The 48242-nt window shown below is 69.6% G+C and carries 42 protein-coding genes and 2 tRNA genes; 18 read left to right on the forward strand and 26 right to left on the reverse strand.

Annotated elements, in window-relative coordinates; translation table 11 throughout:
- The 6 genes from F0Q34_RS18335 to F0Q34_RS18360 all read right to left on the reverse strand — a co-directional run.
- Positions 1-1142 (reverse strand): hypothetical protein (locus F0Q34_RS18335; protein ID WP_206668087.1); only part of this gene is annotated, 1142 nt, incomplete at its 3' end.
- 825 nt (positions 1143-1967) lie between these two features.
- Positions 1968-2861, reverse strand: coding sequence for an HpcH/HpaI aldolase/citrate lyase family protein (locus tag F0Q34_RS18340; RefSeq protein ID WP_149813710.1), 894 nt, complete (start codon positions 2859-2861; stop codon positions 1968-1970).
- Positions 2858-4120, reverse strand: a complete 1263-nt coding sequence (locus F0Q34_RS18345; RefSeq protein WP_241665576.1) for a CaiB/BaiF CoA transferase family protein — start codon at positions 4118-4120, stop codon at positions 2858-2860. Before F0Q34_RS18345 ends, F0Q34_RS18340 begins: the two co-directional genes overlap by 4 nt.
- Positions 4107-5201: an ABC transporter ATP-binding protein gene (locus tag F0Q34_RS18350; RefSeq protein ID WP_149813711.1), complete on the reverse strand. Its 1095-nt coding sequence runs from the start codon at positions 5199-5201 to the stop codon at positions 4107-4109. The genes F0Q34_RS18345 and F0Q34_RS18350 overlap by 14 nt, the downstream gene beginning before the upstream one ends.
- On the reverse strand, positions 5194-6921 hold the full coding sequence (locus F0Q34_RS18355; protein ID WP_149813712.1) for an ABC transporter permease: 1728 nt from the start codon (positions 6919-6921) through the stop codon (positions 5194-5196). The genes F0Q34_RS18350 and F0Q34_RS18355 overlap by 8 nt, the downstream gene beginning before the upstream one ends.
- 4 nt (positions 6922-6925) lie before the next feature.
- A complete protein-coding gene (locus F0Q34_RS18360) occupies positions 6926-8056 on the reverse strand; it encodes an ABC transporter substrate-binding protein (protein WP_149813713.1) in 1131 nt (376 codons plus the stop codon).
- 141 nt (positions 8057-8197) lie between these two features.
- Between F0Q34_RS18360 and F0Q34_RS18365 the strand changes: the two genes are divergently transcribed.
- A complete protein-coding gene (locus tag F0Q34_RS18365; protein ID WP_161600940.1) occupies positions 8198-8854 on the forward strand; it encodes a GntR family transcriptional regulator in 657 nt (218 codons plus the stop codon).
- 27 nt (positions 8855-8881) lie between these two features.
- Here the strand turns inward: F0Q34_RS18365 and F0Q34_RS18370 are convergent, their stop codons facing one another.
- Entirely contained in the window at positions 8882-9262 is a 381-nt protein-coding gene (locus tag F0Q34_RS18370; RefSeq protein WP_149813715.1) for a rhodanese-like domain-containing protein, read from the reverse strand.
- A gap of 459 nt (positions 9263-9721) precedes the next feature.
- On the opposite strand from F0Q34_RS18370, the gene F0Q34_RS18375 reads away from it, so the two are divergent.
- The 3 genes from F0Q34_RS18375 (at position 9722) to F0Q34_RS18385 (ending at position 13816) form a co-directional block, all read left to right on the forward strand.
- Entirely contained in the window at positions 9722-11224 is a 1503-nt protein-coding gene (locus F0Q34_RS18375; protein ID WP_149813716.1) for an ATPase domain-containing protein, read from the forward strand.
- Positions 11224-13305, forward strand: coding sequence for a hybrid sensor histidine kinase/response regulator (locus F0Q34_RS18380; protein WP_149813717.1), 2082 nt, complete (start codon positions 11224-11226; stop codon positions 13303-13305). The genes F0Q34_RS18375 and F0Q34_RS18380 overlap by 1 nt, the downstream gene beginning before the upstream one ends.
- 184 nt (positions 13306-13489) lie before the next feature.
- On the forward strand, positions 13490-13816 hold the full coding sequence (locus F0Q34_RS18385; protein ID WP_149813718.1) for an NIPSNAP family protein: 327 nt from the start codon (positions 13490-13492) through the stop codon (positions 13814-13816).
- 259 nt (positions 13817-14075) lie between these two features.
- On the opposite strand, the gene F0Q34_RS18390 is transcribed toward F0Q34_RS18385, so the two are convergent.
- From F0Q34_RS18390 to F0Q34_RS18445, 13 genes are all read right to left on the reverse strand, one after another.
- A tRNA-Phe gene (locus F0Q34_RS18390) sits at positions 14076-14151 on the reverse strand.
- A gap of 123 nt (positions 14152-14274) precedes the next feature.
- On the reverse strand, positions 14275-14454 hold the full coding sequence (gene yacG, locus F0Q34_RS18395) for a DNA gyrase inhibitor YacG (RefSeq protein WP_149813719.1): 180 nt from the start codon (positions 14452-14454) through the stop codon (positions 14275-14277).
- Positions 14438-15553, reverse strand: a complete 1116-nt coding sequence (locus F0Q34_RS18400; protein WP_149813720.1) for a ribonuclease E/G — start codon at positions 15551-15553, stop codon at positions 14438-14440. The genes yacG and F0Q34_RS18400 overlap by 17 nt, the downstream gene beginning before the upstream one ends.
- The gene (locus F0Q34_RS18405; protein WP_206668088.1) at positions 15538-16164 is read right to left on the reverse strand and encodes a Maf family protein; all 627 of its coding nucleotides are present in this window, start codon (positions 16162-16164) and stop codon (positions 15538-15540) included. The genes F0Q34_RS18400 and F0Q34_RS18405 overlap by 16 nt, the downstream gene beginning before the upstream one ends.
- 17 nt (positions 16165-16181) lie before the next feature.
- Complete coding sequence (infA, locus tag F0Q34_RS18410; RefSeq protein ID WP_007003972.1) at positions 16182-16400, reverse strand: translation initiation factor IF-1; 219 nt, start codon at positions 16398-16400, stop codon at positions 16182-16184.
- 158 nt (positions 16401-16558) lie between these two features.
- On the reverse strand, positions 16559-17860 hold the full coding sequence (gene hisD, locus F0Q34_RS18415; protein ID WP_149813722.1) for a histidinol dehydrogenase: 1302 nt from the start codon (positions 17858-17860) through the stop codon (positions 16559-16561).
- A gap of 34 nt (positions 17861-17894) precedes the next feature.
- Entirely contained in the window at positions 17895-18593 is a 699-nt protein-coding gene (gene hisG / locus F0Q34_RS18420; protein ID WP_149813723.1) for an ATP phosphoribosyltransferase, read from the reverse strand.
- A gap of 37 nt (positions 18594-18630) precedes the next feature.
- Positions 18631-19896, reverse strand: coding sequence for a UDP-N-acetylglucosamine 1-carboxyvinyltransferase (gene murA, locus F0Q34_RS18425; RefSeq protein ID WP_149813724.1), 1266 nt, complete (start codon positions 19894-19896; stop codon positions 18631-18633).
- 15 nt (positions 19897-19911) lie between these two features.
- Positions 19912-20466, reverse strand: coding sequence for a dCTP deaminase (dcd, locus tag F0Q34_RS18430; protein ID WP_149813725.1), 555 nt, complete (start codon positions 20464-20466; stop codon positions 19912-19914).
- Positions 20467-20576: 110 nt separating this feature from the next.
- On the reverse strand, positions 20577-20705 hold the full coding sequence (locus F0Q34_RS22535) for a hypothetical protein (protein WP_277755304.1): 129 nt from the start codon (positions 20703-20705) through the stop codon (positions 20577-20579).
- Positions 20706-20765: 60 nt separating this feature from the next.
- Positions 20766-20840, reverse strand: a tRNA-Thr gene (locus F0Q34_RS18435).
- Between the two features lie 197 nt (positions 20841-21037).
- Entirely contained in the window at positions 21038-21898 is an 861-nt protein-coding gene (locus F0Q34_RS18440; RefSeq protein WP_149813726.1) for an alpha/beta fold hydrolase, read from the reverse strand.
- A gap of 11 nt (positions 21899-21909) precedes the next feature.
- Positions 21910-23547, reverse strand: coding sequence for an acetolactate synthase large subunit (locus F0Q34_RS18445; RefSeq protein ID WP_149813727.1), 1638 nt, complete (start codon positions 23545-23547; stop codon positions 21910-21912).
- A 149-nt stretch (positions 23548-23696) separates the two neighbouring features.
- On the opposite strand from F0Q34_RS18445, the gene ligD reads away from it, so the two are divergent.
- Positions 23697-26285 (forward strand): DNA ligase D, encoded by a 2589-nt coding sequence (gene ligD, locus F0Q34_RS18450; protein WP_149813728.1) that lies wholly within the window; start codon positions 23697-23699, stop codon positions 26283-26285.
- Positions 26282-27232 carry a non-homologous end joining protein Ku gene (gene ku / locus F0Q34_RS18455; protein ID WP_149813729.1) on the forward strand — a complete coding sequence of 317 codons (951 nt, stop codon included), beginning with the start codon at positions 26282-26284 and terminating at the stop codon, positions 27230-27232. The genes ligD and ku overlap by 4 nt, the downstream gene beginning before the upstream one ends.
- 30 nt (positions 27233-27262) lie before the next feature.
- Here ku and pobA read toward each other — a convergent pair whose 3' ends face one another.
- The gene (pobA, locus tag F0Q34_RS18460) at positions 27263-28450 is read right to left on the reverse strand and encodes a 4-hydroxybenzoate 3-monooxygenase (protein ID WP_149813730.1); all 1188 of its coding nucleotides are present in this window, start codon (positions 28448-28450) and stop codon (positions 27263-27265) included.
- A 114-nt stretch (positions 28451-28564) separates the two neighbouring features.
- Between pobA and F0Q34_RS18465 the strand changes: the two genes are divergently transcribed.
- Positions 28565-29467 carry a helix-turn-helix domain-containing protein gene (locus F0Q34_RS18465; RefSeq protein WP_149813731.1) on the forward strand — a complete coding sequence of 301 codons (903 nt, stop codon included), beginning with the start codon at positions 28565-28567 and terminating at the stop codon, positions 29465-29467.
- Positions 29468-29567: 100 nt separating this feature from the next.
- Here F0Q34_RS18465 and F0Q34_RS18470 read toward each other — a convergent pair whose 3' ends face one another.
- The gene (locus F0Q34_RS18470) at positions 29568-30668 is read right to left on the reverse strand and encodes a glycosyltransferase (RefSeq protein WP_149813732.1); all 1101 of its coding nucleotides are present in this window, start codon (positions 30666-30668) and stop codon (positions 29568-29570) included.
- Positions 30669-30818: 150 nt separating this feature from the next.
- On the opposite strand from F0Q34_RS18470, the gene F0Q34_RS18475 reads away from it, so the two are divergent.
- Both F0Q34_RS18475 and F0Q34_RS18480 read left to right on the forward strand, forming a co-directional pair.
- A complete protein-coding gene (locus tag F0Q34_RS18475) occupies positions 30819-31286 on the forward strand; it encodes a DUF4126 domain-containing protein (RefSeq protein ID WP_149813733.1) in 468 nt (155 codons plus the stop codon).
- Between the two features lie 93 nt (positions 31287-31379).
- On the forward strand, positions 31380-32975 hold the full coding sequence (locus F0Q34_RS18480) for an ABC transporter substrate-binding protein (protein ID WP_370751247.1): 1596 nt from the start codon (positions 31380-31382) through the stop codon (positions 32973-32975).
- Between the two features lie 72 nt (positions 32976-33047).
- On the opposite strand, the gene F0Q34_RS18485 is transcribed toward F0Q34_RS18480, so the two are convergent.
- Positions 33048-34328, reverse strand: coding sequence for an SH3 domain-containing protein (locus F0Q34_RS18485; RefSeq protein WP_149813734.1), 1281 nt, complete (start codon positions 34326-34328; stop codon positions 33048-33050).
- 980 nt (positions 34329-35308) lie between these two features.
- Between F0Q34_RS18485 and F0Q34_RS18490 the strand changes: the two genes are divergently transcribed.
- The 4 genes from F0Q34_RS18490 to F0Q34_RS18505 all read left to right on the forward strand — a co-directional run bounded on the left by F0Q34_RS18490 (position 35309) and on the right by F0Q34_RS18505 (position 39538).
- Positions 35309-35491, forward strand: a complete 183-nt coding sequence (locus tag F0Q34_RS18490; RefSeq protein WP_149813735.1) for a hypothetical protein — start codon at positions 35309-35311, stop codon at positions 35489-35491.
- A 117-nt stretch (positions 35492-35608) separates the two neighbouring features.
- Positions 35609-37762 (forward strand): HWE histidine kinase domain-containing protein, encoded by a 2154-nt coding sequence (locus F0Q34_RS18495; protein ID WP_149813736.1) that lies wholly within the window; start codon positions 35609-35611, stop codon positions 37760-37762.
- 87 nt (positions 37763-37849) lie between these two features.
- Complete coding sequence (locus tag F0Q34_RS18500) at positions 37850-39247, forward strand: MFS transporter (protein ID WP_149813737.1); 1398 nt, start codon at positions 37850-37852, stop codon at positions 39245-39247.
- A 60-nt stretch (positions 39248-39307) separates the two neighbouring features.
- Positions 39308-39538, forward strand: coding sequence for a DUF3072 domain-containing protein (locus F0Q34_RS18505; protein WP_241665577.1), 231 nt, complete (start codon positions 39308-39310; stop codon positions 39536-39538).
- Between the two features lie 20 nt (positions 39539-39558).
- On the opposite strand, the gene F0Q34_RS18510 is transcribed toward F0Q34_RS18505, so the two are convergent.
- The 3 genes from F0Q34_RS18510 to rpsU all read right to left on the reverse strand — a co-directional run bounded on the left by F0Q34_RS18510 (position 39559) and on the right by rpsU (position 44207).
- On the reverse strand, positions 39559-42642 hold the full coding sequence (locus F0Q34_RS18510; protein WP_149813739.1) for an efflux RND transporter permease subunit: 3084 nt from the start codon (positions 42640-42642) through the stop codon (positions 39559-39561).
- Positions 42643-42656: 14 nt separating this feature from the next.
- Positions 42657-43823 carry an efflux RND transporter periplasmic adaptor subunit gene (locus F0Q34_RS18515; RefSeq protein ID WP_149813740.1) on the reverse strand — a complete coding sequence of 389 codons (1167 nt, stop codon included), beginning with the start codon at positions 43821-43823 and terminating at the stop codon, positions 42657-42659.
- A 180-nt stretch (positions 43824-44003) separates the two neighbouring features.
- On the reverse strand, positions 44004-44207 hold the full coding sequence (gene rpsU, locus F0Q34_RS18520) for a 30S ribosomal protein S21 (RefSeq protein WP_007006360.1): 204 nt from the start codon (positions 44205-44207) through the stop codon (positions 44004-44006).
- Positions 44208-44421: 214 nt separating this feature from the next.
- Here rpsU and def point away from each other — a divergent pair, with 214 nt between their 5' ends.
- The 5 genes from def to F0Q34_RS18545 all read left to right on the forward strand — a co-directional run.
- The gene (gene def, locus F0Q34_RS18525; protein ID WP_149813741.1) at positions 44422-44988 is read left to right on the forward strand and encodes a peptide deformylase; all 567 of its coding nucleotides are present in this window, start codon (positions 44422-44424) and stop codon (positions 44986-44988) included.
- Complete coding sequence (locus F0Q34_RS18530; RefSeq protein ID WP_241665578.1) at positions 44985-45572, forward strand: COQ9 family protein; 588 nt, start codon at positions 44985-44987, stop codon at positions 45570-45572. The genes def and F0Q34_RS18530 overlap by 4 nt, the downstream gene beginning before the upstream one ends.
- 134 nt (positions 45573-45706) lie before the next feature.
- Positions 45707-46162, forward strand: coding sequence for a 5-(carboxyamino)imidazole ribonucleotide mutase (purE, locus tag F0Q34_RS18535; protein WP_149813747.1), 456 nt, complete (start codon positions 45707-45709; stop codon positions 46160-46162).
- Entirely contained in the window at positions 46159-47280 is a 1122-nt protein-coding gene (locus tag F0Q34_RS18540; protein ID WP_149813742.1) for a 5-(carboxyamino)imidazole ribonucleotide synthase, read from the forward strand. Before purE ends, F0Q34_RS18540 begins: the two co-directional genes overlap by 4 nt.
- 174 nt (positions 47281-47454) lie before the next feature.
- Positions 47455-48242: outer membrane protein (locus tag F0Q34_RS18545; protein ID WP_149813743.1), on the forward strand; the 788-nt coding region annotated here is incomplete at its 3' end.

The following is a 48242-nucleotide window of genomic DNA, read 5'->3' on the forward strand; positions in this document are numbered from 1 at the left end:
ATGGCGACCGGGGCCGAGGAGGGTGCCGCCGGGAAAGGCGTTTCCTCCGCCACGATGACCGGAGCGGCGGCTTCCGAGTCACCCGGCGGCGCAGGCACCGGCTCGGTGGGCAGCGTCGCGGCGTCCAGCGTGGCATCCGGCATGTCGGCCCGCTCGGCGGAGGGTGGCGTGGCGGCAACGGCCTCGGCGGCTTCCCCCGTATCAGCCGGTGCGGGGGGCATCACCTCGGCGCTGTTCTGCGGCGGGGGTGGCTGCGCCGGCATGGTGGCCTGATCAGGTGGAACAACGGGGCTCTCGATGTCCGGCGCGGCAGCGATGTCTTCGGGTCTTTCGGCGGGCGGGGATGATGCGGCCACGGCTTCGGGGGCGGCGGGAACATCGGCCGGCAGCGCCGTTTCCGCCGGGTCGGCGGCCGCCGCATCGGGCGGCGTCAGGGCTTGCTGGTCAGGCTGGGGTGCGTCAAGGGGCGCCGGGCTGGCTGCCTGGATTTCGGCCGCTGGCGGCCCGGGCTGGCCAATCGGCAGATCAAAGGCCACGTCTTGCGCCACAGGCAGGGCAGCGGCGGCCACCAGCATCCCCTGCACCGGGGGAGCGTCAATGGGCGGCAGGGCCTCCATGCTGTCGGGCGGGGAGGCGGGCGCCGCCGCGAAGGCATCGGGGGAAATCAGCGCAAGGGGCTCGGCGGCGATCTCCCGGGGGCGAAGCGGCTCCAGAGCCGCGGCATCGGCGAGGGAGATTGGCTGCGGAGGGTCATCCGATGCAAGCACCGGCACAAGCGGAAGGCGGAGCGCATCCATCAGGCTGGCCGCGGCGGCGTTCCCGTGCTCCGCCAGGGGATCGTCCGTGACCATGGCCGCGCTGCCCGCGATCCCTCCGGCTGCCGCCCCGGATGGCTCCTCGGCCGGGGCGAAGGCGTCCGGCAAGCCCGCGAGCTGACCATGCTGCGGCGGCAGCTCCGTGCCGGTTCCGCTTTCTTCCGGGAGGGCGATATGCGCTTCCAGCACCGCCAGCTCCAGGTCAAGCTGGTCGGCGGCGGCGAGCAGCCGGGCGATCTCGGCTTGCAGGGCGGTGATTTCCTGCCCTTCCGTCGGCGTGGGCTGTTCCTGCGCGAACAGCGGGGTGGCCGGCATCGCCACGGGCAACAGCGGAGCCGCGGGATGCGGGGCCGGCCTTGGAACGGCGGGCGGCGGAAAAGCCGCCCTGTCCTGGATGCCGGAAGCCGGGTGGAGCAGAAGCGCGAGATAGACCGCCCCCGCGCTTCCCAGGCCGATCAGGGCCCCTGACCCAAGAAGCAGAAACAGCCATCGGGGGGGACGCCGCTCATCGGAGGCCGATTGTGCTTCGCTGCCATACCCGGCCGCGTCAGCCATGCCGGGTCGGGGATGTTGCGGCATGTGGGAAAAGGAGGCCATGTCAGCCATCGTCCGTTTTGTCTGATGCCGGCGTCACTCAGGGGCCTGAAGGCTGCGCCGTCGGGCGTTCTTCCCTGTGCCTGGCATGCGGAATGGAAAGCCTTGGCTGAAACAGGCGCGACCCGCAGCGATGCTGCCCGCGCTTTTCATGGGCATGGGCAGGAAGCCGCCGGCAGAGGGAAGTGATGGCGGCATGTCGGCTCTCCTTTCTGCCTGGGTGAGACCCGAAAACACCCAGTGGAACAGAACAGCGAAGTCTGGTCCGAGTTCAGCTGCGATCTTCCCTGCTACAATGAAGGCCGGAATTACTTGGACAATGACGATGTTTTTTGTGCGAAAACCAATCAGAAGTATCACGCTATGGCGCGGCCCTAGAATCCACAACCTTTTTCGATCTGAAAACGATCGGCTGGGCATCACGGATTTTGGAGCGGTCCGGCCGTGCCGCGGGACGGCGGAGCGCCCCCGGAGGCCGTCATGTCCTTGCGCCGGCGACCCGGCGGAACAGGCACGCCGGGTCGCCGGTGCGGATCGGCGGGCGCTGTTCCGCGCCCGTCAGCCCTGCCGCGCCGCGATGGCGCGTGCCCGCGCCAGCAGCGCCTCGGCGCGGCGAACGATCGGGATGTCGATCATCTTGCCGTCCAGCGCGAAGGAGCCGCGCCCCTGCGCCGCGGCCTCGCGGTCCATGGCGACAATGCGCTCGGCCTTGGCCACGGCTTCCGGGGAAGGGCTGAAGCCGGCATTCAGGGCCGGCACCTGGGAAGGATGGATGGCGGAGGCGCCGACAAAGCCGAAGCTCGCGGAGCGGCGCACCACCTCCGTGTAGGCGGCGATGTCGGAATAATCGGCCACCGTGCTGATGGTCCCGAGCGGCATCAGCCCGGCGGCGGTCGCCGCCTGGAGGATCTGCTGCTTGGGCATCAGCAACACGTCCGGCGTCGGCTCGCCGCCGATCGCGGTGGCGTAATCCTCGGCGCCGAGGGAAAGCCCCACCAGGCGCGGCGTTGCGCGGGCGATGGCGTGCGCCTGCGCCAGGGGGCCGGGGGCCTCGATCAGCGCCACGAAGCGGATGCCGCCCTCGGGCAGGCCGCGCTTCTGTTCCAGCCGCGACACCAGCTCATCCAGCAGGCGGAGGTGATCCGGCCCTTCCGCCTTGGTCACCATGATGGCGGCGACGCCGGGCAGCACCGAGGCCTCCAGGTCGCGCACCGCATCCTCCAGCGGCTGGTTGATGCGCACCAGGATGTCGGAGCGCGCCTCGCGCCGCAGTCGCTCGACCGCGGCCTCGACCTTGCGCCGCGCATCGGCCTTGTCGCCCGGCGCGATGCTGTCCTCCAGGTCGAGCTGGATGGCGTCGGCGCCGCGCTCGCCGGCCTTGGCCAGGAAGCGCTCGACATTGACCGGCACAAAGAGGCCGGATCGCCAGACCGGGTGCGGGGCAGGGCTCATGGAGTGGCCTCCTGGGGCATGGAAACAAGGCCGGAATCCAGGGCGGCCTCGATCTCGGTGGTGGAGAAGCCGTGTTCGGCGAGGATGTCCCGGCTGTGCTGGCCGAGGCGCGGCGCCGGGCTGCGGATGGCGCCGGGGGTGCCGGAAAAGCGGGAGGAAACGGCATGCATGGGGAACTGGCCCATGTCCTCGTCCGGGTATTCGGCCAGCAGCGCGCGGGCCCGCACATGCGGGTCGGCCATGAAGCGGACGATGTCGTAGACAGGGCCGATGGTGACCTCGGCCGCCTCGAAGAAGGCGACGTTCTCCTCCAGGCTCCGCTCGGCGATGAAGGCGCCGATGATGGCGTCCAGCTCCTCCCCATGCGCCACGCGCTGCTCGTTGGTGCGGAAGCGCGGGTCATCGACAAGGTCGCCCCGGCCGATGGAGCGCAGCACCCGCTCCGCCATGCGCTGGGTGGAGGCGGACAGGCAGACCCAGCCGCCATCGCTGGTGCGGTACACGTTGCGGGGCGCGGAACCGGTGGAGCGGCTGCCGGTGCGCGGCTTGGTGCGGCCGGTGAGGCGATAATTCGCCGCCTGCGGACCGAGCGCGGTGAACAGCGGGTCCAGCAGCGGCAGGTCGATCACCTGGCCCTTGCCGCCATTGATCTCGACCTCCCGCAGGGCGGCCATGGCGGCGAAGGCGCCGGTCAGGCCGGCAATGGTGTCGGCCAGGTACATCGGCGGCAGCACCGGCTCGCGGTCGGCGAAGCCGTTCATCTCGGCGAAGCCGGCGAAGCCCTCGACCAGCGTGCCGAAGCCGGGGCGGCGGCTATAGGGGCCATCCTGCCCCCAGCCGGAAATGCGCACGATGATGAGGCGCGGCTCGATGCGCAGCAATTCCTCGGGCCCTAGGCCCATCGCCTCCAGCGTGCCGGGGCGGAAGCTTTCCACCAGCATCGCGGCGCCCGGCACGAGGCGGCGGATCAGCGGGATCGCATCCTTGTGCCGGAAATCGAGGGACAGGCTGCGCTTGCCGCGGCCATGCACCTTCCAGGCAGTTTCCACGCCCTTCACGCGCCAGCCGCGCAGGGTGTCGCCGTCACGCGGCTCCACCTTGTCCACCGTGGCGCCGAAATCCGCGAGGTGCTGGGTCAGGGTGTTGCCGGCGACCAGCCGCGAAAGGTCGAGCACGCGGAGGCCATCGAGAGGGCCACGCATGCCGGGGGTGTAGCCGGCGCGGGGCAGGCCGTTATCGGGGGAATCAAGCGGCGACATCGGCGCCTCCTCGGAACAGGATGCCGCCCGCCTCGGGCAGCCAGAGATGAAGCTCCTCGCCCCCGGGGGGCTGGCGCGTTTCCAGGCGCAGCGGCGCGCCGGCGAGATCGAGCCCCACCTGCCAGAGGCCGCCGACATAGGCGCGGCTGGTGATCCGCGTCTTCAGCACGGCGCCGCCATCGGTGGCGCCATCGGCGATGCGCATCTGCTCCGGCCGGTAGGCCAGGGTGACGCGGCTGCCGGCGGTGGCGGCGCGGTCGGCCTGGACTTCCATCCGCTGGCCATCGGCCAGTTCCAGCAGGGCGCGGCCCCCTTCGGGAGCGCTGGTGACGACGCGGGCGGGCAGGAAGTTGGTGGTGCCGATGAAGTCGGCGACGAAAGGGTCCGCCGGCCGCTCATAGATGTCCTGCGGCGCGCCGATCTGCGCGATGCGGCCGCCATTCATCACCACGATGCGGTCGGACAGCGCGAGCGCCTCGATCTGGTCATGCGTCACATAGATGGTGGTGAGGCGGAGCCGCGTGCGCAATTCGCCAAGCCAGGCGCGGGCCCGGTCGCGCAGCTTGGCGTCGAGGTTGGACAGCGGCTCGTCGAGCAGAAGGATGGCGGGCTGGTACACCAGCGTGCGGGCCAGCGCCACGCGCTGCTGCTGCCCGCCGGACAGCTCGTGCGGGTAGCGGCCCGCATAGCGTTCCATCTCCACCAGGGCCAGCACCTCCTCGATGCGGCGGCGGCGCTCGGCGGCGGGCACCTTGCGGAGCGAAAGCGGGAAGGCGACGTTGTCGGCGACCGTCATGTGCGGCCAGAGCGCGTAGCTCTGGAACACCAGCCCGCAGCTGCGCGCTTCGGGCGGGCGGTAGATGCCGCGGGCGGCATCGAAATACACCGTGCCGCCCACCTGGATGCGCCCGCCATCGGCGCGGTCCAGCCCGGCGACGGCGGCGAGGGTGGTGGATTTCCCGCAGCCGGATGGGCCGAGCAGCGTGACGAACTCGCCATCCGCGACATGGAGGTTGACGTCCTCGACGGCGGTGACGCCACCGAAGCGCTTGGTCAGGCCCTCGATCACCAGGTCAGCCATGCAGTTTCACCCCGAAGAGGCCGCGCACCGCGGCGACGCAGACGGCGATGACCGCCACCTGAATGGCGGCCAGGGCCGCGACCAGGCCGACCTCGCCCTGCACCCAGAGTTGCAGCAGCGCCGTGCCGATGACCTCGCTGCCCGGCGCGAACAGGAAGATCGCCGTGGAATATTCCTTGAAGAAGGAAATGAAGAGCACGGTGAAGCAGCCGACCAGCGCCGGGCGCATCAGCGGCAGGACGATGCGGCGGCTGGTGGTCCACCAATCCGCCCCCTGCACGCGGGCGGCGCGGTCCAGGTCCGGGCTGACCTGCAGCAGCATGGGCGCAACGGCGCCGATGCCGGTGGGGATGAAGCGCATGGTGAAGGCGATCACCAGGATCCAGATGGAGTTGCGCAGCACCCCGAGCCCCGGCAGCAGCGCGAAGGCATAGAAGAAGCCGACGCCGGCCACCACGCCCGGCACCGCGCGCGGAAACAGCGCGAGATAGTGCAGCGCGTTGCGGAACCGGAATTCCGAGCGGTGGACGATCACGGCGATCAGGCCGATCAGCGCGGTGGCCAGCGCGCCGCCAACCAGGCTGACCACGAAGGAGTTCCACACCGCGCGCGAATAAACCGGGTAATCAAAGATGGTGACGAAATTGGAGACCGTCAGCACCTCCGATAGCGGGATCATCGGCGACAGGAAGCTGGTGAAGGCGCGCAGCACCAGCATGCCGATCGGCGCGATGACGGCGGCCAGGATGTAGAGCAGCGCGAGCGCGAAGATCGGCCAGCGCAGCATGCCGAGACGGAAGGGGCGCGGGCGCGTTGCCTTGCCGCCCAGCGTGATGAAGCGCCGCGTGTTGCCGAGCATGCGGTTCTGCAGCCAGACCAGGAAGCAGACCACCGCCAGCATCAGCGCCGCGGCGGTGGCGACCAGGCCGTGATCGGGGCGCGGGGAGGAAATCCCGTTGTTGAACAGGAAGGTGGTCAGCACCGTGATGCCCGCGGGATCGCCGAAGATCAGCGGCACCGAAAGCAGTTCCAGCCCGATGGTGAAGTTCAGTACGGCGCTGTAGGCGATGGCGGGCATCATCAGCGGCAGGGTGATGCGCCACAATGTGCGTCCCGTGCCGGCACCCGAGACACGCGCCGCTTCCTCCAGCGAGGGATCGGTCAGGGTGGCGGAGGACAGGCAGTAGATATAGGCGAGCGGCGCCTGGGAAACGCCGGCGATCGCCGCCATGCCGCCCAACGAGTACAGGTTCCACGGCGCGTCCCCCAGCACCGATGGCCAGAGCAGCGTCAGATAGCCGGACGGCCCGTACACGGCGTACCAGCCGAAGGACAGCACCAATGCCGAAAGGTAGAGCGGCCAAAGGAAAAGCTCGCCCAGCGTCCGCGCGAAGGGCATGTCGGTGCGGCCGAACAGGATCGCCGCGATTGTGCCGAGGCCCTGCGCGACGATGGTGGTGAGCCCGGCCAGGATGACGGTGTTGAGCAGCACCTGGCCGAAGCCCGATGTGCGGGCAAGCCGGGCGAAATTGGCCAGGGTGAGGGTGTATTCATCATCGTAGAGCGCGCCATCCAGCAGGGATTGCAGCAGCACCGGCAGCAGGGGCGCGGCGACCAGCACCAGCACCAGAAGCGCCGCCCCGTACTGGATCGGCACCTCGCGCGGAAAGGCGGGTGGCGGCGCGGGTGCGGCCTCCACCTGCCGCAGGGCGGCATCCATGGGGTCAGCTCACCCCGTAGGTGCGCTTCCACCGTTCGATGAAGGGCTCGTACTGGTCGAGCATCTCGCGCTTGTAGTCGATGAAGGCGATGTTCTTTTCGCCGCCGATCGCCTGCACGATGGAGCTGTAGGTGTGGCGGATGCCCTCGCCCGGCTGCACCGCCGGATGCGCAGGGGTTAGCCCGCCCCGGCCGAACGCGGTCTGGCCCTCGGGGGAGGCGATGTAGTCCAGCATCAGCTTGGCCGCGTTGACGTTCCGGGCACCCTTCGGGATCGCCATGCCGCGCAGGATGACAAGCTGCCCGTCGCTGATGAAATTCCAGCCGAGCACGCGGGCGCGCGCCGGGTCGTTGAGGCGCGGCCAGAAGGTGATGGCGGAGACGAACCAGCCGGCGGCGTATTCGCCGGAGGTGACCTTTTCCGTCATCGGCCCGCCGGAGCGTTCCCAGCGCGGCTGCACGGGGGCCAGCTTGCTGAACCATTCCCAGGCCTGGTCGCCATGCTTCTGCACGAAGCCGAAATTGGCCGAATAGCCGAAGCCGCCATTATGCGCGCCGTAGCTGGTCAGCTTGTTCCGCCAGCGGCCCTGGTTTTCCTGCGCGAGCTGGACAAATTGCGCGAAGCTCTTGGGCTGCTGCGCCTCCGGCACCAGCATCTTGTTGAAGATAAAGACCAGCGGATCGGCCGAGATGGTGTAGACGCCGGGCCAGGGCTTGGCCCAGCCGGGCCAGGACGCCGCCTCGGGCGATTCATACGGCATTACCTCGTCGCGTTGCTGGAACTCGATCCAGCCGGAAGGGTCGGCGGTGGCGAGCAGGTCGGCGGTGCGGCTGTTGGTGCCGCGCTCGGCGAGGTAGCGCTCGAACACCTCGCGCGAATTCGGCAGGTCCAGCGTCTCGATGCGGATCTTGGGGTAGCGGCGGCTGAAGCCTTCCAGGACCGGGCGCCAGTTCTCGGCCGACATGATCGAGTAGATGAGAAGGTTGCCCTCCTTCTCCGCCCCCGCGACGACCTCCTGGTAGCCTTGCGGGTAATGCGCGGGCGCGCCCTGCGCGCCTCCGCCCTGGGCCAGAGCCCGATCCGCCAGGATCAGGCCAGGGAGAGCCAGTGCGGTGCGGCGACCGATCCGGATCATGCTGCGTTTCCTTCCCCGATGGGGCGGCCCGTTGATCCGGGCTCGACCCCAGCGCACATTGGCGCAATTATTGGCGCCAATAGGCTAGGACGGAGCTTTTCCTGCCGCAACACCTCTTTTCCAGGGAGCCGTGACCGCGGCATGACCCGCTCACCCCGCCCCCGGCGTCATCTTGCCGCGGAGATCGCCGCAGCCATCCGCAGCGGGGCCTACCGGTCCGGCGAATGGCTGCGGCAGGTCGATCTGGAGGAGCGCTTCGCCGCCACGCGCTTCGACATCCGCGCCGCGCTGGCCGAGCTGGCCCTGCGGCAGGCCGTGGAGCATGTGCCCAATCGCGGCTTCCGCATCGCCGTGCCGGATCGCCGGCGCGTGCGGGACATGCTGGCCGTGCGCGCGCTGCTGGAAGCGGAGGCTGCCGTCAGCGCCCTGCCACATCTCGACGACGCCGCGCTGCGCCTGCTGGAAGCCAAGGCCGATGCCTTTGACCGCGCCGCCGCCGAGGGCAGCATGGCGAGCCAGAGTGCCACCAATCTGGAGTTCCACGATACGCTCTACGGCTTCGCGCCGAACCAGGCCCTGGTGGAGGTGGCGAAGGAGGTGCGGGACCGCGCGCGGCTCTGGCCGCTGGTGCTCTGGCCCTCGCTTCGGGCGGTGCGGCGCAGCGCGGAAGGGCACCGGGTGATCCTGGCCGCGCTCCGCGCCGGCGATGCGGCGGCGGTGGCGGCCAGTGTGCGGGCGCATATCCTGGGCTCTGCCGCCAATGACCCGGCCTGCAGCGCCGAGGAGGCGGAGCGGTGAGCCGCCGGCCGCGTGGCCGGCGGCGCGTCAGGGCTTGTCCGTCTTGCCGCCGGCGTCCACCCAGTCCTTGAAGGCGCCAAGATTGCGGACATCTGTGTAGCCAAGGTCCTGCAGCGTCTTGCCGCTCAGGGCCGACCGCCCGCCGGAGGCGCAGTACAGGAGCACGGGCCTGGCGCGGTCAAAGGCGGGATCGTGATAAGGAGAGTCCGGATCGGCACGAAATTCCAGCATGCCGCGTGGCACGTGAACCGCGCCCGCCACCTTGCCGGAGCTTTGGATCTCCGCCGTGTCGCGCACGTCGATCACCAGCGCCTCGCCATTCTCGATGAGGCGGGTGGCTTCCTGCGGGGTGATCCGGGGCACCGCGGCATTCGCCGCCGCGAGCATGTCCTTGACCGATGTCGGCATGGCCGTCCTCCTGTTTTGCCGGACCTTACCGCCGCTTCGCGGGATGTCGCCAGGGAAATGGCGAGGGGAATGGCGGCCTGGACGGGGGGCGCCGATGCAGGCAGACCGTCCCCGCAGCTGCGGATTGCAAACCGTCAGGCGCCACTCTACACGATGCATCAATGAGCTGCCGAGCGTTCCTCCTGCGAAGCCCGGCCGAACCATGCCATCCTGGGTATCGCGGCGCGAACATGTTCTGCCTGCGCATCGGGGCTCGTGGTGAGCCAGGCGGCTCTTGACCCGTGGCCAGCCTGCAAAACCTTCACCGCATCCTGGCCGGGCGCTGCGCCATTATACTGGCGATGACAGGGCAGCAGGATCATGATCCGTCGCGCGTCCGGTCGGAATCGCCCGGCTCGCTGGCAGGGATGCACTGGCGCTCGCTTCCCGAAGTTGTCCTGATCCAGATCGGAGCACCGTATGAACAATAACGTGGATGCTCTGGACAAGGCGCGGACCGGTGTCGTGGGCCTCGATGACATCCTGGCCGGAGGACTGGCCCCGGGCCACCTGTTCCTGCTGGAAGGCAATCCCGGCACCGGCAAGACCACCATCGCGCTCAGCTTCCTGCTCGAAGGCGCGCGTCAGGGGGAAAAGGGCCTCTACATCACCCTTTCCGAAACCGACCGGGAATTGCGGAACGGCGCGCGGTCGCATGGCTGGGACATCCCGGCGAGCGTCGAGGTGTTCGAGCTGGTGCCGCCCGAAAGCCTGCTGGATGCCGCGCAGCAGCAGAGCCTGCTGTATTCGTCGGATCTGGAGCTGGGGGAAACCACGCGCCAGATCTTTGAAGTCTTTGAGCGCATCCAGCCGGCCCGCATCGTCCTCGACAGCCTGTCCGAGATCCGGCTTCTGGCGCAAAGCTCGCTGCGCTACCGGCGGCAGATCCTGGCCCTGAAGCATTACTTCGCGCGCTCCGGAGCCACGGTGCTGCTGCTGGACGACCTGACCTCCGACACCCTCGACAAAACCGTCCACAGCGTTGTCCATGGCGTGATCAGGCTGGAGGAGCGGGCGCCGGAATACGGCGCCGAGCGGCGGCGCCTGCGGATCCTGAAATATCGCGGGCAGGCATTCCGCGGCGGCTTCCACGACTTCACCATCAAGGCTGGCGGCGTCCAGGTGTTTCCGCGCCTGGTCGCGGCCGAGCATCGCTCCCGCTTCGGGCGCCGCGTCACGGCCAGCGGCCTCGCCGCGCTCGACACGCTGCTGGGAGGGGGGGTCGAGGAAGGTTCCAGCACACTGATCCTGGGCCCCGCAGGCACCGGCAAGAGCCTTTTCACGCTGCAATTCGTCGCCGCCGCGATCCGGCGCGGCGAGAAGGCGGCGATCTTTGTCTTTGACGAGGAACTGGGCCTTCTGTTCAGCCGGACCCGCGCCATGGGCTTCGACCTGGAAGGAATGCGCGACAGCGGGGCGTTGCATATCGAGCAGGTGGACGCCGCCGAACTCTCGCCGGGCGAGTTCGCCCACCGGGTGCGGGAGCGGGTCGGCGCGGCGCAGGCCAAGACGGTGGTGATCGACAGCCTCAACGGCTACCAGGCCGCCATGCCGGATGAGAACGCGCTGACCCTGCACATCCACGAGTTGCTGCAATACCTGAACCGGCGAGGCGCCACGACGTTCCTGACCGTTGCCCAGCACGGCCTGGTGGGCGACATGCAGTCCCCGGTGGACATCACCTATCTGGCGGACACCGTGATCCTGCTCCGCTACTTCGAGGCGTTGGGCCAGGTGCGGCGTGCCATTTCCATCATCAAGAAGCGCACCGGCACGCATGAGAAAACGATCCGCGAATATCGCATAGACAGGAACGGGCTGAGCCTGGGCGAGCCGCTCCATGATTTCCAGGGCGTGCTGAGGGGCGTACCGACCTTTGTTGGCAATGCAACGCCTCTGCTGAGCACGCCTCCGGCCAGGTGATGCCCTTCCGCGCGCTGCCGCCACCCTTTGCGCTGGTCCACACGCCGCTCGGCCGCGACGCGGCGATCGCCGAGGCGCTGCTGCGCGAGGCCGGCGCCGCGTCCCGCATCTGCCCCGATCTGGCGGCGCTGGAGGCCGGGCTGAACGACGATGCCGGCTTCGCCGTGGTGACCGAGGAAGCGTTGAGAAACGCGGACCTGCGCGGCATCGCTGCCTGGATCGCCGCGCAGCCGGCCTGGTCCGACTTCCCCTTCCTTGTGCTGACTCAGCGCGGCGAGGGAGCGACGCAGAACCCGGCAACCGCGCAGCTTTCCGCGATCCTGGGCAACGTGTCCTTTCTGGAGCGGCCCTTCCAGCCCGCGACCTTTGTCAGCATCGCCCGATCCACGCTCAAGGGACGGCAGCGCCAGTTCGAGGCGCGGGCGCGGATCGAGGAATTGCGCGAAAGCGAGGGCCGCCTGCAAACCGCCTTGCTGGCGGGCCGGCTGGGTTCCTGGGAGTTCGATGTCGAGGCCGGGGTCCTGACAGCCTCTGCGACCTGCAAGGCCGTTTTTGGCCGCGGCCCGGATGCTCCCTTCACCTATGACGACCTGATGGCGGGCATTCATCCGCAGGACCGGCACAGGATGCAGGAAGCTGTCCAGGCGAGCATCGCCAACGGCACCGATTACGCGATCGAGTACCGCACGATCTGGCCGGATGGCAGCAACCACTGGGCGGAGATCCGTGCCCGCGTCGTACGGGACAGGCAGGGCCGCCGGCCGCGCCTGGTGGGTGTGTCCTCCGACATCACGGACCGCAAAACGGCCGAGGATCGCCTGCGCCAGTTGAACGAGACGCTGGAGGAGCGCGTCTCCCTGCGCACCGCCGAGCTGAAGCAGGCGCATGACGCCGTGCTGGCGGAGGCGCGCCAGCGCGAATGGGCGGAAGACCAGCTCCGCCAGTCGCAGAAGATGGAGGCGGTGGGCCAGCTCACGGGTGGCCTGGCGCATGACTTCAACAACCTGCTCGCCGGGATCTCCGGCAGCCTGGAATTGCTGCAGATCCGGGTGTCGCAGGGCCGGACGGCGGATCTGGACCGGTTCATCACCTCGGCGCAGGAGGCGACCGCGCGCGCGGCATCGCTGACGCATCGGCTGTTGGCTTTTTCCCGCAGGCAGACCCTCGACCCGGTGCCCACCGCTGTGGACAGGCTGGCCGCGGGCATGAGCGAGCTGATCACGCGCACGGTCGGTCCCTCGGTCACGATGCGGATCGCCAGCGCGCCGGATCTCTGGATCACGCGGGTCGACCGGAACCAGCTGGAAAACGCGCTGCTGAACCTGTGCATCAATGCGCGCGACGCCATGCCCGATGGCGGAAGCATCCTGATCGAGGCCGGGAATGCCGCTCTGGATGAAAAGGCGGCGCCGGGACATGACATGCCGCCGGGCGAGTATGTGTCGATCAGCGTCACCGACACCGGGACCGGCATGCCGCCCGATGTCATCGAGCGCGTGTTCGATCCCTTCTTCACGACCAAGCCGCTTGGCCAGGGAACCGGGCTCGGGCTTTCCATGGTTTATGGCTTTGTGCGGCAATCCGGCGGGCAGGTGAGGATCGATTCAGCGGTCGGCCACGGAACGACGGTCCGCCTTTACCTGCCGCGCCATCGCGCGGAACTGCCGCCGCCGGAGCCGGAAAGCAACGCGGCCGCCGCGCCCCGGGCGGCGCCGGGCGAGGCCGTCCTCGTGGTCGATGACGAGCCCACGGTCCGCATGCTGGTCACCGAGGTGCTGCGGGAACTCGGATATGGCGCGATCGAGGCGGTGAACGGAACCTCCGGGCTGGACATCCTGCGCTCATCGGCCCGGATCGATCTTCTGGTGAGCGATGTGGGCCTGCCAGGCGGCATGAATGGCCGGCAGCTCGCGGATGCCGGCCGCGCCCTCCGGCCGGAGCTGAAGGTGCTGCTCATCACCGGCTATGCCGAAAGTGCCGTGCTGGGCGAGCGGCATCTCGCGCCCGGCATGGCGGTTCTCACCAAGCCTTTCTCGCTGGAAGCCTTGGGGCGGCGGATCAAGGCCCTGATCGCCGGCTGATCCCGCCGGCATGCCCTTCGCCACGGGTCGCCAGGGAAGAAGGCCCGGCATCCGGGGCGGCGCGGCTTTCTGGTTTCGTCCGCGGTTCCGACCTAACATCGGCTTGACCATTGCTGCGCCTCGCGCGGCAGCAAGGGAGGAAGCCGGCTGCCATCAGGCCGCGTCATCAAGGAAGAGCGCAACCATGCTGATCGATCATCGCACCTACACCTGCCGTCCCGGTACCATCCGCAAGCACCTGGCGCTTTACGAGGAGCATGGCTGGGCCGTGCAGCGGAAGCATCTGGGCGAGCCTGTCGCGTATCTCGTGACCGAAACGGGCGACGTGAACACCTATGTGCATATCTGGGCTTACGAGGATGCCGCCGACCGCGCCCGCAAGCGCGCGGCGCTTCAGGCCGATCCGGGCTGGCAGAACTATCTGGCCCTGAGCGCCGAGGCGGGCTTCCTGTTGTCGCAGCACAACAGCCTGATGCAGCCCGTGGGCTTCGCGCCCCCGCCGCGCCGCTGAGGCCAGAAATCACTTCTCCGGGAAGCGCCGGCCGCGGGAGGCCGGATCGGTCCTGCGGGCCCCGCAGGACCGATGAGGCCGGCGCCCACCGGTAAGCGCTGGGGGAGTGGTCATCCCGCCGCTGTGCGGGCTGCCGGTTCAGGATGTCCGTGCCGCGTCTTCCGGAGCTTCCGCGATGAACAAAGGGCCGCTGCCCATGCCGCTTCCGAAAAGCCTGCGCGGGGAGAAGATGGCACTTGAAAAATCAAAGGAGTGAAGATGGTGCCCAGAGCCGGAATCGAACCAGCGACACTGCGATTTTCAGTCGCATGCTCTACCAACTGAGCTATCTGGGCCCAAGCTGCGGCGCCGCTTTCGAGACACCGTGGTGAGGTGCCGCGAAATACCCGACCTCGGCGGGGCTGTCCAGACACCAAATCAATGCCCGGTCGATTGTTTCGCTCAGGCCTGTCCTGGCCTCAGTCCTGCTTGTCTTCTTCCGGCTCGGCGGGCGTGCCGGGTATGGCATAGCTTCCGCTGAGCCAGCGGCCGAGATCCACCTGCTTGCACCGCTGCGAGCAGAAAGGGCGAAAAGGCGATGCGGCGGATTTGCCGCAAACGGGGCAGCGGGCGGCCTTGGCCTCAGGCTTGTTCGGCATGGATATGTTCCTCCCCCAGGGGACGAAGCGGCTCGGGGCGCAGCTCCAGTGGCCCTGCCTCGGCCGCGAAGACCGCCAATGTATCGCCGGCCTGACGCAGGGCGGCCAGCACGGAAGGCGCGGCGGACAGGACCAGCCTGGCTCCCGGGCGCCGCCGCGCCGCCACAAGCCCTTGCCGCAGCGCCGCGAGGCCATGGCTGAGCGGTGACAGGGGCAGCCCCAGCACTTCGTGCAGCGGCCGGCGCACGCGGCGGCGCTGCACCTCCAGCAGGCCGAGGCCGGTGATCCCCACCAGCCGCGCCAGCGGGTCCTGCCGCAATTCGGCTGTGAAGCCCGGCATCAGTTCCCGCCGCCGGGCCGCCGGCATGCCGGCCATGTCGATCAGGATGGCCCCGGCGAGGTGGCGTAGCCGGATCTGCCGCGCGGCTTCAGCCAGGGCGCGTGCGTTCAGGTCGCGATGCGCCGTGGCATCGCGGCCCCCGGCGAGGCCGCCGGCATCGATGTCGATCGCCAGCAGCGCGGAGGTTGGATGCAGGGTGAGCCGCCCGCCCCCCGGCAGCGGAACCTCGGAGCCGGTGAGCTGGGTGAATTCGTCCTCCACCGGCTCGTCAAAGGCCGGCGTGGCGATCAGCTCCACCCGTTCGCGCCCCAGCCTGGCGCGCAGCCTGGCCGCAGTGGCCGGATGATCGACGCGCAGGGTCAGGGCAGGGTGCGCCTCGGCCAGGAGCAGCGGCGCGTCGGGGCCGGGCGCCAGCAGGCGGGGCGGCCCTGCCAGCGGCTCCGTGCCTGGATGCAGCGCAAGGCGGGGGCCCTTGCCCCCCTGCGCGGCGCGGCTGACGGTCACCCGCAGCCATTCGCCCTCGCCGCGGCCCTTGGCGCCGGCGGAATCCGGCAGGAAGCCCGTGACGCCGCCGGCCAGCGCCACAAAGGCGCCCGCCATGGCCGGAGCGCGCGCGGAAACACGGCCGACATGCACGTCGCCCAGCCCTTCCATGTCGAAAGGCCGCTCAACAAAGGCGGCCTCCAGCCGGCCGTCCCGCCAAAGGGCGGTGCGCTGCTCCCCGGGCGAAACCGAAACCAGGATCAGGGGCGCAGCCATCCGACGCCCCGCAGCAATTGCGCGGTTTCGTGCAGCGGCAGGCCCACCACGTTGGAATGGCTGCCGGACAGGAAGCGCACAAAGGCCTCGGCCGATTCCTGGATGGTGTAGCCGCCCGCCTTGCCGCGCCATTCGCCAGAAGCGATGTAGGCCTCGACCTGCTGCGGCGTCAGCCGCTGGAAGGTGACAATGCTTTCCACCACGCGGGTGAGCAGCCGCCCATCCGGCAGGCCAAGCGCGACCCCGGTATAGACCCGGTGGCGGCGGCCGGAGATCAGCGCCAGGCAGTCGCGGGCCTGCGCCTCGGTTTCCGCCTTGGGCAGGATGCGGCGGCCGACGCCCACCACTGTGTCGGCGGCCAGAACCAGCGCATGCGGCTCCAGCGCCATCACGGCGCGAGCCTTGGCCTGGGACAGGCGGCCGGCCAGCGGACGGGGAAGTTCCTGCCGCAGCGGCGATTCGTCGATCTCGGGGGGCAGCACGCGCGCCGGCGCCACGCCGATGCGGCGCAGCAATTCGAGGCGCCGGGGACTGCCGCTGGCCAGGATCAGGGGAGGGCGCACCGCGGCCGGAGCCTCGGCGCGGGCCGAGGAGGGCACCAGGGGGGCCATCTGGCCCGCCTCGGACATTACTTGAACCGGAAAGTGATGCGGCCCTTGGTCAGGTCGTATGGCGTCATCTCGACATTCACGCGGTCCCCGGCCAGCACGCGGATGCGATTCTTGCGCATCTTGCCGCTGGTATGGGCCAGGACCATGTGCTCGTTGTCGAGCTTCACGCGGAACATGGCGTTGGGCAGAAGTTCAACGACCTGGCCGCTGAACTCAATCATATCTTCTTTCGACATCAGGCCTCTTTCGGCGGTGCTGCTGCGGGAACGGGCGGGCGGCGCGGACCATGATGGCCCACGCTCCCCCGGTCAAGGATGACAAGGGGCATGTCGCCCAGCCCTGTCGCATCCGCAACAGAAATGGCGGCTGCGCGCGCAATCTTCAACGGGGGCGGTTAACCGGCGCCCTGGCCGAGGCGCAGGGCAATGGAGCGGGCATGGGCGGACAGGCCCTCCGCCTCGGCCAGGGCCACGGCGGCGGGGCCGATGGCGTCCAGCCCGCGCCGCTCGGCGCTGATCCAGGTGGTGCGCTTCAGGAAGTCGAACACCGACAGGCCGGAAGCGAAGCGGGCGGTGCGGCCGGTGGGCAGCACATGGTTGGGCCCGGCCACGTAGTCGCCCAGCGCCTCGGGGCAGTTGGCGCCGAGGAAGGCGGCGCCGGCATGGCGGATGCGGGCGAACAGGGCCTGCGGCTCGGCCACCATGACCTCCAGGTGCTCGGGCGCCAGGCGGTCCACCAGGGCGGCGCCTTCCTCCCAGTCGCGCACCACGATGATGGCGCCATGCTTCTCCCAGGAGGCGCCGGCGATGGCGGAGCGGGGCAGGGTCGTGAGATGCTCGGCCACCGCATGCTCGACGGCATGGGCCATCTGCGCGCTGGTGGTGATCAGGATGGCCTGGGCGCTTTCATCGTGCTCGGCCTGGGCCAGCAGGTCGATGGCGATCAGCGACGGGTTCTGCGACGCGTCGGCCAGCACCACCACCTCGGAAGGCCCGGCGATGGAATCGATGCCGACGCGGCCGAAGACCTGGCGCTTGGCCTCCGCGACATAGGCGTTGCCGGGGCCGGCGATGCGGTCCACCGGGGCGATGCTTTCGGTGCCCCAGGCCAGGGCGGCGATGGCCTGGGCGCCGCCGATGCGCCAGATCTCGGTCACGCCGGCCCGGTGCGCGGCGGCCAGCACCAGGTCGTTCAGCACGCCATCGGGCGTCGGCACCGCCATCGCGATGCGCTGCACCCCGGCGACGGCGGCCGGCACCGCGTTCATCAGCACCGAGGACGGGTAGGCGGCCTTGCCGCCCGGCACATAGATGCCGACCGCATCCACCGCGCCCCAGCGCATGCCGAGCGTCAGGCCCAGCGTGTCGTCCAGCTCCACGTCGTTCGGCAGCTGGGCGGCGTGGAAGCGCTCGATGCGGGTGGCGGCGAGGTCCAGCGCGTCCAGCAATTCGGGCGCGCAGCGGGCGCGGGCCGCGTCGATCTCGGCGGCGGAAACCCGCAGCCCCGCGGCGCCTTCCGGCTGCCAGCGATCGAAGCGGGCCGTAAGGTCGAGCAACGCCGCGTCGCGGCCCTTGCGGACCTCCGCAATGATGGAGGCCACCGCCGCATCCACCTGCGCGGTGGTTTCCCGCGCCTGGTCGAGCAGAGCGCGGAACTCGGCCTCGAAGCCGGACTGGGTGGTGGACAGGCGGATCATGGCGCGGGTTCCAGGGTGGGGCGGACGGCCTGCATCAGGCGCTGGCCAGGGCGGCGCGGAAGCGGGACAGCCATTCGCCGATCGCCTCCGGCCTTGTCTTCAGCGCTGTGCGGTTGACGATCAAGCGGGAGGTGACCTGGGCGATCACGTCGGTTTCCACCAGCCCGTTGGCCTTCAGGGTGGAGCCGGTCTGCACCAGGTCGACGATCAGCCGCGACAGGCCAAGGGAGGGGGCCAGCTCCATGGCGCCGTTGAGATGGACCACCTCGGCCTGGATGCCCTTGGCGGCGAAATGCCGGCGGGCGATGTTGGGATACTTGCTGGCCACCGCGACGCGCGATTGCCGCGCCATGCCCTGGGCGCCGGCGCCGCCCACCGGCTCGGCCACCGAAACGCGGCAGGCGCCGATGCCGAGGTCGAGCGGGGCATAGATCTCGGGGTAGTCGAACTCCATCAGCACGTCGGCTCCGCAGATGCCGATCTGCGCCGCGCCGAAGGCCACAAAGGTCGCGACGTCGAAGGAACGGACCCGGATCACGTCGAGATCGGGGTCGTTGGTCTCAAAGCGCAGGCGGCGGGAGGTTTCGTCATGGAAATCGGCGGCCGGCCGGATGCCGGCGCGCGCCAGCAGCGGCGACACCTCCTTGAGGATGCGCCCCTTGGGCAGCGCCAGGACGAGCTGGGCGCCCTCGGCGCCGCTGGCTGTGGTCTTGTGGTTGATGGGCTGGTCCATGGGCGGTTCTATCACTGCCTTGGCATGCCGTGCCAGATCAGCCGGCGATGCGCTCGATGTCGGCGCCGGCGGCTGCCAGCTTCTGTTCCACCCGCTCATAGCCGCGGTCGAGGTGGTAAACGCGGTTCACCACCGTCTCGCCCTCGGCGGCCAGGCCGGCGATGATCAGCGAAACGGAGGCGCGCAGATCCGTCGCCATGACCGGGGCGCCGGACAGCTTGCCGACGCCACGCACAATGGCGGAGGAACCGTGCGCGTTGATCCGCGCACCCATGCGCGTCAGCTCCGGGACGTGCATGAAGCGGTTCTCGAAGATCGTTTCCGTGATCATCGAGGCGCCTTCGGCCACCGCCATCAGCGCCATGAACTGGGCCTGCATGTCGGTGGCGAAGCCGGGGAAGGGCTCCGTCATCACATCGACGCCGTGCAGGCCGTTCAGGCGGCGGGCGCGCACGCCATCGGCTTCCTCCAGCAGTTCCACCCCGGCTTCGCGCAGGGAGCGGGTGCAGGCGCCGAACAGGTCGAGCCGCATCCCTTCGAGCAGCAGCTCGCCGCCGGTGATGGCGCCGGCGCAGGCGAAGGTGCCGGCCTCGATGCGATCGGGCAGGATGGGGTGGGCGGTGCCATGCAGGCTGTCCACCCCCTCGATCACCAGCCGGTCGGTGCCGATGCCCTCGATGCGCGCGCCCATCGAGAGCAGGCAATGGGCGAGATCGCTGATCTCCGGCTCGCGGGCCGCGTTGACCAGCTCGGTGGTGCCTTCCGCCAGGGTGGCGGCCATCAGCAGGTTCTCGGTGGCGCCCGCGGCAACCTGGGTGAACAGGATGCGGGCACCCTTGAGGCGGCCGCCATCGGGCACGCGGGCATTGATGTAGCCGGCGTCCAGCTCGATCACCGCACCCATCTGCTCCAGCCCCTTCAGGTGGAGATCGACGGGGCGGGTGCCGATGGCGCAGCCGCCGGGCAGAGAAACGCGGGCCTGGCCGTAGCGCGCCAGCAGCGGCCCCAGCACCAGCACCGAGGCGCGCATCTTGCGCACCAGGTCATAGGGCGCCTCGAAATCGGTGGCGGCGCCATCGAGGGAGATGCGGCGGGAGGCGGTGTCATGCTCCACCCGCAGGCCGTGCTGCGCCAGCAATCCCCCCATGGTGGCGATGTCGGACAGCGCCGGCGCGTTGGTCAGCACCACCGCCTCATGCGTCAGCAGGCCGGTGGCCATCAGCGGCAGCGCCGCGTTCTTGGCGCCGCCAATGGCGATGCGGCCCTCAAGGCGGCGGCCGCCGCGAATGCGGATGCGGTCCATGCGGGGGATTTTCCCTTACAGCTTCGGCAGCGAGACGCCGCGCTGGCCCATATACTTGCCGCGGCGGTCCGCATAGGAGACCTCGGGCTCGCCCGCGCCCTGCAGGAACAGGAACTGGCAGATGCCCTCATTGGCGTAGATGCGGGCGGGCAGCGGGGTGGTGTTGGAAATCTCGATGGTGACCTGGCCTTCCCATTCCGGCTCCAGCGGGGTCACGTTCACGATCAGGCCGCAGCGGGCATAGGTGGACTTGCCGAGGCAGATCACCAGCACGTCGCGCGGGATGCGGAAATATTCCACCGTGTGGGCGAGCGCGAAGGAATTGGGCGGAATGATGCAGGTGTCGCCCTTGCGGGTGACGAAGCTGTCCTCGGCGAACTTCTTGGGGTCCACCAATGCGTTGTCCACATTGGTGAAGACCTTGAACTCATCCGCCACGCGGGCGTCATAGCCATAGGAGGACAGGCCGAAGGAGATCACCCCCTCGCGGCGCTGGCTTTCAACGAAGGGTTCGATCATGCCGTTCTCCGTCGCCATGCGGCGGATCCAGCTGTCGGGCATGATGGGCATGGGCCAGGTTCCGTGCGGCGGCGGGACGGGAAGGTCGGCCGGGATACCGCAGGGTGGCGCCAGGGGCAACCATCCAGGCAATAACCGCCAGGGCTGCCCGGCGCCGCGTGTCAGTCCCGCGGCCGGGGCGGTGGAGGCGGGGCCTCGCCCTCGGCCCGGGCGCGGCTTTGCGCCTTGCGGCGGCGCAGATTCTCGCGCAGCGCGGCGGCGCGGCGGGCTTCGCGTTCGGCCTGGGCCATGGCGGCAGGGGTCTTGGGTGGTTCGGGAGGCTGGGCCATCGGGCGACGGGACCGGAAGAATGGTGCTGCTGGACAGGATTGAACTGTCGACCTCTCCCTTACCAAGGGAGTGCTCTACCACTGAGCTACAGCAGCGGGCGCCGTGAAAGCGAGGCGGTTCCTAGGCGGAAGCGGCCGGCCGCGCAAGAGCCGATCTGCGATTGGAAGCGATTTCGGCCGCTTATCGCGGCGAAACCTGCTTGGCGGTTCCTATCTGCCCCAGGGAGGGGCTGCCCGGAGGGCCGGCGCCCGTCCGATGGTTCCACCCGGTCCGGCCCACGGCCCGGGTGGCTTCAATAGACGATGAAGCCCTTGATGGCATCCATCATCGCCTCCGGCTCGTCGGCGCGGATGGAATGGCTGCTGTTGCGGAAGACGCGGAGGTCGGAGCCGGGGATCAGGCGGTGGATCTCCTCGGAAAACTCGGGGGCGCAGATCCAGTCATGCGCGCCGGCCAGGACCAGCGTGCGCGCGGTGATGTTCCGCAATTCCGGCCTCAGGTCGAAGGAACGCAGGAAGCCACCGGGGCGGAAGGCGCGGTTCAGGGCCTCCGGCTCATGCAGGGCGCGGGCGCGGCCGTCGCGGCTCTTGGCCTCATCGAAGGTGGTGGAGTAAAGCGGCCCCATCACGGCGTAATAGTGCTTCAGCTTCTCCACCGTATCCAGCGCGCCATCCCACAGCATCTGGCAGACGCGCTGTTGTTCCGGCGTGCCGCGCTCCGCCACGATCTGCTGCGCGCGGGCCACGAAGCCGGAATGCGCGGCGGTGACAACGCAGACAAGGTGCGACACGGCCTCGGGGTAGCGCGCCGCATGCGCCATCGCCACCATGCCGCCATAGGAGGTGCCGATGGACACCACCGGCCCAAGGCCAAGATGCCGGCGCAGCGCCTCCAGGTCCTCGACATTCTCGTCCAGCGTGTAGCGTGCCGGATCGCCCCTGGCCGAGCGGCCCTGGCCACGATGATCGACATAGACGAGCTGCATGCGCTCCGCGAGGGGCGAGAAGCCGGGCTTGAAGCCGCTGTGGTCGCCCCCCGGCCCGCCATGCAGGATCATGGCAACGGGGCGCTCGCGCATGCGCGGGCCATCCGGCACCAGTCCCATGCCCTCGATGTCGAAGAAGATCTCGGTGCCGCGAAGGCGCGCAAGCATCGGGCTGCCCCTCAGGTCACCGGCAGGCGAGCCTTCAGCTCGTCCACCAGCACGCGGGTGTTCTCGGAATAATCCACCGGCACGGTGACGAGGTGGACGCCGCCCTCGGTGAAGGCCTGCTCCAGCGTCGGCACGAAATCGCCGATCGCCGACACTCGCCAGCCCTTGGCGCCGTAGCTCTCGGCGTAGCGCACGAAATCCGGGTTGCCGAAGGTCATGCCGAAATCGGCGAACCGGTCCACGGCCTGCTTCCAGCGGATCATGCCATAGGCGCCATCCTCCAGGATCAGCACCACCAGGTTCAGCTTCAGGCGGATGGCGGTTTCCATTTCCTGGCTGTTCATCATGAAGCCGCCATCGCCGCACACGGCCAGCACGCGCCGCCCGGGATGCAGCATCGCCGCCATCATCGCCGAGGGCAGGCCGGCGCCCATGGTGGCCAGCGCATTGTCCAGCAGCAGCGTGTTCGCCTGCGTCGTGCGGTAGTTGCGGGCGAACCAGATCTTGTACATGCCGTTGTCGAGCGCGACGATGCCATCGGCCGGGATCACCTGCCGGACGTCATGCACGATGCGCTGCGGCGTGAAGCGTTCCTCGGTCGCGCGGTCGGCGATGCGGGCCAGGATGCCCTCCCGCAGCGGCAGCAAGGCCCCGGCATTGGGAATGCGTCCCTCGATGCGGTCGGCCAGCAGGCGAAGCGAGGGGCCGATATCGCCCACCACCTCGGCCTGCGGGAAGTAGACCTGCTCCACTGTCGCCGGCTGGTAGCCGACATAGATTACCTGCGGCCCGCCGGGGCCCATGATGAAGGGCGGCTTCTCGATGGTGTCGTGGCCGATGGTGATGATCAGGTCGGCGCGCTCGATCGCCTCATGGACATAGTCGCGCTCGGACAAGGCGGCCGTGCCCATGTAGAGCGCCGTGCCGCCCGGCACCGTGCCCTTGCCCATCTGCGTGGTGAAATAGGGGATGCCGCTGCGCAGCACGAACTGCGCGAGATCGGCGGTGGAGCGCGGGCGGGAGGCGGCGGCGCCCAGCATCACCAACGGCCGCTGGGCGGCCAGGATCATCGCCGCGGCACGGTCCAGCGCCTCGGCCCCGGCCAGCGGCAGGTCGGCCGGGTGCGGCGGGATCATCGGCAGCGCGCCGCATTCCTCCGCGGCGATGTCCTCGGGCAGTTCCAGATGCACCGGGCCGGGCCGCTCCTCGGCGGCGATGCGGAAGGCCTCCCGCACCAGGGTCGGGATCATCTGCGGCGAGACGATCTGCCGCGACAGCTTGGTCAGCGGCTTCATCGAGGCCACCACGTCCACCACCTGGAACCGCGCCTGGCGGGAGGACAGGATGCCCTTCTGCCCGGTGATCATCACCATCGGCATGGCGCCCAGATGCGCATAGGCGGCGCCAGTGGACAGGTTCAGCGCGCCCGGCCCCAGCGTGGAGATGCAGACGCCGGGCCGGCCGGTCAACCGGCCATAGGTCGCGGCCATGAAGGCGGCAGCCTGCTCATGCCGGGTCAGTACCAGCTCGATCGGGGAATGGCGAAGCGATTCCAGCACGTCGAGGTTTTCCTCGCCGGGCACGCCGAAGATGCGGTCCACACCTTCATTGGCCAGCGCCGCCACCAGCAGGTCTGATCCTTTGGCCATGGAAAGCTTCCTTCGGGTTGCGGGAACGATGTTAGGGCAGCCATCCGAGGAGGCAACCCGGAGGCGGGGGTGACCCAGGCAACCGGACGGCGGCGCCCGCGCTTATTCCATGCCGCCATCGCCACGATGGCGCCGGGGAGGGCTCCGCCATGCCGCAGGCCGCAGGACAGCTCGAACGCTACCATGCCCGCCGGGATTTCAGGGTCACGGCGGAGCCGCGCGGGGAGGCGGGCCGTCAGGCCGGCAAGGCGCCGGTCTTCGTGGTGCAGAAGCACGATGCCAGCCGCCTGCACTGGGATTTCCGGCTGGAGCATGACGGCGTGCTGTGGAGCTGGGCGGTGCCGAAGGGCCCGTCGCTCGACCCGGCGGACAAGCGGCTGGCGGTGCATGTGGAAGACCACCCGCTGGATTACGCGGGCTTCGCCGGCACCATCCCGGAAGGCCAGTATGGCGCCGGAACCGTGGAGCGCTGGGATTTCGGCACCTGGTCCGGCCCGCCCGATCCCGCCGCCGCGCTGCGCAAGGGCGAGCTGAAATTCACCTTGAAGGGCCGCCGGCTCAAGGGCGCCTTCGTGCTGGTGCGGCTGAAGCCGCGCGGGCGGGAGAAGGCGGAGAACTGGCTGCTCATCAAGGAACGGGACGGGCGGGAGCGGCAGGGCGCGGATGCCGCCGCCCTGGAACGCGCGGTCCGCGTTTCGCAGCCCGGCCGCGCCGCCCGCGCCAAGGGCGACCCGGCGCCGGCCCGCAAGCCGCGGGTGGCCACCAGGGCCACGAAGCCGAAGCCGCAGCCCGATGCCGACCAGCCACCGGCCCCCGGCGCGCGGCGCGGCCGAATGCCGCGCGCGCCGCGCCCGCAACTGGCGCAGCTTGTCGAGGAGTTGCCGGAGGAATCCGGCTGGCTGAACGAGGTGAAGTTCGATGGCTACCGCCTGCTGCTGCGCATCGAGGGCGGGCAGGTGCAGGCTGTGACGCGCGGCGAGCAGGACTGGACCGCGCGGCTTCCCGCCCTGGCGCGGAAGCTGGCGGAGCTGCAAAGCGGCGATGCGCTGCTGGATGCCGAGCTGGTGGCGCTGCGCCCAGATGGCGTGTCCTCCTTCGCGCAGTTGCAGCGCGCCTTGTCCGAGAAGCGTGACGACAGCCTGTACCTGTACGTGTTCGACCTGCTGCACTGGCGCGGCTGGGACCTGCGCGGCTGCGCCCTGGCGGACCGCAAGGCCCTGCTGCGCGTGGCGTTGCGCTTCAACGACACGGTGCGCTTCAGCGACCATGTGGAAGGGCAGGCCGGTGCCATGCGGCGGCAGGCCTGCGCCATGGGGCTCGAAGGCATCATCGCCAAGCGGGCCGACGCGCCTTACCGCGAAGGGCGCGGCGCCGATTGGCGCAAATTGAAATGCGGCCATCGCGAGGAGCTGGTGGTGCTGGGCTGGACCGATCCGAAGGGCACGCGCAGCAGCCTGGGCGCCTTGCAGATGGGCTTCTGGGATGAAGCCGGCACGTTGCACTATGCGGGCGGCGTCGGCACCGGCTTCGACGCGGCCGAGCTGCGCCGGCTGCGCAAGCGGCTCGACCGCATTCCCGCCGGGCCGCCGCGCGACCTGCATTACGCCGATGAACCGCCGGAGCGCGGCATCCACTGGGTGCAGCCCGAACTGGTCGCTGAGCTGCAATTCGCCGGATGGACCGGCGCGGGCCGCATCCGGCAGGCCGTGTATCTCGGGCTCCGCGAGGACAAGCGCGGGCGCGATGTGGTGCGCGAGGCGCCGGGAACCGAGAAGCCCCGCCGCCGCATGCGCTCCCTGGCTGTGCCGCGCATCCTGCGCATCGCCCGCGATGGCATCGCCGAGACAAGGGAGCGCGCCGTGAAGCCGCTCGGTGAGCCAGTCCTGTCGCATCCCGGGCGTGAATTGTGGCCCGGCATCACCAAGGCCGACCTGGCGCAATACTGGCGCGACGTGGCGCCGCATGCGCTGCCGGAACTGGCGGGCCGGCCACTCGCGGTGCTGCGCTGCCCCGAGGGCATCGGCGGCGAGCATTTCTTCCAGAAGCATGCCATGCGCGGCCAACCCCGGGCCTTGCGCGCGGGCAAGCATGGCGGCGCCCCTTATCTGGTGCTGGACGACGTGAACGGGCTGATCGCCTGCGCCCAGCTTTCGGCCATCGAGTTGCATGCCTGGGGCGCGCGCGAGGATGACCCGGACCATCCCGACCGCCTGGTCTTTGACCTCGATCCCGGGGAAGGCGTTGCCTTCGACGCCGTGGTGAAGGCCGCCAAGGAGGTGCGCGCGCGTCTGAAGGCCATGGGGCTGGAAAGCTTCTGCCGAACCTCCGGCGGCAAGGGCCTGCATGTGGTGGTGCCCATCGCGCGCGGGCCGGGCTGGGACGCGGTGCGCGATTTCTGCCGGAGCTTCGCCGAAGCCCTCTCCGCCGAGGCGCCGGACCGCTACCTGTCCAAGGTTTCCAAGGCGGCGCGGCGTGGCCGTATCCTGGTGGACTGGCTGCGCAACGGCAAGGGCGCCACCGCCGTCGCCTCCTTCTGCCCGCGCGCGCGGCCCGGCGCCGGCGTGGCGACGCCGCTGCGCTGGGCGGAAGTGAAGCACGGCCTCGATCCGCAGCAATTCACCCTGCACAGCATCCGTGACCGGCTGCGCCGGCAGCGGCGCGACCCCTGGGGCGACTGGCGCGACATGGCGCAGGAGCTTCCGCCGCCGCCCACCCCGAAGAAGAGGCTGATCCGATGAGCGAGGCCCGCCCCCTCTGGCATGGCACGTTGCGCCTGGCCCTGGTGTCCTGCCCGGTCCGGCTGCTGCCGGCGCATCACGAGCGCAACAACCTGCATTTCAACATGATCAACCCGGAAACCGGCAACCGCATCCGGATGGTCACGGTGGATGCCGGAACCGGCAAGGAGGTCGAGCGGCGCGACACGGTGCGCGGCTACGAGTTCCAGAAGGACGAATACGTCCTGCTGACCGACGAGGATTTCGAAAGCGCCCGCATCGACAGCAGCCGCACCCTGACCATCGCCAAGTTCGTGCCGCGCGACAGCATCGACAGCCTGCATTTCGACGCGGGCTACTACCTGGTGCCGGAAGGCAAGGAAGGCCAGGACGTCTACGCCGTGCTGCGGGAAGCGCTGGACCAGAGCGGAACGGCGGCGCTGTCGCGGATGGTGCTGTTCCGTCGCGAACGCGCCGTGGCGATCTTTCCGCATGGCGAAGGCATGCTGCTGCACACGCTGCATGAGGAAGGCGACATCCATCCCGCCGCCGATGCCTTCGATGAGATCGAGACGATCCGCCCCGAGCCGGAGATGGTGAAGCTGGCCCGGCAACTGATCGACCGGCAGCGCGACCGCTACGATCCCGCCGACACGGAAGACCGCTACGAGGCGCGGCTGCGCGAGGTGATCGACGCCAAGTTGCGCGGGGAAGGGGTGCAGCCGGAAGCGGAGGAGCCAAGCCGTGGCGGCAATGTCATCGACCTGATGGCGGCGCTGAAGCAAAGCCTTGGGGGTGGCAAGGCGGCGTCCGCGCCCGCCGCGCGGGCACCTCGCAAGGCCGCCGGGCCTCGCAAATCCGCCGGCAAGCCCGCGAAGCAGGCAAGCGCAAAGGCAAGCGGCGCCAAGAAGACTGCCGGCAAGAGCCGGAGCAAGCCGGCGGCGGCGCCGAAGCGAAAGCGGGCCTGACGCACCGCCTTCCAGCCGGCAAGCCGGCGCTCATCCGCAGGGGAGCGGCAGCCCCACATAGTTTTCCGCCAGCACCTTCTGGGCCGCGGGCGACTGGCGGATATAGTCCAGCTCGGCCATCTGCATGCGGCGGGCGAAGCCGTCCATGTCGGGAAAGCGGTGGGTCAGGCCGGTGAGCCACCAGGAAAAGCGCTCCGCCTTCCAGACCCGGCCCAGGGCGCGATCGGAATAACCATCCAGCGCCTGTTCCGAACCGCCGTGGTAACGGGCGATCAGCGCATCGGCCAGCATGGCCACATCGGAAGCGGCGAGGTTCAGCCCCTTGGCACCGGTCGGTGGCACGATATGCGCGGCGTCGCCGGCCAGGAACAGCCGGCCATGCCGCATCGGCTCGGCAACGAAGGAGCGCAAGGGCGCGATGCTTTTCTCGATGGCCGGGCCGGGCGTCATGTTCGCGGCCGCTTTCGGCCCGAGGCGAAGCGCCAGCTCGTCCCAGATGCGCTCATCCGGCCAGTCGTCCAGCGTCGTGTCCAGCGGCACCTGCACGTAATAGCGGCTGCGCGTCGGCGAGCGCATCGAGGCCAGGGCGAAGCCGCGGGCATGGTTGGAATAGATCAGCTCATGATCGCAGGGCGGCACATCCGCGAGGATGCCGAGCCAGCCAAAGGGATACACGCGCTCGAAGCCCTGTAGCGCATCCCGGGGGATGCTGGCGCGGCACACGCCATGGAAGCCGTCGCAGCCCACGACATAGTCGCAGCGCAGGCGGTGCTCGCTTCCGTTCCGCAGGAAGGTGACGACGGGCGCGTCGCCATTGGTTCCCCGCAGCGCCACATCCGTGGCCTCGAACAGCAGATCCGCGCCACGCGCCAGATGCGCCTCGATCAGGTCATGCGTCACCTCGGTCTGGCCATACACGGTGACGGCGCTGCCGCCGGTGCGCTCGCGCAGGTCGATGCGGAACAGCCGGCTATCGAGCGCCAGCCTGAAGCCTTCATGCACCAGGCCTTCCCGCCGCAGACGCCCGGCGACGCCGGCGCGGTCGAGCAGATCCACCGTGCCCTGTTCCAGCACGCCGGCGCGGATGCGGCCCTCCACATGGGCGCGGCTGCGGCGTTCCAGCACCACGCAATCGATGCCGGCCTGGTGCAGCAGCTGGGACAACAGGAGGCCGGCGGGGCCGGCGCCGATAATGGCCACGGCGGTGCGCTGCGCCATCGGATCGTTCCTCAATCTTGGCACTGAGGATGCGACGCGGCCGGTGCCGCCCTCAATGGACAAAGCTTCCGCAATCTTGGACAATCCGGGCGTCACTGAACCGTCATTTCCTTCATGCGCGCCGCCCCGATCCCGGTCTTTGACCTGTATGGCGAGCAATCGGCCAAACTGCCGCTCGACCCCGTGCATATCGAGACCATCCGCGCGCGCAGCCGCTTGCACGATTGGATCATCCGGCCGCACCGCCATGGGGCGCTGCACCAGGTCTTCTGGATCCGCCGGGGCGGCGGCGAGCTGACGCTGGAGAATGAGACCCGGTGCTTCGCGGCGCCCTTCCTGTTCGTGGTGCCGCCCGGCACGGTGCATGGCTTCCATTTCCGCGAGGGCACGCAGGGTCATGTGCTGACGCTGACCGCCGGTTTCCTGGCCGGGCAGCAGGCGGTGCTGGGACCGCGCGGCCGGCTGGAACGGATTTCCGAACTGGACGGGCGGATGCTGCATCGGGGGCAGCGGCGGCTTGCCCAGGCTTTCCGCCACCTGCACGGCGTCTTCGGCGAAGCCAGCCCGGCGCGCGAAGTGGCCGGCGGCCCGGCCCGGCTCGCCGGCGCGGTGCTGGAGGTGCTGGGCCTGCTGGAACACGCGCTGGAGCGTGGCGGGGCAGGCAGCGGGCTTCCCCCAAGGCCGGCCCTTCTGGTGGCGCGGTTCCGCGCCCTGGTGGATGTGGAGTTCCGCGCACGCGGCACACTTCCCGAACAGGCGCGGCGCCTCGGGGTTTCGGCGACCCAACTCACCCGCGCCTGCCGTCAGGTCACGGGGCGCTCACCCCTCGAATTGCTGCAGGACCGGCGCATGCTGGAAGCCATGCGGCTGCTGGCCCACACCACGCTGGGCATCGGCGAGATCGCCTATGCCAGCGGCTTCAGCGATCCGGCCTATTTTTCACGGTTCTTCGCGAAGCGTGCCGGTCGGCCGCCTTCGTCGCTGCGCCGTCCGCCCGATCGCCCTGCGCCGACCTAGAGCATTTTCCGCTCGCACCGGCTCACTCCAAATGCTCTGGCTCTTTGTTCTGTCGAGCATCTTCAAACGATCAGGCAATCCCGCCCGATCGGGATCTGCTTTAGGCGGGCGTGCGCAGCGTGGTGCCGTCCCGCGGCGGCAGGCGATGATGGGCGATGGCCTGGCCATAGGCATCCAGATAGCCGCGCGCCATCTGCGTGGCGGTGCAGAATTGCTCCGCCCTCATCCGGCAATCGTCGCGGCGCAGGCCCAGGGCGGCCTGGATGCAGCGCGACAGGGCCGCCACGCCGCCCGGCGCCGCCAGCCGGCCGCTGGACGCGTCCAGCAGCATCGGCAACGTGCCCTGGGCGAAGCCGGCCACGGGCGTGCCGCAGGCCAGCGCCTCGATGGCCGAATAGCCATGAGGATCGGCCGCCGGATCGGTGCAGATCGCCACCCCGGCGGCAGCCAGGGCCACGGGCAGGCTGCCCGGCGGCAGGATGCCAAGGTGCCGGCTGCCATTGTTCAGGCGGGGGCGCACACGGTTCCGCCAGAAATCCATGTCCTCGATCGGGCCCGCGACCATCAGCGGGATGCCGGCGATCAGGCAGGCCTGCAACGCCATCATCAGCCCCTGGCCCGGTGCGATCCGGCCCCGCCAGATGGCATGCGGCGCAGCGTCCGGCTGGCGTAGGCAGGCGCGGAAGCGATCCAGCGGCAGGCCGCTGGCAATGACCGGCACATGGTCCAGCGCCGGCCGCCAGCTTACCATCAATGACGGCGACAGGGTGCTGAAGGGCAGGTCGCGCTGCTGCCGCTCCAGCACGGCGGTGTGCAGCGGTTCGGCGGGGGGTGCGTGCAAGGTGGTCAGCATGGGCACGGGCAGCCGGTGCGCCAGCATCAGGGGCAGTTCATGCGCCGTGTTGTTGTGGATGATGTCGCCCGGATCATCGGCGATGATGTGCAGGGCGCGGCGCTGCATCCGGAACTGCAACTCGGCGGCCGCTTCCCGGGTCCGCCGGCTGCCCCGCTCCGGGCTGCCGGTGGCCGGGCCGAGGCAGACGGGCTCCAGCGCCGGGTCGCTTCCGGCGGCAGCGAACAGCCGCACCCGATGGCCCAGGCGACGCAGTTCCTGCACCAGCACATAGGTGTGGCGCTCCCGCCCGCCGGCGAAAGGCTCGGCCACCGGATGATCAAGCTGCGCCAACACATCGATCCGCATGCGACCGCCTTTGCCCGCCGGGTTCAGGCCGGCCTGACCTGCGGAACGGATGGGAAGCGCAACGGTTTCCGGCCCTGCGGCGCTTTTCTCCGTCCTTCACCGCCCCGCCCATCCGGTGCAGCATGACGGCCATCGGGAAGGGGCGAGGACATGGCGATCCTGGTGCTGGCTTTGCTGTTCGGAATCGCGGCCGGGATGCGCACCATGACGGCGCCGGCCGTTCTTGCGATCGGCGCGGCGCTGGGGCGGCCTGACCTGTCGGCGGGGTGGGCCTTCTTTCTTTCCCATCCCGTCTCGTCCTGGGTGCTGGGCATCCTGGCCGCGGGGGAATACGCCGTGGATCTGCTGCCCGGCACGCCCAGCCGGAAGGTGCCGGTGCAGTTCGGCGCCAGGCTGGTCAGCGGCGGGCTGTGCGGTGCGGTGCTGGGTGGCACCGCCGGGCTGGTTCTGCCGGGCCTGCTGGCCGGTATCGCCGGCGCGGTGATCGGAACGTTGGCCGGCGCCAGGGCACGGAAGGCCGGCGCGGACAGGCTAGGGCGCGACTGGCCCGTCGCCTTGGCCGAGGATGCGGTGGCGCTGGGTCTTGCCATTTTCACCGTCGCGCTTCTTCCGGCCTGAACGGCATGTTCCTTGTTGGCGCGTTTCCGCTCCTGCATCATCCCCCACCGGGGGGTCGGCCATCTCGGCTCCACCCGCAGGGGGCAATCAACAATGAAAATGGGATTCCTGACGCGCCGCGCGGCATTGCTCGGCGCGAGCGCGTTGCTGGCCGCCTCGGCTATCGCGGCCGTTCCGGCGGCAGCGCAGAACCTGACCATCGCCATCGGCGGTTCCGTGACATCGCTGGACCCGCATTTCTACAATGCCTCGCCGAACAACAGCGTCACCTCGCATTTCTTCGACAAGCTGCTGGAGTTCGATGCCAAGGCGCAGCTGGTCCCGCAACTGGCTGAAAGCTGGAAGGCGGTCGAGCCCACGGTGTGGGAGTTCAAGCTGCGGCGTGGCGTGAAGTGGCATGACGGCCGGGATTTCACCGCCGAGGATGTCGCCTTCACGGTGAAGCGCGCTCCCAATGTGCCCAACAGCCCGGGTGGCTTCGGCGGCTTTGTCCGCGCCGTCGAGAAGGTCGAGATCCTCGACCCGCTGACGGTCCGGCTGCACACGCCGGGCCCTTACCCGATGTTGCCGACCGACCTCGCCTCGGTCGCCATCATCTCCAGGCATGCGGGGGAGGGCGCCGCAACGGAGGATTACAACAGCGGCAAGGCGGCGATCGGCACCGGGCCCTACAAGTTCCAGGCCTATAGTCCCGGCAGCCGGATCCAGATGGTGCGCAACGACGCTTATTGGGGCGGCAGGCCGGACTGGGCGACGGTGGATTACCGCGTCATCTCCTCCCCCCCGGCGCGCACCGCGGCCATCCTGTCCGGCGATGTGGACATCATCGACACCGTGCCCTCCTCCGACCTGCCGCGGCTGAAGGAGGAGCCGAAGGTCGAGCTGACCTCGATCCAGGGCTTGCGCGTCATCTATCTTTCGGCGGACCGCTCGCGCGACGAGAACCCGATCCATGTGACCGACAATGATGGCAAGCCGCTGCCGAGGAACCCGTTCAACGACCTGCGGGTGCGCCGCGCGCTGACCATGGCGATCCAGCGCGACGCTCTGGCCGAGCGTGTCATGCAGGGCACGGCCAGCCCGAACGGCCAATGGCTGCCGCCCGGCGCCTATTCCTACAATCCGGACGTCAAGGTGCCGGCCTATGATCCGGAAGGCGCCCGGAAGCTGCTCGCCGAGGCCGGCTTCCCGAATGGCTTCCGCATGGTGCTGAGCTCGCCGAACGACCGCTATCCCAATGACGCGCGCACGGCCCAGGCGGTGGCGCAGATGTGGACGCGCATCGGCGTGCAGACCCAGGTGGAGGCGCTGCCCTGGTCCACCTTCTCGGCGCGCGCGAACCGGCAGGAATTCGGCATGCGGCTGGTCGGCTGGGGCAGCGCCACCGGCGAGGCCTCCTATGCGCTGATCAACATCCTGGGCACCTATGACAGCGAGAAGCGCACGGGCGCCAACAATTCCGGCCGGTACAGCAACCCGGAACTGGATGAGCTGACCGCCAAGGCGCTTGGCACGCTGGACGACAAGGAGCGCGAGGACATCCTGAAGCGGGCGGTGAAGATGGCGATGGACGATGTCGCCATGTTCCCGCTGCACCAGCTGGTCAACACCTGGGCGGTGAAGAAGGGGCTGAAGCACGAGCCGCGCATGGATGAGCGGACGCGCGCCATGGATGTGCGCCCCGACTGACGGCGGCTTCCGGCTTCAGCGGCCGGATGCGCGGAAACATGGCCGGCGGAGCACTCCGCCGGCCATGCCGGGTCAGCGCACCAGCGTGCCGTAGATCCAGCCCAGCGCCTCGCCATCCTCGGTGGTGACGCGCAGCCAGCCCAGATTCTCCTCCACGATGCGCAAGGGCGTGCCAGGGCCCAGCACCCGCAGCACGGGCGAGCCGCCATTGGGCGAGGCGCGCACATTGGCGGATTGCCGCACCACCCCCATGCGGAGTTGCGCGGGCGCCGCCAGGGGCGGATGCACATAGCCGGAGCCCATCCCGCCGCTGCCCTCCGGCAGGGTCAGGTTGCGCGGGCCCGGCGCCGGCTCGATCACCGGCGGCGCCTCCCCGTCGGTGCCGCCCGCCCGGCGCGGCGGCGGTGGTGGGGCCGGTGGCGGCGGCAGGGGCAGCCCGTCACCCTCCTCGAAAACGGGTGGCGGCGGCGGCAGGCTCACTTCCGGCACCGGTGCCAGGGCAGCCGGTGGCGTGGCGGGCGCCAGGCTCGCGGGGGGCGAGACGACGCTTCCCGTGCTTCTGGCGGGCGGGGGAGTCGGGCCCTCCTCCGGCTCGCCCGTCGAGGTCAGGCTTCCCAGGTAGAAGGCCAGCGCCACCAGCGGCGGCACCGCCAGCCAGCCCCAGGCAACGCCCGAAGGGCCACGCCGGGATGGCGCCGCTGACCGGGGCGGGGGCGCCGGCCGGCTGGCCGGCAGCGCGCCCGCGCCAGGCAGGGTCGGCACCACCGGGCGCGCTGCCGGCTGTGCCGCGGTGGCGCCTGGCTGCAGTTGCGGCTGCGCCTGCGGCAGGCTCAGCTGCCGGTAAGGGTGGAGCAGCTTGTAGGGATAGCCGGCCAGCACCTCGACATAGTTGCGGTAGGCGGCCACGAAGGCGCCCCCCAGCGCGAGGTTGCTGACGGCCAGGGACTTCACCAGGCCATCGCCGCTGATGTCGATGCGCATGTACTGCGCCAGGGGGCCGGCCTCGGTCTGGCCGATGATCTCGGCATCGCCCGAGGGGGTGTTTTCCGTGAAGCGGAAGCTGCCGGTGTCCATGGCCATGCGGCGGCCATCGATGATGCGGTCGCTGCCGAAGAAGAAGCCGGGCAGGAATTCCCAGAAGCCGACACCCATCAGCACCACGGTGGCCGCGTCCGCGCCCAGCGCGGCCTCGGGCACGGCGGCGATGGACAGGTTGCGCGGCTCGCGCGGCACCAGCCCGCCGAAGCGGGGGTCCGGGCGGTGCACCATCTCGAACAGCATGCCGACGCCGGACAGTGCCACCGCCGCTTCCCGGAAATCCTCATAGGCGCGCGCCAGTTCGGGATTCTCCATCAACCGGGCGGCTTCAGGCAGAATGGCCCGGCGCTGCTCGCTGACCGAGGGCTGTGGGCCGAATTCGCCGGTCAGCGCCGGGTCGGGCGGCAGGATGGGGGGCCGTGGGATCGCGGAGGATGCCGCTGCGGGATGCCTGGGAGGAAGCCCAGGGGGAAGCGCTGCATCCGGCGCGGCCGCTGGCCGCCGGGGGCCGGGCGGCGGGGCCGTTTGCTCAGGGCGCTGTTCCTCCATCACATCCGGGTTCCTTCCGGAGGCGGGGCGATCCGGCGCCGGGGGCGTATCCGGATGTTCAGCGCTCCGGGGCGGCTGGGCCGGGCGCATGAAGGATGGCCGCTCAGCCGCGGTTGCGGGGGGCGGGTTGGTCTTGGCGGATGATCCCTGGGAGGTTCGCAAGCGGGATGACATGGCGCGCAAAGTCGCACAGAAGCCGGAAGCGGTCCAAGCATCAGCGAGCTTGGCATTTTATCCCGGCTTCAATCATGGTTGAAGCAAGCGTCGTTCAAGTGCGCAGTGAATGTCGGCACAAGGTGAAGTTTGAGCCGGTTAGGTTTCTTGTTTGCTTGAGCCTGTGTTTTGTTCATTGCCTTTCTTTCCAATTATCACAAGTGAGTTATTTCAATTAAGGGTTGATGTGTTTCGGCTATATGTGATTTGCAAGATTTGAAGTGTACGCTTGCTGCAGCTGCGCGATTGCCTCCGCCGGCCGCATCGGTCACGGTTCTGGATCTTGAAAATATTTTCATGACTTGTTTAAGAATAGAGACATGGCCGGTGTGCTTGCTTCATCGGTCGTGATCATAACGATCGCACCACCCTAGTCCGCTGCTTCAGGCCGTCCTGCTGGGATGGCGCCCCGGCATCCTGCCTTTCGCTCGCCCGCTGGACAGCGGCAGAGCCACGCACGATCCCCTGCGCCGTCCATCGAGCGGAGGCCTTGCGGATGCGGTCTGCCTGCCAGTCCACTTCTGTGGGCCTTCTTGATCCTGGTGCTGGCATCCAGCTCCCGGCGGATCGTCGATGGCGCTGCCATGGAGGGTACGTTCCTTTGGCGCCTGCGCTTTCGCCCGCACCCTGCTTCGGCGGTGGCGGCGGCCATGGTTTTCCTGCTGGCGCTGGCGCAGATGGCTGATCTCAGGGAGTTCGTCTACTCCCAGTTCTGACAGGACCATATGCGCAAGGATAGATGGATTGCCCGCATCCCTAGTGGTTTGCTAGTAATATGCAACCAGCAGGGGAGATCTGGACAAGATGCCCATTGCCAGAGGCATGCGACCGTGATGCGCGAAAGCGTGCCACCCCATGCTGCGGCCCCAGTGCCTTTCCGCCAGTTCGGCCTGAGGCAGCTTCTGGCTTTCACCATGGGCGGCCTTGGCCTGGCGGCGACGCTGGCGACGGCGCTGGTTCTGGGCGCGCGGGCGGAACGGCACCTGCAGCAGGATATCGGCGCCGAGTTCAGCCTGGCGGCCGAACGCCTGGCCGACCTTCTGGACCGCTCCCTGGCCGAGCGGATGCACGAGATCCAGTTGCTGGCCACACTGCCAATCATGCGGAACGCCGCGGCGCCCGAGGCCGAGCGCCGGCTGCTGCTGCAGGAGGTCCATGGCCGCCGGGGCGATTACGCCATCCTGATGCTGATCTCGCCGGAAGGGCGGGTGCTCACCAGCAGCAACGGCCTGCTGGAAGGCTTGGCGGTGGCGGAGCGCGGCTATTTCCAGGCGGGCAGGCAAGGCCCGTTCCTGGGCGATCTGCGCGAAGCGGCCCTGCTGGCGCCGCAATTCAGCCAGCCGACGCGCATGCTCGATCTTGCCGCGCCAGTGCGCGACGCGGCGGGCGAGCTGGTCGGGGTCGTCGCCGCGCAGCTGTTATGGGGCTGGGCGGATTCGCTCGCGGGGGAGGCGCTGGCTCCGCTCCGGGCGCGCCGGCCAGACGTGACCGCCCTGCTGCTGTCCCGCGAGGGGCGCGCATTGCCCGGTCAGGGCTCGCGCGGGGATGGCGAGGACCAGGCCGGATTGGCTCCGGAGATCGCTGCCCGCGTGGCGGAGGGGTGGGCCGGCAGCGTCGTGGTGGGAACCCGGTTGGTCGGGTTCGCGCCGGCACGCGGCCATCGTCACCTCGCCAGGTTGGGATGGGCGGTGCTGGTGCGCGGCGATGCGACGGCCGCCCTGGCGCGGGCGGGGGAGTTGCGGCGGCGCATCCTGGGGTGGGGCGCCGTGGCGGCGCTGCTGGCGGCCTTGCTGGGCTGGGCGGTGGCCGGCGCGGTGGCACGGCCGCTGCAGCGCTTGTCCAAGGCGGCGCTGCGGTTGCGCCGCGACGCCACCACCCCGATCCCGCGTGATGGCTGCATCCGGGAGATCGCCACCCTGGCGGATTCCCTGATCAGCCTGATCACCACCCTGCGGGGCCGCGAACAGGAACTGGCCGATGGCGAGGCGCGCCTGCGTGCCGTGCTGGAACAGATGCCGGTGGGCGTCGTGCTGGTGCAGATGCCCACCGGGCTGCTTTGCTTCCGCAATGCCCGTGCCCTGGAGATCCTCGGCCGGCCACTGGAGCCCGACACGCCGCTGACGCTGCAAACCGCCTTCAGCGGGCTGAGGCGGGACGGGCTGCCTTATGAGGCGGACGACTTCCCGATCGCCCGCGCCCTGCGCCTCGGCGAAACCGTTGTGGCCGAGTCGATGCTTTACCGGCGCGGCGACGGCCAGTTGATCTCGCTGGAGATGAACGCGGCGCCGGTGCGTGGCACGGCCGGGCAGTCCCTGCTGGTGGTCTGCACCTTCGAGGACGTCACCGAGGCGCGCATGGCCGCCGAGCAAAGCCGGGTGCTGGCGCGGGAGGTGGACCACCGGGCCAAGAACGCGCTGGCGGTGGTGCAGGCCGCCCTGCGCATGACCCGTGCCGATACCCCCGAGGCCTTTGTCCATGCCGTCGAAGGCCGCGTATCCGCCCTGGCGCGCGCCCAGATCCGGCTGGCCGAGGAGGAATGGCGCGGCGTCAGCCTTCAGGCCCTGCTGGAAGGGGAGCTGACAGCCCTGCTCGGCGACAGGATCGACCGCTCGCTTGAAATGGAAGGGCCGTTGCTCGTGCTGAAGGTGGAGGCGGTTCAGCCCATCTCCATGATGGTGCATGAGCTGGCCAGCAACGCGGCGCGGCATGGCGCCCTGTCGTCGCCCGGCGGGCGGGTGACGCTGCGCTGGCACCAGGCGCATGATCCGGTGCGGGCCACGGAGGTGCTGCACCTGCACTGGACCGAGACGGATGGCCCGGCCCTCAGCGGCCCGCCCGCCCGGCGCGGCTTCGGCGCGCGGGTCATCGAGACCACCGCCCGGCAGCAACTCGGCGGCATGGTCCACTGGGAATGGCGCCAGGCCGGCTTGTGCTGCCAGCTGGTGGTGCCGATCCCCAGGCTGGTGGCCGAGGTCACCGCCGACTGACCCCAGCTCGCACGGTTTCGGCCCTGCGGGCGATGGCCCTCCGCCCGGGCTGGGCTTAGCTTTCCGTTTGTGCCCGACGAATCGAAGATGCCCGACCCGCGGCTGATGGCGGCCATCGTCGCCAGTGCCCTGTTCATGCAGAACCTGGACAGCACCGTGGTGGCGACCGCGCTGCCGGCCATGGCGCGTTCCCTGGGGGAAGACCCGCTTGTGATGGGGGTGGCGATCACCTCCTATCTGGTGGCGCTCACGGTGTTCATCCCGCTTTCCGGCTGGGTGGCGGACCGGTTCGGCGCCAAGCAGGTCTTTCTGGCGGCGATCGGCACCTTCACCCTGGCCTCGGCCTTGTGCGGCCTGTCCGGCAGCCTGCCGGAGATGGTGGCGGCGCGGGTCCTGCAGGGGCTCGGGGGGGCCATGATGGTGCCGGTCGGCCGGCTGCTGCTGTTGCGGCGCGTCCGCAAGGAAGAATTGCTGTCCGCCACCACCTGGCTGACCATGCCGGGATTGCTGGGGCCGCTGCTGGGGCCGCCGGTTGGCGGCTTGCTGACGGACCTGATCTCCTGGCGCGCCGTGTTCTGGATCAATGTGCCGGTGGGCCTTATCGGGATGCTGCTGGTGTGGCGCGTCATCCCGCCCTTGCCGGCCAGCCTGCCGCCCCCGCCTGACCTGCGCGGCCTGACCCTGGTGGGCGTGGCGCTGGCCTGCCTGATGTTCGCCTTCGAGACGCTGGGGCGGGGGCTGGTGCCGCCCTTCCTGGCCGAGGGCGTGCTGCTGGCCGGCATCGTCACGACGATCTGGGCGGTGCGGCATTGCCTCCGCGCGGCCAATCCGGCGCTGGATTTCAGCCTTCTGAGCATTCCGGCCTTCCGCGCGCCGGTGGTGTCGGGCCTGGTGTTCCGCATCGGTGCCGGGGCGGTGCCTTTCCTGATCCCGCTGGCCCTGCAACTCGGCTTCGGCGCCAGCGCGGCGCAAAGCGGGATGGTCAGCTTCGCCACCGCCCTGGGCGCCTTCGCCATGAAGCCCATGGCCCGCTTCGCGCTGCGGCGCTTCGGCTTCCGCGATGTTCTGATCTGGAACGCGGTGCTGGCGGCGCTGACCATCGCGGCCTGCGGCGCCTTCCGGCCGGGCTGGCCGATGGCGGCGGTGTTCGTGGTGCTGCTGCTGGGCGGGCTGTGCCGGTCGCTGCACTTCACCACGCTGAACACCCTGGCCTATGCCGATGTGCCGCAGGAGAAGCTGTCCGCCGCGACCAGCCTGTACAGCACGGCGCAGCAATTGCCGCTGGCGCTGGGCGTGGCGGTGGCTTCGGCGACGCTGCAGCTCAGCGTGGCGCTGAACGGCCGGGAGGTGGCGGCGATGCCGGATTTTACCGCCGGCTTCCTGATCGGGGCCCTGCTGACCCTGCTGGCCGCACCCCTGGCCATCAGCCTGCCGCGCGACGCGGGGGAGGGGATCGTCGCTGGTGGCGGTGCCCGGCGGCGCTAGCCCGGCAACCACCCTGATCGGGGGCCGTTACTGGAACGGATGACGAACAAGGAGGCTGCCATGACCAAGGCTCCCGCGCCGGACACATCGGGTGACAAGGCCAGCAACACGGTGAAGGACCCGGAAAACTGGACCACTGGCGATGAAACCATGACCGGCGCCCAGGCCAGCTACCTGCAAACCTTGTGCGAGGAGGCTGGCGAGGAATTCGACCCATCCCTCACCAAGGCCGAGGCCAGCCAGCGCATCGACGCGTTGCAGGCCAAGACGGGGCGCGGCCGCGATCACTGACCGCCGGCCCGCCCTCGGGCCTACTCCGCCGGCTGGTGCTGCGCGGCGGGGGCGCGGCTGAGGCGCCGCGCCAGCCCCTCAAAGGCAAGGTAGAGCACCGGCGTCACGAACAGCGTCAGCGCCTGCGACACCGCGAGGCCGCCCACCACGGCGAGGCCGAGCGGTTGCCGCAGCTCGGCCGCGGCGCCCCAGCCGGCGGCGATCGGCACCGCGCCGGCGGCGGCGGCCAGGGTGGTCATCATGATGGGACGGAAGCGGATCAAGCTGGCTTCCCGCACCGCCGTCAGCGGGTCGTCGCCGGCGCGCTGGCGCACCAGCGCCACGTCCACCACCATGATGGCGTTCTTCTTCACCAGCCCGATCAGCAGCAGCACGCCGATCACCGCGATCACGGAAAGATCCAGCCCGAACAGCCACAGCGTCGCCAGGGCGCCCAGCGCCGCGGGCGGCAGGCCGGACAGGATGGTCAGCGGGTGCACCAGCGATTCGTAGAGCACGCCGAGCACCAGATACATGATGAGCACCGCCGCCAGCAGCAGCATGCCCTGCCCGGCCAGGGCTTCCTGAAAGATCTGCGCCGTTCCGGCATAGCCGGTGACGATGGTGGGCGGCAGGCCGAAATCGCGCTCCAGCGCGGCGATGGCGTTGGTGGCATCGCCCAGCGCCACGCCGGGGGCGGTGTTGAAGCCGATCGTCACGGCGGGAAGCTGGCCCTGATGCGCCACCGTCAGCGGGCCGACGCGGCGTTCCAGCGTGGCGATCCCGGCCAGCGGCACCAGCCGCCCGCCCGAGCCGCGCAGATAGATCTTGGCCAGCCCCGCCTCGTCCTGCTGGTCGCGCGGCAAGGCCTCCAGGATCACGGCATAGGAATCGGAGGCCCCGAAGATGGTGGAGATCTGGCGCGCGCCGAAGGCGGAGTAGAGCGCCTGCCGCACCTGGTCCACCGTGACGCCCACGGCCGCGGCCCTGTCCCGGTCCACATTCACCGACAGGATCGGCGCCGCCATCTGGAGGTCGGAGTTCACGTCCTGCAGTTCGGGCAGGCGCCTCAGCGCCTCCGTCATGCGGTTGGACCAGTCATACAACTCGTCCGAGCGCAGCCCCTGCATGGTGTACTGATAGAGCGTGCGGGAGGAGCGGGCGCCGAAATTCAGGTTCTGGATCGGGTTGAAGAACACCCGCATGCCCGGAATGCCTGAGGTCTGGCGGCGCAGCTCCTGGATGATCTCCTGGATCGGCGCGCGGTCCTTGCGCGGCTTCAGCTGCACGAACATGCGGCCCTGGTTCAGCGCCTGGCTGTTGCCGCCAATCCCGGCCGAGGAGTTCACCTGCACCACCGCCGGATGGCGCTGCACGATCTCGGCGACGCGGGCCTGCCGCACCACCATGTCGTCGAAGGAGGTGTCCTGCGGCCCCTCGGTCGAGACGCTGAGCAGGCCGGTGTCCTCCACCGGGAAGAAGCCCTTGGGGATGCTCACCGCCAGCCAGCCGGACAGGCCGATCGAGGCCAGGAAGACCAGCCACACGGCGGGGCGGAAGCGCAGCGCCTTGTCCAGCATCCAGCCATAGCCGCGTTCCACCGCCTGGAAACCGCGCTCCAGCGCCGCGTCGAAGCGGGAAGGCCTGCCATGCGCCGGCAGGCGGCTGGCCATCAGCGGCGTCAGGGTCAGGGACACGAAGCAGGACACGATCACCGCGAGCGAGACGGTGGCGGCGAAGGCGTTGAACACCCGGCCCACCACCCCGCCCATCAGCAGGATCGGGATGAACACCGCGATCAGCGACAGGGTGATGGAGATGATGGTGAAGCCGATCTCCTTGGCGCCGCGGATGGCGGCGGCCAGGGGGTGCATGCCTTCCTCCATGTGGCGGACGATGGCTTCCAGCATCACGATGGCGTCGTCCACCACCAGGCCCACCGCCAGGGTCAGGCCGAGCAGGGTGATGTTGTCGATGCCGTAGCCCAGCGCGTACATCAGCCCGAAGGTGCCGGCCAGCGAGATGGGCACGGCGATGCCGGGGATCAGCGTGGCGCTGACCTTGCGCAGGAACAGGAAGATCACCAGCACCACCAGCCCCACCGCGATCATCAGGTGGTGCTGCACGTCGCCCACCGCTTCCCGGATCGAGGCGGAGCGGTCCAGCATCACGCCGATCTCGGCGCCGGGGGGAAGGGCGGCCTGCAGGCCGGGGAGCGCGGCCTTCACCGCATCCACCACATCCACCGTGTTGGCGTCGGGCTGGCGCTGCACGGCAAGGGTCAGGCCACGCTCCCCGTTCACCCAGGCGGCGATGCGGTTGTTTTCCACGCCGTCGATCACCGTCGCCACGTCCTGCACGCGGATCGGCGCGTTGTTGCGGCCGCCGATGATCAGGCGCCGGAACTGCTCGGCATCCTGGAGCTGGTCATTGGCGCGCAGCGTCAGCTGCTGGCGGGGGCCGTTCAGCGTGCCGACGGGCGTGTTGCTGTTGGCCGCCGCGATGGCCCGCTGCGCCTCGTCGAAGCCATAGCCCAGCGCTGCCACCCGGTCGGGGTCGAGCTGGATGCGGACCGCGTATTTCTGCTCGCCATAGGTGACCACCTGCGCCACGCCGGGGATGCGCGACAGGGCGGGCGCGATCAGCACCGCCGCCACCTCGTTGAGGCGGTAGAGCGGGACGTCGCCGCCCTTCAGGTTCAGCAGCACCACCGGCGCGTCGGCCGGGTTGGATTTGCGGAAGGAGGGCGGGTTGGTCATCTCCTGCGGCAGCCGCCGCTGCGCGCGGGAGATCGCCGCCTGCACATCCAGCGCCGCCGCGTCGATGCTGCGGCCCAGCACGAATTGCAGGGTGATGGAGGTTCGGCCTGTGCCGCTGGTGGACGACATCTGGTCGATGCCGGCGATGGTGGAGAATTCTCGCTCCAATGGCAGGGCGACGGAGTTCGCCATGGTTTCCGGGCTGGCGCCCGGCAGGTCGGCGCTGACCGAGATCACCGGGAAATCCACCCGCGGCACCGCGGCCACGGGCAGTTGCAGATAGGCGATGATGCCCGCCACCACGGCGGCGACCGCCAGCAACCCGGTCATCACGGGGCGGCGGATGCAAAGCTCGGACAGGTGCATGGCGGGCTTCCGGGTCAGCTTTGCGGGCGGGTGGCGGAACGCTCGGTGACGCGCGCGCCGTCGGACAGCAATTGTGCGCCCTCGATCACCACCTTGTCGCCTGCGGAAATCTCGGCCGCGAGCACGGCGCGCCCGGACACCACGCGTTGCAGCGCTACGGCGCGGCGCCGGGCACGGCTTTCGCCATCCACCACGTAAACATAACGCTCACCGCCGGAGCCGGTCTGCACCGCCTGCACCGGCACCGACAGCGCATCCGGCTCGACCCGCGGCACCAGCACCACGTTGACATACTGGCCGGGCCAGAGGCTGTCCTCCGGATTGGAGAAGCGGGCCTTGAGCTGGATGGTGCCGGACGTGGGGTCCACCTGGCTGTCCACGAAGACCAGCCGGCCTTCCACCGGCGCCTTGCGGTCGCCGGGGGGATGCGCCGTCACCATGGGCTGCCCGGATTGCATGGCCGCCTGGATTTCCGGCAGCCAGCGCTCCGGCACGGCGAACTGCACCTGGATGGGGTCGGTCTGGGTGATGGTGGCCAGTGGCGCGCTGTCGCCGGCGCGGACCAGATTGCCCTTGGTCGCCGGAATGGCGCCGAGCCGGCCATCGATCTCCGCCCGGATGATGGCGTAATCCAGGGTGATCCTGGTCTGGGCGATCTGCGCCTCGGTGGCGCGCACCGTGGCCTCGGCGGCGGCGGCATCGGCCTGCGCCTGCTCCAGGCGCTGCTGCGCCGCGAATCCCTCGCCGCGCAGGGAGGTGTAGCGCACCGCGTCCTGCCGCGCCCGGACCGCCTGGGCACGGTCCCGCGCCGCCTGGGCTTCCTGCTGGGCGAGTTGCGCCTCGGCCATCCGGGAATCGAGGGTGAACAACACGTCGCCGCGCTTCACGCGCTGGCCTTCCTGCACATGGACCTGCCGCATCTGCCCCTCGACGCGGCTGCGCACCGCAACCGTGGCCTCAGCCACCACATTGCCGTTGGCGGTGATCTCAAGGGGAACAGGGCCGCGTTCGGCCGGATGGGTGACCACGGGAAGGCCGGGGGGCTGCCCCGCCGGGGGGGCAGCGGATCGCTGCGCGGCCTGCCCTTGTGCAAGGGCGGGAGTTTCGGAAAGGGTGATGCCGCACAGCGCAGCGCTGAACGCGCCCGCCAGCAGCCAGGGATGCGAACGCGCAACAAGCATGGAGTCGCAATAAAGCGTCACGGCGTCATAGGATAGACGTCGTTACGCTCCGTTACAATTCAGCATGAAGGGTAATTAGTGGTTCAGGAAACGGCAAAACCGCGGATCATGCAGGCGATGAACCTGCATGCCGCGGTGCCGAACCTGACCGAGCCACTCCCCGAAGGGAGTGGTGGCTGGTCAGAAGCCTTCGCGCTCCAGGCGCTTGCGCTCCACCTTGCGGGCGCGGCGCACGGCCTCCGCCGCCTCGCGGGCGCGGCGCTCCGACGGCTTCTCATAGTGGCGGCGCAGCTTCATCTCGCGAAACACGCCTTCACGCTGCAGCTTCTTCTTCAGGGCCTTGAGGGCCTGATCGATATTATTGTCCCGAACGACGACCTGCACGCTGTGCGGTCTCCTTCTTTCCAGTCGGCCTGGCGCGCCAGGTTGTGTGAAAACGAAAGCACGAAGCGCCGGACAAGCGCCGGTGCCTTCCTGCAAGGTCCGCGGCGTGTAGCACGGGTCCTGGAAGATACAAAGGCTTTCCCGGCGCCCTGGCGCATGCTCCACATCACAACCAATTCTTCTTGCATCGCGTTGCCCGCGGCGGAGGTACGGCATGGCCATTCTGAAGATTGCCCGCATGGGTCACCCGGTGCTGCTTCGCGTGGCGGAACCGGTGCCCGATCCCCAGGCCCCCGAGATCCGGCGCCTGGTGCGCGACATGGCGGAAACCATGCTGGATGCCTCGGGACTCGGGCTGGCGGCGCCGCAGGTGCATGAGGCCCTGCGCATCTTTGTTTGGCGCAACGGCGCCAGCGTTGCGGCATTGATCAACCCCGAGTTGGAATTGCTCGGCCCGCCGGACCAGCGCGGCTGGGAAGGCTGCCTGTCGATTCCCGGGCTGCGCGGCAATGTGGAGCGCGCCCACCGTGTCGCCTTCCGCGGCACTGATATCGAGGGCCAGACCGTGGAAGGGGAGGCGGAGGGCTTGCTGGCCCGGGTCATGCAGCACGAATTCGACCATCTGAACGGCATTCTTTACCCGAGCCGCATGACCGACATGGGATTGTTCGGCTTCACCGACGAACTGGCGCGGGCCGCGCAGCAGGCCGAGGCCGCCCGGAGCGCCGAAGCCGAGGGCTCAGGCTCCGCGCAGCCGGATCATCATGGGGAACGGCGGTGAACGGTCCTTGCCTGGAGCGCAGCGCCGAGCGCGACGCCGCCCTGCGGGCCATGCTGCCCCATGTGCCGGCCCTGGGATGGAGCGAATCCGCCCTGCGCGCCGGGTTGCGCGACATCGGCGCCGATGCCGAATCGGCGGCCTGGCTGTTTCCCCGCGGACCGGCCGGCATGGCCGAGGCCTGGAGCGACCTGGCCGACCGCGACATGACGGCCGAGGCCGCCGGTGAGGGGCTGCATGAGCTGCGCGTGCCGGCGCGGATCCGGACCCTGGTGGCGATCCGCCTGCAAGGGCAGGCGGCGCACAGGGAGGCGGTGCGCCGCGCCCTCGCCATCCTTGCCTTGCCCTGGAACTACGCCGCCGCCGTCCGTGCCACGGCGCGCACCGTGGACGCGATGTGGCAGGCGGCGGGTGATGCCTCGACCGACATCTCGTTCTATACGCGGCGGGCCACCCTGGCAGGCGTCTACGGCGCGACCCTGGGCTATTGGCTGCGGAACCCGGACCCGGAAGCGGTGCTGTCCTTCCTGGACCGGCGGCTGGCCGATGTGGCGCGGCTCCAGCGGCCACGGCGCAAGGCCGCCTGACGCGGGCAGGGCGGACCGGCTGAGAAAGCGGTGGACAAGCCCGGCGGTGCGCGGCACAGGCCCGGGCTTGGCTCCCCTTGTTCAGGATCCCCCGCGTGACCGACACCAATTCCGCGCCGCTGGTCGGCATCATCATGGGCAGCCGCTCCGACTGGGAAACCATGCGGCACGCGGCGGAAACCCTGGAAAAGCTGGGCGTCCCGCACGAGACGCGGGTGGTGTCGGCGCACCGCACCCCGCAGCGCCTTTATGACTACGCGCATTCGGCAGCCGGACGCGGGCTGCGCGCCATTATCGCCGGGGCGGGGGGCGCGGCCCATCTGCCGGGCATGGCCGCGGCGATGACCCGCCTGCCCGTGCTTGGCGTGCCGGTAGAAAGCCACGCGCTGAAGGGCATGGACAGCCTGTTGTCCATTGTTCAGATGCCGGCTGGCGTGCCGGTGGGCACGTTGGCCATTGGCCGGGCGGGCGCGGTGAACGCCGCGCTGCTGGCCGCCGCCATGTTGGCCACCACCGATGCTGGGCTGGCGGAGCGACTCGATGCCTTCCGCGCCGCCCAGACCGAGTCCGTGGCGGAGTCCCCGGAATGAGCGCGCCCCTGCCGCCCAACAGCACCATCGGCATCCTCGGCGGCGGGCAGCTTGGCCGCATGTCGGCCCTGGCCGCCGCCGAGCTGGGCTATCGCTGCCATGTCTATGCGCCCGACGCCGACTCGCCAGGAATGCAGGTCGCCGCGGCGAGCACGGTCGCCGGCTATGAGGACGCGGCGGCCCTGGCCGCCTTTGCCGCTGCCGTCGACGTGGTCACTTTCGAGTTCGAGAACGTTCCCGCCCGCACGCTGGAGATCCTGTCTCCACTTGTGCCCTGCCGGCCCGGGATGAAGGCGTTGTCGGTGTGCCAGGACCGCCTTCAGGAAAAGGCCTTCCTGGAAGCAGCCGGCGTGCCGGTGGCGCCCTGGGCGCCGGTGACCTCCGAATCGGAATTGCAGGCCGCCCTGGCGCGGATCGGCCTGCCGGCGGTGCTGAAGACCACGCGGCTCGGCTATGACGGGCGCGGCCAGGCCGTGCTGCGCAGCGCTGACGATGCCGCCGCCGCCTTCGCCCGGCTGGAGCCGAAGCCGCTGATCCTGGAAGCCTTTGTGCCCTTCACGCAGGAAATCTCGGCGGTGGCGGCACGCGGGGCGGATGGCGCGACGGCCGTTTATGACGCGGTGGAGAATCGCCACCACCACCACATCCTCGACCTGTCCTTCGCTCCGGCGCGCGTGCCGCCGGCCGTGGCCGAGGCGGCGCGTGGCCATGCCGCCCGCGTCGCGGCCGAGCTGGAGCTGGTAGGTGTGCTGGCCGTGGAATTCTTCCTGCTGCCGGACGGCACGCTGCTGGGCAACGAGATCGCGCCGCGGCCGCACAATTCCGGCCATTGGACGCAGGATGCCTGTCAATCGAGCCAGTTCCATCAGCACATCCGCGCCGTGGCCGGGCTGCCGCTCGGCAGCGCCGCGCGGCATTCGGATTCGGTGATGCGCAACCTTGTCGGGCCAGAGGGCATGGCGAAGCTTCCCGCCGCTCAGGCCAATCCCGAGGTCTCGGTTCACCTTTACGGCAAGGCCGAAGCCCGGCCGGGGCGGAAGATGGGACATCTCAACAGGTTGTTCCCCAGGGGCGCGCTGGAACGTGCGGTTGAGGAAGATCTACTCTCGGACCTGTGACCAGAATGCCAGGGTGCCCTGTTGCGCGGATGTCACAGAGGGCTGCAATCACTCCAGCCCATGCTGCACTGTTGCGAACAGAATGCTAGGTGATGAACACGCAGCGCCACGAACCAAGACGACTTCGGGGATGAGCGCGGCGAGCATGCCTCTGGTGGATCGAGGAGAATTCTAATGAGCCTCAAGAAGGCGCTTCTGGCCGCGACGATGATGTCGCTGCCGCTCGCGGCCCACGCACAGCAGCCGGTGACCGGCGTGTATCTCGGCGCTGGCGCGGGCTATAACTACCTGCAGGACTCTGACACCAACTACGGCCCCGGCCGTGGCGTGCAGAGCACCGAGTTCGATCATGGATTCGGCGGCGTCCTGAGCCTGGGCTATGGCTTCGGCAACGGCCTGCGCGCCGAGGTCGAGGGCAACTACCGCCAGAACGAAGTCGATTCGATCGGCAACCTGCCGGGCATCGGCGGCACCGTTCGTTCCTACGGCGCGATGGTCAACGCCCTGTACGACTTCAACCTCGGCCTGCCCGTGGTTCCGTATGTCGGCGCTGGCGTCGGTTATGTGTGGCACGACTACGACACCGTTCGCAGCCGTGGCACCCCGGCCAATGCCGGCATCAACAGCGTGACGATCGACGACGACGACGGCCAGTTCGCCTATCAGGGCATCGCTGGTCTCGCCTTCCCGATCGCCGCCGTGCCGGGCCTGGCGATCACCGCCGAGTACCGCTTCCTCGGCACGCTGCAGCCGGAGTTCACCGCGGTGACCCGCGGCCCGACCGGCGCCGCGATCCGCAGCAAGGCGGAGACGGACAACTACAACCACTCCGCCTTCATCGGCATCCGCTATGCCTTCAACCAGCCGGTTCCGCCTGCTCCGGTTCCGGTTGCTCCGGCCCCGGCCGCGGCGCCGGCTCCGGCGCGCACCTACCTGGTGTTCTTCGACTTCGACCGCGCCGA

Origin of the sequence: Teichococcus oryzae (assembly GCF_008386565.1) — a bacterium.
In the GTDB taxonomy this organism is placed as follows: Bacteria; Pseudomonadota; Alphaproteobacteria; order Acetobacterales; family Acetobacteraceae; genus Pseudoroseomonas; species Pseudoroseomonas oryzae.

Bases quoted from the DNA above. Each gene is read 5' to 3' on its own strand.
- F0Q34_RS18370 (WP_149813715.1), bottom strand. From the start codon at position 9,262: ATGCCGACATCGGTCAAGGACATGCTCGCGGCGGCGAATGCCGCGGTG.
- ligD (WP_149813728.1), top strand. From the start codon at position 23,697: ATGCCGCAGGCCGCAGGACAGCTCGAACGCTACCATGCCCGCCGGGAT.
- F0Q34_RS18400 (WP_149813720.1), bottom strand. From the start codon at position 15,553: ATGGCTGCGCCCCTGATCCTGGTTTCGGTTTCGCCCGGGGAGCAGCGC.
- F0Q34_RS18360 (WP_149813713.1), bottom strand. From the start codon at position 8,056: ATGATCCGGATCGGTCGCCGCACCGCACTGGCTCTCCCTGGCCTGATC.
- F0Q34_RS18375 (WP_149813716.1), top strand. From the start codon at position 9,722: ATGAACAATAACGTGGATGCTCTGGACAAGGCGCGGACCGGTGTCGTG.
- F0Q34_RS18540 (WP_149813742.1), top strand. From the start codon at position 46,159: ATGAGCGCGCCCCTGCCGCCCAACAGCACCATCGGCATCCTCGGCGGC.
- F0Q34_RS18385 (WP_149813718.1), top strand. From the start codon at position 13,490: ATGCTGATCGATCATCGCACCTACACCTGCCGTCCCGGTACCATCCGC.
- F0Q34_RS18480 (WP_370751247.1), top strand. From the start codon at position 31,380: ATGAAAATGGGATTCCTGACGCGCCGCGCGGCATTGCTCGGCGCGAGC.
- F0Q34_RS18345 (WP_241665576.1), bottom strand. From the start codon at position 4,120: ATGTCGCCGCTTGATTCCCCCGATAACGGCCTGCCCCGCGCCGGCTAC.
- F0Q34_RS18440 (WP_149813726.1), bottom strand. From the start codon at position 21,898: ATGCTTGCGCGCCTTCGCGGCACCGAGATCTTCTTCGACATCGAGGGC.
- yacG (WP_149813719.1), bottom strand. From the start codon at position 14,454: ATGCCGAACAAGCCTGAGGCCAAGGCCGCCCGCTGCCCCGTTTGCGGC.
- dcd (WP_149813725.1), bottom strand. From the start codon at position 20,466: ATGCCCATCATGCCCGACAGCTGGATCCGCCGCATGGCGACGGAGAAC.
- F0Q34_RS18380 (WP_149813717.1), top strand. From the start codon at position 11,224: ATGCCCTTCCGCGCGCTGCCGCCACCCTTTGCGCTGGTCCACACGCCG.
- def (WP_149813741.1), top strand. From the start codon at position 44,422: ATGGCCATTCTGAAGATTGCCCGCATGGGTCACCCGGTGCTGCTTCGC.
- F0Q34_RS18505 (WP_241665577.1), top strand. From the start codon at position 39,308: ATGACCAAGGCTCCCGCGCCGGACACATCGGGTGACAAGGCCAGCAAC.
- F0Q34_RS18485 (WP_149813734.1), bottom strand. From the start codon at position 34,328: ATGGAGAATCCCGAACTGGCGCGCGCCTATGAGGATTTCCGGGAAGCG.
- infA (WP_007003972.1), bottom strand. From the start codon at position 16,400: ATGTCGAAAGAAGATATGATTGAGTTCAGCGGCCAGGTCGTTGAACTT.
- F0Q34_RS18515 (WP_149813740.1), bottom strand. From the start codon at position 43,823: ATGCTTGTTGCGCGTTCGCATCCCTGGCTGCTGGCGGGCGCGTTCAGC.
- F0Q34_RS18355 (WP_149813712.1), bottom strand. From the start codon at position 6,921: ATGGATGCCGCCCTGCGGCAGGTGGAGGCCGCACCCGCGCCGCCACCC.
- F0Q34_RS18495 (WP_149813736.1), top strand. From the start codon at position 35,609: ATGCGCGAAAGCGTGCCACCCCATGCTGCGGCCCCAGTGCCTTTCCGC.
- F0Q34_RS18445 (WP_149813727.1), bottom strand. From the start codon at position 23,547: ATGGCCAAAGGATCAGACCTGCTGGTGGCGGCGCTGGCCAATGAAGGT.
- purE (WP_149813747.1), top strand. From the start codon at position 45,707: ATGGGCAGCCGCTCCGACTGGGAAACCATGCGGCACGCGGCGGAAACC.
- murA (WP_149813724.1), bottom strand. From the start codon at position 19,896: ATGGACCGCATCCGCATTCGCGGCGGCCGCCGCCTTGAGGGCCGCATC.
- F0Q34_RS18510 (WP_149813739.1), bottom strand. From the start codon at position 42,642: ATGCACCTGTCCGAGCTTTGCATCCGCCGCCCCGTGATGACCGGGTTG.
- F0Q34_RS18365 (WP_161600940.1), top strand. From the start codon at position 8,198: ATGACCCGCTCACCCCGCCCCCGGCGTCATCTTGCCGCGGAGATCGCC.
- F0Q34_RS18340 (WP_149813710.1), bottom strand. From the start codon at position 2,861: ATGAGCCCTGCCCCGCACCCGGTCTGGCGATCCGGCCTCTTTGTGCCG.
- F0Q34_RS18475 (WP_149813733.1), top strand. From the start codon at position 30,819: ATGGCGATCCTGGTGCTGGCTTTGCTGTTCGGAATCGCGGCCGGGATG.
- F0Q34_RS18465 (WP_149813731.1), top strand. From the start codon at position 28,565: ATGCGCGCCGCCCCGATCCCGGTCTTTGACCTGTATGGCGAGCAATCG.
- F0Q34_RS22535 (WP_277755304.1), bottom strand. From the start codon at position 20,705: ATGGCCCAGGCCGAACGCGAAGCCCGCCGCGCCGCCGCGCTGCGCGAG.
- ku (WP_149813729.1), top strand. From the start codon at position 26,282: ATGAGCGAGGCCCGCCCCCTCTGGCATGGCACGTTGCGCCTGGCCCTG.
- F0Q34_RS18350 (WP_149813711.1), bottom strand. From the start codon at position 5,201: ATGGCTGACCTGGTGATCGAGGGCCTGACCAAGCGCTTCGGTGGCGTC.
- hisD (WP_149813722.1), bottom strand. From the start codon at position 17,860: ATGATCCGCCTGTCCACCACCCAGTCCGGCTTCGAGGCCGAGTTCCGC.
- F0Q34_RS18500 (WP_149813737.1), top strand. From the start codon at position 37,850: ATGCCCGACCCGCGGCTGATGGCGGCCATCGTCGCCAGTGCCCTGTTC.
- pobA (WP_149813730.1), bottom strand. From the start codon at position 28,450: ATGGCGCAGCGCACCGCCGTGGCCATTATCGGCGCCGGCCCCGCCGGC.
- hisG (WP_149813723.1), bottom strand. From the start codon at position 18,593: ATGGACCAGCCCATCAACCACAAGACCACAGCCAGCGGCGCCGAGGGC.
- F0Q34_RS18470 (WP_149813732.1), bottom strand. From the start codon at position 30,668: ATGCGGATCGATGTGTTGGCGCAGCTTGATCATCCGGTGGCCGAGCCT.
- F0Q34_RS18405 (WP_206668088.1), bottom strand. From the start codon at position 16,164: ATGGCCCCCCTGGTGCCCTCCTCGGCCCGCGCCGAGGCTCCGGCCGCG.